Genomic DNA, 55,821 nt, shown 5'->3' on the forward strand with positions numbered 1-55,821 from the left:
CGCCGGCCGCCGGTGAGCAGCTTGGCGCCGCCGTTCACGGCCTCGTCCACCCAGGACTCGACGCGCTTGGCCGCGTCCTCGCTGACGAGCGGGCCGACGTCGGTGGCGTCGTCGGACGGGTCGCCGGTGCCCTGTGCCTCGACGGCGGCGACGATCCTCGGGACGAGCCGGTCGTAGACCGACGCGTCGGCGACGACGCGCTGCACGGAGATGCAGGACTGGCCGCCCTGGTAGTTGGAGAACGTGGCGATCCGGGACGCGGCCCAGTCCAGGTCCTCGTCGGAGGACCAGTCGGCGAGGACGACGGCCGCGCCGTTGCCGCCGAGCTCCAGGGTGCAGTGCTTGTGCGGCACGGACGCCTGGATGGCGTAGCCGACCTTGTCCGAGCCGGTGAACGAGATCACCGGCAGGCGCTCGTCCTGGACCAGGGCGGGCATGGACTCGTTCAGGACCGGCAGCACGGACCAGGAGCCGGCGGGCAGCTCGGTCTCGGCCAGCAGCTCGCCGATGATCAGGCCGGACAGCGGGGTGGCGGGCGCCGGCTTGAGGATGATCGGCGCGCCCACGGCGATGGCCGGGGCGATCTTGTGGGCGCAGAGGTTCAGCGGGAAGTTGAACGGCGCGATGCCGAGGACGACGCCCTTCGGGAAGCGGCGGGTGAGGGCGAGACGGCCCTGGCCGCCGGCGTCGGTGTCGAGGCGCTGGGCCTCGCCGCCGTTGAAGCGGCGGGCCTCCTCGGCGGCGAAGCGGAAGACGGAGACGGCACGGCCGACCTCGCCGCGGGCCCACTTGATCGGCTTGCCGTTCTCGGCGGAGATCAGCTGGGCGATCTCCTCGGTGCGCTCGACCAGACGCCTGGACACGTGGTCGAGGGCGGCGGCGCGGACATGGGCGGGGGTCGCCGCGAACTCGTCCACGACGGCGTGCGCGGCGGCCACGGCCTCCTCGACCTGGGCGTCGGTCGGCACGGACACCGTGCCGACGACCCGGCCGTCCCACGGGGACGTGACGTCGAAGGTGGCGTCGCCGGTGGCCTGGCGGCCGGCGAGCCAGAAGGCGTGGGTGGAAGTCATATGGGGTCCCGGCCCTTCCGAAGTAGTGGGTTGCCTCTTCTCACACGGTAGGGCGGCCGGGCCGGGTCGCGGTTTGTCCGCGTTGGAGTGGTCGGCGGGGCCGCCCTGCCGCTTTGGCGGGTGCGCCGGCCGCAGGGGGTGTCAGCGGCGGCGTTCCGTGCTGACGATCAGGCACACCCCGGCCACCACGACGGCGCCACCGACGGCGATCGGCCAGGTCAGCCGCTCGTTCAGGACCAGTGCGCCGAGAAGCACGGCGACGACCGGGTTGACATACGCGTACGTGGCGACCAGCGAGAGCGGCGCGGAGTGGAGCAGCCAGGCGTACGCCGTGAACGCGATGAGCGAGCCGAAGACGACGAGATAGGCGAGGGCGGTCCAGGAGCGTCCGGACACCTCGCCGAGCACGAAGCCGTGCTGCTCGCCCCGGCCGAGCCCGACCAGCAGGCAGCCGATGCCGCCCGCGACCATTTCGTACGCGCTCGCCGCGAAGGGGTTGGCGGGCATGGGGATGCGGGCGGAGGAGAAGGAGCCGACCGACCACATGACGGTCGCCGCGATCACGGTGAGGACGCCCCAGAGGCGTACGTCGCCGCTCAGCCCGGGGAGGGTCAGCACGGCGAGGCCCGCGAGCCCGAGCAGAACGCCGCCGTACGCGCCGAGGCCGGGCCGCTCGCCCGAGGCCCTGCGCAGCACGACGACCCAGGCGGGGACGACGGCGACCAGCAGGGCCGCGAGCCCGGAGGGCACGGCGGTCTCGGCGAGGACGACGAGTCCGTTGCCGCCGAGGAGGAGCAGGAGGCCGACGACCGCGGCGGAGGCGAGCTGGGCACGGGTGACCTTCAGGGCCGAGGGCCCCTGCCGCCAGGCGATGATCGCGGCGAGGATCAGTCCCGCGGCGATGAAACGGGCGCCCGCGGAGAGGAACGGCGGCATCGTCTCGACGACGACGCGGATGCCGAGGTACGTCGACCCCCAGACGACGTACACGATGGCGAGGGCGGCCCATACGGCCCCGGATATCCGGAGCCCGGGTGCGGTGGTGGCGGTCGGTACGGCGGTGGTGGCGGCGGCTGCTTCGTCCGCGGATGTGCCGGTGCAGGGAGCGGGTTGCGTCATGGGTCCTTCTCGTCCTCGTCTCGCGGACGGGCGGCGGGCGCCTCCCCGTCACTGGAGATCACGAGGCAGGACCCTAGTACTTCAGCGCGCAAACTCCAGATTTTCTGCCCGCCTTCGGGCAGGGGAACGGAAATTTCTTCGTTTCGGACCCCGCGGGGCTAGGGCGCCGTGTCCGTCGCGGTGCCGGTCGTCGGGCCCGCGGCCGAGCCCGTCGTCGGACCCGCAGCCGGCTCCGCGGTCGCCTTCAGGGCCAGCCAGAGCTCCATGCGGACGTCCGGGTCGTCCAGGGAGCGCCCGAGGATCTCCTCGACGCGGCGCATGCGGTAGCGGAGGGTGTGGCGGTGGACGCCGAGGTCGGCGGCCGCCGCGTCCCACTGGCCGTGGCGGGAGAGCCAGGCGCGCAGGGAGGCGACGAGGTCACCGCGGCCGGTCGCGTCGTGTTCGTACAGGGCCCGGAGCATGCCGTCGGCGAAGGCCCGCACGGCGTCGTCGGCGAGGAGCGGCAGGACCGAGCCGGCGGCGAGCTCCTCGTGCTCGACGAGGGCCCGTCCCCTCCGGCGGGCGACGGAGAGCGCCTGCTCGGCCCTCTTGTAGGCCGACGCAGCGGCGCTCGGGCCGGTCGGGGCGGACATCCCGACGACGATGCCCGCCTCCTCGGCCTCCCGCTCCGTGTACGGCTCGCAGGCACCGACGACCGCACCTCCGTCCGCGGCGAGGACGACGAGCCGGTCGTCGCCCTCGGGGACGCTCAGCATCGCCTCGCCGGACCGTGACGCCGCGGACTCCAGCGACTCGGCGAGCGCGTGCACGGGGTGCTCGGCCGCCGGGTCCGGCTCGCCCGCGCGCTCGGCGATGAGCAGCCGGAAGGGCGCGTCGAGGAGCTCGCCGTACAGATCCCCCGCGACCGCCCTGGCGTGGTCCGGCTGCCCGGACAGCAACATCCGCAGCACCGCCGCGCCGAGGCGGTGCTCGGCGCGCTGCAGCGACCGGGAACGTTCTGTCGTGAGCGTCAGCAGGGCGATCGCGGAGTGCACGGCGTACCGCTCGGCCGTCCCCAGCGGGGCACCCGTGCCGACGGCGAGCGCGCCCCGCACCCGCCGTCCGGTGCCCAGCGACTGCAGCTCGACCCGGTCATCCGTGCCGCCGACGACGGCGCTGGCGGGCGCGGGCCGCTCGCGCAGCCGCTCCACATCGGCGGTGAGCCGGGCGGCGCGCCGGGCGGCCCAGTCGGGTGCGGCGGCGACGACGGCGCCGGAGGCGTCGTAGAGCGCGGCCCAGCCGTCGATGTACGAGGCGAGCTTGGCGAGCAGCGCCGCCGGGCCCTCGGCGAGGGCGGCGCGGGTGAGCTCGCGCTGGGCTTCGAAGCCCGCGGTCACGGCCCGGTACTGGTCGGCGGCCATGGCGGCGGACACGGCCTTGCTGATGGCGAGGAACGGGGTGCGGCGCGGCACTTCGAGGAGCGGGAAGTCCTCCTCCTTCGCCGCGTTCAGCAGCGCCTCGGGGACGTCGTCGTAGGTGACACCGACGGCGAAGCCGAGCCCGACCACACCGGCGCCGACCAGCCGCCGCACGTAGCGGCGCATCGCCTCGGGGTCCGCGGCGTCCAGCGTCATCGCGGTGACGAGAAGCAGCTCGCCGCCCTCCATGTACGGCACGGGGTCGGCGAGTTCGCTGACGTGCGCCCAGCGCACGGGGGTCCCGAGCCGGTCCTCCCCCGCGCGCACGGTCAGCTTGAGCGCGGAGTGCTGGACGAGCGAGGCGAGGGTGACCGGCATGGGACCGCGGGCTTTCGACAGAGGGAGTTTTTCGCCGTCCCGTATGAACGGCATACCTCGATTCTGCCAGGGCGTACGAGTTCGTGGGTCCCCTCGGTGTCAGTCGGGGCCAGGGCCGGGGGTCGGGGGCAGGTCAGGTAAGGGTCAGGCCGTGGGCCGGGCCGTGAGCCAGGTCCGCTCAGGCCCCCCGGCCCTGAAAGCATCGAGGCCTCAGATCCTCACGTCCTCAGATCCTCACGTCCTCAGGTCGACCAGCAGCGGCGGCGCGTGTTCGCCGCGCACCGACGTCAGCGACAGCACCGCATGACCGGCCGGCACGGAGTGCGCCAGGTCGGACGCCGACCAGCGCTCCCGCTCGACCTCACGGACCGTCACCGCCTCCGCGGTGGCGGCCTTCCCGGTCACCAGCCGCCGCATGAAGTGCAGTGCTTTGGTCAGCGGCTCGTCCGAGATGATCTGCCGGTTGGTGACGTCCCGGGTCTGCACCCACTCGGTGCCCCAGGTCTCCGCGAACCGCCCGCCGTCCCAGGGCCCGAGCCCGGCGAACGCCATCCGGCAGCCGACCGCGCCCAGCAGCGGCCCGCGCAGCGCCTCGGGCACGTCCTCCAGCGTCCGCAGCGACAGCACGACCCCGGCGTTCGAGGAACGCAGCCGCTGCACGGCCCGCACGGAGTCCGAGGTCACGGTGTACGTGGCGTCGTCGAGGACCAGACACGCGAAGAGCGACCGGTCGGTACGGGCGAGCGCGGCCTCCGTGAACTGGGCGAGGACCAGCCTCGCGATGATCCGGGAAGCCTCGGCGTGGCCGCGCTCCGGCAGGTCGACCCGTACCCGCAGCGGGTGCTCGATGGATCGCAGCGAGAACTGCCGGCCGGGCTCCTTCGTGCGGAAGAACTGCGCGAACGCGGGCCGGTCGAGGAACGCGATCCGCTCGGCGAGCAGCACGCCGATGTCGTCCGCGCGCTCCGACTGCCGTGCCCGGGCATCGAGTTCGCGCAGCTGGGACGCCTCGCCCGCCGCCTCCAGCGCGGCGCGCAGCCCGGCGAGCGCTCCCGGCGCTCCGCCCACGAGCTCGCGCAGCTCCGGTACGGCCGGGAAGTGGCCGTGGACGCTCCGGTACGGCCCGATGAGCTGGGCGAGCGCCGTGGCGGCCCGGCGGCTGTCGACCGTCAGGTCGCCGACGAGCGCCTCGGCGAGGATGCGGGCGGCCTCGTCCGGATCGTCGGCGCCGCCGTAGAGATCGAGGTCGTGCGTGGAGTCGGGCCGCCCGAGGGCGATGACGAGGTCGAAGGCGTCATCGGGCGCGAGCGCCGTGCCATGGGCGGTGACGGCGACGACGGCGGCCCGGTTGGCGAGCGCCTGCAGACACATGGCCTCGACGACGGGCCGTACGAGCTGCACGGTCTTGCCGGAACCGGAGGGCCCGACGGCCAGCAGCGAGGTCCCGAGCAGCGCGGGTTCGAGCGCGACACCGGTGGTGCGCCGGGCATAGGGATTGCGGGGGTGGTCGGCGGCGGTGCCGATCCGCACCTGTCCGGTGGCGAGGTCGTGGGCGGCGGTCCGGACGGGCAGGTCCCGTACGCCCGAGGGGTGGGCGCAGGCGGCGGGCCCGTCGGCGCGGACTGCGTCGGTGAAGGCGGGCAGTCGCTCGGGGCGCGTGCGGACGCCCTGCCAGGCTCGGCGGATCCGGGCGTAGTCGACATCGCCGAGCATGCCCTTCCTCGTCGCCTCGGCGAGGGTGCGCGCGGCCTCGCCGAGCCCGGCGGCGCGCAGCTCCGGCCAGTCGGCGGGGTCGGGCTCGCGGCTCTCTTCGCCCCGAGGTGCCTGCTCGGGCCGCTGGCCCCCGGGCCGGTCCGGCCTGTGGCGGATCAGCCGGCTCCATCCGCCCAGCCGGGCGAAGAAGAGGAGGACGGGCAGGTAGATCACGATGTACAGCGTGTCCACGACGACCGCGGCTGTCGCGGCGGACATGTCCTGGTAAGGCAGAAACTGGAAGGCCAGGCGCGTGACCGGAAGGGTTTCCGTCGTAATCAGCAGCACGACCAGGAGCGCCCCGGCCGCCGCGGCGGCCGCGCGGGCCAGCGTCCCGCGCGCCACCACACCGCGTTCAAAGGCTCCGCGCCAGTCGCCCAGGCGGCCGAACCAGTAAACGATGGCACCGGTGAAGAGGAGGTCGTAGATGCCCACGGCCATCCCGCGCTGCGTCTCCGCGTCGCTGCCCAGACTCCACCAGTCACGGGGCGTGAAGAGTTCCAGGGGGACCCGCCAGTACGGGATGTACCGGTTCGACCACAACGACCACAGCAGGACACACGCCAGAAAGGACACGAGCGCACCGGTGTAGAGCGAGCGCCCGCGGGCCGCGTCCGATTCCTGCGCCGCCCGGGGCGTGTAGCCGTACCGCCAGACACCCGGCTCCGCCTGCGGTCGCGGTGTGCGCAGCCAGGTCACCACCGGTGGGCGCCCCGTGGTCGGCAGGTGCGCGGGCCGGGGCGGCATCGGCGGGGGTCCGGCGGGGCGCGGGAGGGGGTGCGCGCTCCCGGCGCTGCCCGCCCGCGTACCGCGTGCGTCGTAGGTGCCTTCGGTGTCCATGAACCCTGCCCCCTGACCAGCCAGGACCGCGTCTGTGCCTCCGTCAATCTAGTGCCCATCGGCGGGGAGTTCAGCGAGTACGCCGTGGGCGAGCCGCTGCGGTGTGCGGCCGCGGCCGCGGCGCTGGTGGTCCTGCACCTCGGGGTGTCGCCGTCCACGGGGACGGGCACCCCGCGGGAACCCACGACCGGAGTGATCCTGGAAGGAGGCCGGGCCCTCTCGGAAGGAGTCCCGAGGGGCCGTCGCTCTATGTCCGTGACGGACAAGGACACGCCCCCACCACTCCCGAACGGAGCATGCCGGACCCCCTGGCCCGGACCTAGCCTGCGAAGAAAGCAGAAGTGCGTCCAAAACTCCGAAAGACACCCCAGGAGCCCTCATGACCGCAATCCCGCAGGAGCGCCGCGTCGTCACCGCCATCCCCGGCCCCAAGTCGCAGGAACTGCAGGCCCGCCGTCTCTCCGCGGTCGCGGGCGGCGTGGGCTCCGTACTGCCGGTGTTCACCACCCGCGCCGGTGGCGGCATCATCGAGGACGTCGACGGCAACCGCCTCATCGACTTCGGCTCCGGCATCGCCGTGACCTCCGTGGGTGCCTCCGCCGAGGCCGTCGTGCGCCGCGCGTCCGCCCAGTTGCAGGACTTCACGCACACCTGTTTCATGGTCACGCCGTACGAGGGCTACGTGGAGGTCTGTGAGGCCCTCGCCGAGCTCACCCCGGGCGACCACGCCAAGAAGTCCGCGCTGTTCAACTCCGGCGCCGAGGCCGTCGAGAACGCCGTCAAGATCGCCCGCTCGTACACCAAGCGCCAGGCCGTCGTCGTCTTCGACCACGGCTACCACGGCCGTACGAACCTCACCATGGCACTGACCGCCAAGAACATGCCGTACAAGCACGGCTTCGGCCCGTTCGCCCCCGAGGTCTACCGCGTCCCGGTCGCCTACGGCTACCGCTGGCCGACCGGCGCGGAGAACTGCGGCCCCGAGGCCGCCGCCCAGGCCATCGACCAGATCACCAAGCAGATCGGCCCCGACAACGTCGCCGCGATCATCATCGAGCCGGTCCTCGGCGAGGGTGGCTTCATCGAGCCGGCCAAGGGCTTCCTCCCGGCGATCGCGCAGTTCGCCAAGGACAACGGCATCGTCTTCGTCGCCGACGAGATCCAGTCCGGCTTCTGCCGCACCGGCCAGTGGTTCGCCTGCGAGGACGAGGGCATCGTCCCGGACCTGATCACCACCGCCAAGGGCATCGCGGGCGGTCTGCCGCTCGCCGCCGTCACCGGCCGCGCCGAGATCATGGACGCCCCGCACGCGGGCGGCCTGGGCGGCACCTACGGCGGAAACCCGGTGGCCTGCGCCGGTGCGCTCGGCGCCATCGAGACCATGCGCGAGCAGGACCTCAACGGCAAGGCCAAGCGCATCGAGGAAGTCATGAAGGGCCGCCTCGCCGCCATGCAGGAGAAGTACGAGATCATCGGCGACATCCGCGGCCGCGGCGCCATGGTCGCGATCGAGCTGGTGAAGGACCCGGCCACCAAGGAGCCGAACCCGGAGGCCGCCGGCGCGCTCGCGAAGGCCTGCCACGCCGAGGGTCTGCTCGTCCTGACCTGCGGTACGTACGGCAACGTGCTCCGCTTCCTGCCGCCGCTGGTCATCGGAGAGGACCTGCTGAACGAGGGTCTGGACATCCTCGAAGGGGCCTTCGCCGCGGTCTGACCGCGGATATCGGGGGTAACCCCCAGTAATCGCGCGTTCCCTGTGAAGAGTGTGTGGGGGGCCAATGGCGGGATGCCGTTCCGGCTGTTGGTCCCCCTCCTGCTGCCGTACGGTTTCCGCAGATGAGAGAAACACCCCGCCCGCAGGGGACTGCGGGCGATTCCAGGCCGGAGCCTCCCCAGCCCCGATCTGGCCGTGCCCTCGCGCACACCGCCGGAGCCTCTGGGTCCGGAACTCCTCACCGATCGGATGGCCGCCCGCCCCAAACCCCCCGGGGCGCGCGGCAAACCGATCCCGGCGGCCGCCCCGGAACCACCCCCCCTGTTCCGGGGCGGCCGGCTCTCTCCCTGATCTCCCTGGCCCTCTGCGCCGCCCTCTTCGCGCTGATCACCTGGCAGGTCGCCGCGCGCGGTCCGCTGCGTGCCCTGGACGAGCGCGTGGACCGTGCGGTCGTGGGCGAAGGCCCCGCCGGACTCACCGAATTCCTCGCCGACCTCGGCAACATGCCGGTCGCGCTGCCGGTGCTCGCCGCGGCGGTCGCGTACGCCCTCCACCGGCACCGGCGCACCCAGGCCCTGGCCGCCGTCCTCGCCATGGCGCTCGTCCCGGCACTCGTCGCCCCGCTGAAGGCGCTGACGGACCGGCCGGGCCCGCTCACCCCGGAGACCGGCTACTTCCCCTCGGGTCATGCGGCGACGGCGATGGTGGCGTACATCGGCGCGGCACTGCTCGTCAGCAGACGGCTGATGCCCGTCGCCGTCGTGCTCACGGTGGCGACGGGCATCGGCCTCGTCCTGCGCGGCTACCACTGGCCCCTGGACGTCCTGGGCAGTTGGTGCCTGTGCGGTGTCCTGCTGCTCGTGACCGGCCTCCTGGTCGCCGGCCGGCCCGTCACCAGGCGTACGAGTCGAAGTTCCTGGAGAACTCCCAGCCGCCGTAGCGGTCCCAGTTGACCGACCAGGTCATCAGCCCGCGCAGCCCGGGCCAGGTCCCATGGGTCCGGTAGGAGCCGCAGTTGGTCCCCTTGGTCAGGCAGTCCAGCGCCTTGTCGACCTCGGCGGGCGGCGTGTGGCCGTTGCCGGCGGTCGTCGTGGCGGGCAGGCCGATCGCCACCTGCTCCGGGCGCAGGGCGGGGAAGAACCTCGACTGGTCCTTGGCGACCGGGAAGCCGGTGAGGAGCATGTCGGTCATGGAGATGTGGAAGTCGGCGTTCCCCATGGTGTGGTACTGGTCGTCGAGCCCCATGATCGGGCCCGAGTTGTAGTGCTGGACGTGGAGCAGGGTGAGGTCGTCGCGCAGGGCGTGGATGACCGGGAGGTACGCCCCGCAGCGCGGGTCCTGGCCGCCGAACGGCCCGGAGCCGTAGTACTGGTAGCCGAGCTGCACGAAGAACGTCTCCGGTGCCATGGTCAGCACGAAGTCGTCGCCGTATCGGGCCTTGAGCGTCTTGAGCGCCGAGATCAGATGGACGACCACCGGGGTCGTGGGATTGCGGAAGTCGGTGTCGCCCGCGTTCAGCGACAGTGAGTGGCCCTCGAAGTCGATGTCGAGGCCGTCGAGTCCGTAGTCGTCGATGATCTTCGAGACGGAGGAGACGAAGGCGTCGCGGGCGGCCGTCGTCGAGAGCTGGACCTGGCCGTTCTGGCCGCCGATGGAGATCAGGACCTTCTTGCCCGCGGCCTGCTTGGCCTTGATGGCGGCCTTGAAGTCGGCGACGGACTCGACGTTCGGGCACTCGCTCGCCGGGCAGAGGCTGAAGCGGATGTCGCCGGAGGTCACCGAGGTCGGCTCGCCGAAGGCGAGGTTGATGATGTCCCAGGAGTCGGGCACGTCGGCCATGCGCGTGTAGCCGGAGCCGTTGGCGAAGCTGGCGTGGAGATAGCCGACGAGAGCGTGGGCAGGCAGGCCGGGACCGGGGCCGCCGCCCGACGTCGTGGTCGCGGTGACGGCCGCGGACTTCGGTGACTCACCCGCGCTGTTGGCGGCCGTGACCTGGAAGCTGTACGAGGTGGACGCGGCCAGGCCCGTCGCGGTGGCCGAGGTCCCGGTCACCGAGAGGATCTTGGCGCCGTTCCGGTAGACGTTGTAGCCGGTCGCCCCGGAGACGGTCGACCAGGAGAGCGGCACGGTGGAGGACGTGGGGGTGCCGGCGGTGAGCCCGGTGGGCGCGGCCGGGATCTCGACGGGGGCGCCGCCCGGGCCGAAGAGGGACAGGTCGTCGGCCTGGTAGGCGCTGGTGCCGTACCAGCCGTGCGTGTGGATCGTGACGGACGTCGTCGTGGCGCCGGTGCTGAACGTCGTCGTCAGTTTCTGCCAGTCGGGGGCCGACTGGGTCCAGGTCGAGACATCGGTGGTACCGGTGCCGGTGGCCCCGAGGTACACGTAGCTGCCGCGCACCCAACCGCTGAGCGTGTACGAGGAGTTGGGCTGCACCGTGATGGTCTGCGAGCACTTGGCGTTGTCGCTGCCTGCAGGGGTCGCCTGCAGCGCCTTGCTGCCGCTGTGCACGGGGGACGGGACGACGGCGCCGCTGCCGGCCGTACAGCTCCAGCCGTCCAGGCCGGACTCGAAGCCACCGTTGCGTGCCAGTTCGGCGTCGGCCGCCTGTGCGGTGTGCGCGGTTGCGACGAGTCCGCTCGCGGCGAGGAGGGCCGCCACGACGACGGCGAGAGGTCTGGTGCGAGCCACAACTGCCTCCGGGAGTGGGGGATTCGAGGTGGAGCGCGCCACAACATGGTCCAGACCAATCAGGTTGTCAAGACCTGTGACACCACACCCCGGTCCTCACACCTCGCCGTCCCCGGCAATCACGGCCGCCGCCTCGTGCATCGACAGCTCCGGCAGCAACAGGTCGGTGAGCGTCCCCGAGCCGTCCGGCGAAATCAGCCGGCGCACCCCGCCATCGATCCGTCCGGGATACGGGACGACGATCCAGGTGCCGCGCCCCGCGGTGCGCACTCCCGTACCGACCCAGCGCTCCGACGGGCCCGGCGGCACGAAGAAACCCATGCGCGCGTCGCCGAAGTCCGCGAGGACCGGGCCCGGCCGGTCGACGAGCCGGTTCAGTACGTCGAACGTGGACAGCCGGGCTCCCCCGGCAGGATCAGTACGTCCCAGCGCCTGCCCGCCGGGAGCAGGACGGTCTCCAGGCGGTTGTGCTTCCACTCCCGGCGGCAGGCGTCGGGGTCCGGCGCCGCCGACACCAGCCACTCCACCGCGGTCTTCGCCCCCGAACCGGTCATGGCCCACAGCCTCCGTCTCCATGTGACGTCTGTCCGGCCAACGCGTTCACACGGGGAGAGCGGGGCGGGCGCCGGCCATGACGCGGGTTTCGGCGACACATTGAATCGTTCGTGAGCCGGTCAGCTGTCGAAGCCGAGGCCCAGCCGGTCCATCACCTTCAGCCACAGATTGCGCCGCCCGCCGTTGGCGTCCGCGCGGGCCAGCGACCATTTGGTGATGCCGATCCCGGCCCAGGCGACGGGCTCCGGCGGGAACGGCATCGGCTTCGACCGCACCATCTCCAGCTCGGTGCGCTCGGTGCGCTCGCCCGCGAGCAGATCGAGCATCACGTCCGCCCCGAACCGCGTGGCGCCGACGCCGAGTCCGGTGTAACCGGCGGCGTACGCGACCTTCCCGCCGTGCGCGGTTCCGAAGAAGGCGGAGAAGCGCGAGCAGGTGTCGATCGCCCCACCCCAGGCATGGCTGAAGCGGAGCCCCTCCAACTGCGGGAAGCACGCGAAGAACTGCTCCGCCAGCTTCAGATAGGTCTCGGGCCGGTGGTCCATCTCGGCGGTGACCTTGCCGCCGTACGGATAGATCGCGTCGTAGCCGCCCCACAGGATGCGGTGGTCGGCGGTGATGCGGAAGTAGTGGAACTGGTTGGCGCTGTCGCCGAGTCCCTGACGGTTCCGCCAGCCGATCGACTCCCGCTGCGCGGGCGACAGCGGCTCGGTCATCAGCGCGTAGTCGTAGACCGGGACGGTGAACGGGCGGACCCGCTTGATCAGCGAGGGGAAGACGTTCGTACCGAGCGCGACGCGCCGGGCGAAGACCCGGCCGTACGAGGTGCGGACGGCCGTCCCGGCGCCGGCGGAGGAGAGGTCGAGCGCGCGGGTGTTCTCGTAGATCCGTACGCCCAGGTCGAGGCACGCCCGCTTGAGGCCCCAGGCGAGCTTCGCCGGGTGCAGCATGGCGACCCCGCGCCGGTCGAACAGTCCGCCGAGAAACGTCGGCGAGTCGACCTCGGCCCGCACGGCGTCCCGGTCCAGCAGCTCGAGGCCTTCGCCGAAGCCGAGGCGCGCGGCCTCCTCGTACACCTCGTGGAGCTCTTCGAGCTGGTACGGCTCGGTGGCCACGTCGATCTCGCCGGAGCGCTCGAAGTCGCAGTCGATGCCGTAGGTGCCGACGGCGGCCTCGATGGCGTCGAGGTTCCGCGCGCCGAGCCCCTCCAGCTTCACCATGTCCTCGGGCCAGCGGGCGAGCCCGTTGCCGAGGCCATGGGTGAGCGATGCGGCGCAGAAGCCGCCGTTGCGGCCCGAGGCGGCCCAGCCCACCTCGCGGCCTTCGATCAGGACGACATCCCGCTCGGGGTCGCGCTCCTTGGCGAGGAGCGCGGTCCACAGTCCGCTGTAGCCGCCACCGACGACGAGGAGGTCGGTCCGCTCGTCGCCGGTGAGGGCGGGCAGGGCGGCGGGCTTGCCGGGGTCTTCCAGCCAGAAGGGGACGGGCTGGGCGTCGGAGAGTGATGAGGCAAAGGTCATGGCAGCTGGGGCCATGGTTTCCACTCCTTCGGAACCTATTTCGCTACAGCGGTCTTCTTCCGCCGGTTGCTGATCATCTGGCCGGCGACGACGACGATGACGGCGATGGCGAACATGGCCGTACCGATGACGTTGATCTGGACGGGCGTGCCGCGCTGGGCCGAGCCCCACACGAACATGGGGAAGGTGACGGTGTTGCCCGAGTTGAAGTTGGTGATGATGAAGTCGTCGAAGGAGAGCGCGAAGGACAGCAGCGCGCCCGCCGCGATGCCCGGGGCCGCGATCGGCAGGGTCACCCGCAGGAAGGTCTGCACGGGACCTGCGTAGAGATCACGTGCGGCCTCCTCCAGGCGCGGGTCCATCGACAGGACGCGCGCCTTGACGGCGGCGACGACGAAGCTGAGGCAGAACATGACGTGGGCGATCAGGATCGTCCAGAAGCCCAGCTCGATGCCCATGTTGAGGAACAGCGCCAGCAGCGAGGCCGCCATCACGATCTCGGGCATCGCCATCGGCAGGAAGATGAGCGAGTTGATCGTGCCACGCGCCCGGAAGCGGTAGCGGACCAGCGCGAAGGCGATCATCGTGCCGAGGACGGTCGCGCCGAGGGTCGACCAGGCGGCGATCTGGAGGGACAGCGAGAGCGAGCCGCACATGTCGGCGACCCCGCACGGGTCCTTCCAGGCGTCGAGCGAGAACTCCTGCCAGGCGTAGTTGAACCGCCCGTTGGGGTTGTTGAAGGAGAACACCGTCACGACGACGTTCGGCACGATCAGATAGGCGAGCGTACCGAGGCCCGCGATGACGACGAGATTGCGTCGGAGCCACTGCATCAGACCAGGTCCTCCGTTCCGGCGCGGCGGATGTAGACCGTGACCATGATCAGCACGACGGCCATCAGGATGAAGGACAGCGCGGCCGCTGTCGGGTAGTCCAGGATCCGCAGGTACTGCGACTGGATGACGTTGCCGATCATGCGGGTGTCCGTGGAGCCCAGCAGTTCGGCGTTGACGTAGTCGCCGCTCGCCGGGATGAAGGTGAGCAGCGTCCCGGAGACCACACCCGGCATGGAGAGCGGGAAGGTGACCTTGCGGAAGGTCGTGGCGGGCGTGGCGTAGAGGTCGCCCGCCGCCTCGTGCAGCCGGGTGTCGATCCGCTCCAGCGAGGTGTAGAGCGGCAGGATCATGAACGGCAGGAAGTTGTACGTCAGACCGCAGACGACCGCGAGCGGGGTGGCCAGCACCCGGTCGCCCTCGGTCATGCCGAGCCAGCTGGTGACGTCCAGGAGGTGCAGGGTGTTGAGCGTCTCCACGACCGGCCCGCCGTCCGCGAGGATCGTCTTCCAGGCGAGCGTGCGGATCAGGAAGCTGGTGAAGAAGGGCGCGATGACCAGGATCAGCAGCACATTGCGCCAGCGGCCCGCCTTGAACGCGATGAGGTACGCGAGCGGGTAGCCGAGCAGCAGACACAGCGCCGTGGCCGTGCCGGCGTACAGCAGCGAGCGCAGGAACTGCGGGTAGTACTCCTGGAAGGCCTCCCAGTAGGTCTGGAAGTGCCAGGTGACCTCGAAGCCCTGCTCGAGCGAGCCGGTCTGCACCGAGGTCGAGGCCTGGTAGACCATCGGCAGCACGAAGAAGACCAGCAGCCACAGGATGCCGGGAAGCAGCAGCCAGTACGGGACGAGCTTGCGGCGGACCGAGGGCTTGTGGACGGGTGGTTCGGCGGTCGCGGCCACCGGGGGCGGCGCTTCGGTGACGGTCATGCGCTCTCCTCGACCGTCTCGGCACCGGCGGAGCCCACTGTCCCAGCAAGCAGGGACTGTGCGGCATCGAGGCCGAAGGTGTGCTCCGGGTTCCAGTGCAGCACGACCTCGGCACCGGGCACGAGGCGGGAGTCCCGCTCGATGTTCTGTACGTACACCTCGAGCTCGGGGCAGACCGGGCTGTCGATGACGTACTGCGTGGAGACGCCGATGAAGCTGGAGTCGGCGATCTTTCCGGTGATCCGGTTGCGGCCGTCGGCGATCTCCCCCGCGTCGTCGGCGTGCGCGAGCGATATCTTCTCGGGCCGAACGCCGACCAGCAGCTTGCCGCCGTTGCGGGGCTGGGTGGCGACGCGCTGGGCGGGCAGCCGCAGCTTGGCGTCGGCGGCCGAGACCAGGATGTCGCCGGCCCCGGTCTCGGCGACCTCGGCCTCGATGAGGTTGGAGGTGCCGAGGAAGTTGGCGACGAAGGTCGTCTGCGGGTTCTCGTAGAGCTCGGCGGGCGCGCCCAGCTGCTCGACCCGGCCGCCGTTCATCACCGCGACCGTGTCGGCCATCGTCATGGCCTCCTCCTGGTCGTGGGTGACATGGACGAAGGTGATGCCGACCTCGGTCTGGATGCGCTTGAGCTCCAGCTGCATCTGGCGGCGCAGCTTGAGGTCGAGGGCACCGAGCGGCTCGTCGAGGAGGAGGACCTGCGGGTGGTTGATGAGTGCGCGGGCGACGGCGACGCGCTGCTGCTGGCCGCCGGAGAGCTGATGCGGCTTGCGGTGCGCGAAGTCACCGAGCTGGACCAGCTCGAGCATCTCGTCGACCTGCTTCTTGACCGACCTGATGCCGCGGCGGCGCAGGCCGAAGGCGACGTTCTCGTAGATGTTCAGATGCGGGAAGAGCGCGTAGCTCTGGAAGACCGTGTTGACCGGGCGCTTGTGCGGCGGCAGGGCGGTGACGTCCTTGTCGCCGAGGAAGACGGTGCCGGTGGTGGGGTCCTCAAGGCCGGCGATCATCCGCAGCGTGGTGGTCTTGCCGCAGCCGGAGGCGCCGAGCAGGGCGAAGAACGAGCCCTGGGGCACGGTCAGGTCGAGCGGATGCACGGCGGTGAAGGAGCCGTAGGTCTTGCTGATCCCGGAGAGCCGGACATCGCCGCCCTCGGTCTTCGAAGTCTTCGAATCAGTCATGGGTCGCGTTCCCAGTGGTGTCGATGGGCAGGGGGAGGTCAGGCGCCGATGAGCTTGGCGAACTTCTCTTCGTACGCCGTCTCTTCCTTGCTGCTGAGCGAGCGGAAGGCGTGGGACTTGGCGGCCATGGCCTTGTCCGGGAGGATCAGCGTGTTCGCGGCCAGGGCGGGGTCGATCTTGGCGAGCTCGTCCTTCACACCGTCGACCGGGCAGACGTAGTTGATGTACGCGGCCAGCTGCGCGGCGACCGGAAGCTCGTAGTAGTAGTCGATGAGCTTCTCGGCGTTGGTCTTGTGTCGGGCCTTGGCCGGGACCAGCAGGTTGTCGCTGGAGGTGATGTAACCGGCCGACGGGATCGTGAACTTGATGTCCGGGTTGTCGGCCTGGAGCTGGATGACGTCACCGGCCCAGGCGAGACAGGCCGCGAGGTCGCCCTTGTCCAGGTCCGAGGTGTAGTCGTTGCCGGTGAAGCGCCGGATCTGCTTCTTGTCGACGCCCTTCTGGAGCCGGCCGATCGCGGCGTCGTAGTCGGCGTCGGTGAACTTCCCGGGGTCCTTGCCCATGTCGAGCAGGGTCATGCCGACCGAGTCGCGCATCTCGGTGAGGAAGCCGACGCGGCCCTTGAGCGTGGGGTCGTCGAGCAGCTGGGTGACGGACTCCACCTTGCGGCCGCCGGTGGCCTTGGAGTTGTACGCGATGACCGTGGAGATACCGGTCCAGGGGTACGAGTAGGCCCGGCCCGGGTCCCAGTCGGGGCTGCGGAACTGGGGGGACAGATTGGCGAACGCGTGCGGCAGGTTCGACGGGTCGAGCTTCTGCGCCCAGCCGAGCCGGATGATCCGCGCGGCCAGCCAGTCGGTGACGCAGATCAGGTCTCGGCCGGTGTCCTGGCCGGCCGCGAGCTGCGGCTTGATCTTGCCGAAGAACTCGACGTTGTCGTTGATGTCCTCGGTGTACTTGACCGTGATCCCGGTGCGCTTGGTGAACGCCTCCAGGGTGGGACGGCTCTTCTCGTCCTCACTGATGTCCATGTACTCGGTCCAGTTCGAGAAGGCTATGCGCTTCTCCTTGGCCGAATGGTCGTCCGAGACCGCTGCGTCGCCCTCGCGCTTGGCGGGCGGGATGCCACAGGCGCTCAGCATCCCGGCACCGCCGATCGCGAGGGCGCCGACGCCAGACGCACGCAGCAGCGAGCGGCGGGAGAGGGCGCCCCGGCCGTTCGTCATACTGCGCTGCACAGCGGCCAGCTGGGCCGCGGAGAGGCGGTCGGACTGGTAGTGCTCCATGCGCTGTTCCCTTTCGGGTGGATGAGGCCGCTGGTCGGGCGGCGAGCGGCGCGGCGGTAGCCGCAGGTCCTTACGGTCGGTCCCCGAAGATCGTGCGGTGCCAGTCCTTCCTGATCACCGCGGTGTTGTCGTACATCACATGCTTGAGCTGCGTGTACTCCTCGAAGGAATAGGCCGACATGTCCTTTCCGAACCCGCTGGCCTTGTATCCGCCGTGGGGCATCTCGCTGATGATCGGGATGTGGTCGTTGACCCAGACACAGCCCGCCTTGATCTCGCGGGTGGCCCGGCCCGCGCGGTACACGTCACGGCTCCAGGCGGAGGCGGCGAGACCGTACGGGGTGTCGTTGGCGAGCGCGATGCCCTCGTCGTCCGCGTCGAAGGGCAGGACGACCAGGACCGGGCCGAAGATCTCGGACTGGACGACCTCGCTGTCCTGGGCGGCGCCCGCGATCAGGGTCGGCAGGTAGTACGCGCCCTTCTCCAGGTCCCCGCCTGGCGCCTTGCCGCCGGTGACGACGGTGGCGTACGAGCGGGCCCGGTCGACGAAGCCCGCGACCCGGTCGCGCTGGGTGTGCGAGACGAGCGGGCCGAGATCCGTGGACGGGTCGAAGGGGTCCCCGAGGCGTACGCCCGCCATCACGTCGGCGACGCCGGCGACGAACGCGTCGTAGAGCGGGCGCTGGACGTAGGCGCGGGTCGCGGCGGTACAGTCCTGGCCGCTGTTGATCAGCGAGCCGGCGACCGCGCCCTGCACGGCGGCCTCCAGGTCCGCGTCGTCGAAGACGACGAAGGGCGCCTTGCCGCCGAGCTCCAGGTGGAGCCGCTTCACGGTGGCGGTGGCGATCTCGGCGACGCGCTTGCCGACCGCGGTCGAGCCGGTGAAGGACGTCATGGCGACGTCCGGGTGCCCGACGAGATGCTCGCCCGCCTCCCTGCCTGCGCCGGTGACGACGTTGACGACACCGTCGGGGATCCCGGCCTCCACCGCGGCCCGGGCGAACATCAGGGAGGTCAGCGGGGTGAGCTCGGCGGGCTTGAGGACGATGGTGTTGCCCGCGGCGATGGCCGGGAGGATCTTCCAGGCCGCCATCTGGAGCGGATAGTTCCAGGGCGCGATGGAGCCGATGACGCCGACCGGCTCGCGGCGTACGTACGAGGTGTGGTCGCCGCTGTACTCGCCCGCGGACTGCCCCTGGAGATGGCGCGCGGCGCCGGCGAAGAACGCGGTGTTGTCCACGGTGCCGGGCACGTCGAACTCGCGGGTCAGCTTGATCGGCTTTCCGCACTGCAGCGACTCGGCCCGGGCGAGGTCCTCTGCCTGCTCGGCGAGCACGGACGCGAAGCGGTGGAGGGCGTCGGACCGCTCGCCGGGGGTGGCACCGGCCCAGCCGGGGAACGCCTCGCGCGCGGCGGCGACGGCCGCGTCCACGTCGGCGGTGCCCGCCAGCTCGTACTCGAGGACCTGCTCTCCGGTCGCGGGATCGACGACGGCGTGGTGCCGGCCCGATGTGCCGGGGCTCAGTCGGCCGCCGACGAACTGTGCGCCGTCCTTGAAACGGTCCTGTGCCTGGAAGCGGTTGCCCATGACGCTCTCCGTTGTCCCAGCTCGAATTGAGTGCCGATCCTGACAGAGTGAACTTTCGCCAACAAGTGATTCCGTAGTTGCCATTTGGTTACGCGACGGATTCGGTCGACCATGTGTCGCGCCCGGGCGACCATCCCCGTACGGAGTGTCAGTGGCGGATGCCAGACTCGCGTGCATGGGGATCACCAGCATCACCGCCGAGGCCCTGGTCGAGCGGATCAGAGGTGGGGGACGGGTCAAGTATCTGCACTTCTGGGGTCATGCGCCGCGACGCGACGGGACCATCGGTGCCAGTTGCCTGAGTCAGTGGTGGCCTGCGCCGTTCACCGTGGACGGAGTGGAGTACGCGACCGCGGAGCACTGGATGATGGCCGGAAAGGCGCGGCTGTTCGGCGACGCGGACGCGGAGCGCACGGCGGTCGCGGCGGCGAATCCGGCGCTCGCGAAGAAGACGGGCCGTCTCGTGCGCGGCTTCAGCGGGGAGATATGGGAGCGCGAGCGGTTCGGGATCGTGACCGAGGGCAACGTGCACAAGTTCGCCCAGCACGCCGACCTGCGGGAGTTCCTGCTCTCGACCGGCGACCGGGTGCTGGTGGAAGCGAGCCCGCTGGACCGCATCTGGGGAATCGGCCTCGCGGCGGACGACGAGCGGGCCCATGACCCCGCGCAGTGGCGGGGGCTGAATCTCCTGGGCTTCGCGCTGATGGAGGCGCGCGAGCGCCTGCGGGCCGAGCAGGGCTGACGCCGGGGCCCGAGGGGCAGGGCGGCCGGGCGGCGCGGGGGGCCGCCCGGACGTTCCCGTCCGGTCGGGCAGTGATCAGCGCGGGGCGGCGTCGACGACCAGCGTCGTCGCCCAGGGGTCCTCGTCGACGCCGCTCTCTTCCCATTCGTCGGCGTTCGCGACGATCCACGCGAAGAACGCGATGATGGCGAGACCCAGGGCGATGCCGATGGAGCCGAGAATGATGCCGGCGAGGGCCTGGCCCTTGTTGTTCGCCTCGCCCCGCTGGTAGCGCTTGCGGCCGAGGATGCCGAAGATCAGGGCGAGCACGCCCAGGATCAGGCTGGGTATGCCGTACATGCAGAACAGGCAGACGGCGAGGATGCCGAGCACCATCGCGGCCGTGCCCATACCGTTCTGCGGTTGGGTCCCCATGGCCCAGGAGCCGGAGTACCCCGGGTACCCGGGGTATCCGTAGCCGGGTGCACCGGCCTGGGCGCCCGGCGCGACCGGGTAGCCGTAGCCGGGGGCACCGGTCTGCGCCGTGCCCGGCGCCCCGGGGTAGCCGTACCCGGGGGCGGCCGGGTAGCCGTACGGGCCGGGCGTGGTCCGGGCGGGCCCGCCCGGGGCTGTCGGCGGAGGCGGTACGGCCCCGTCGCCCCCCGTGTCCGACCCGGCACCCGGCACCCCGGCCGAGGGCATCGACGTCACCGTGGGCTGGTCGTGGACGGCGGGGCGAGGCGGCTGCGCCTGCGGCGCCGTCTTGCCGAGATCCACCCTGTCCTGATGGTCCTGGGGAGCCCGGCGCTCCGGCGGGGCCCACGGGTCGTTCGGCTCGTATCCGCCGCCCGGCGGCTGGTCGCTCTGCTCTGGCATGGGCCCTCCCCCATCGTGAACTCGTCATGCTACGGGCTGCGCGCAGCACGGCACCCACCCCGCCTACGATGATCCCTGACCCGGACGGCTCAGCACACGGAGGAACCCGATGACCGATCTGCACCCCTTCATCGCGGGGCTTCCCAAGGCCGAGCTGCACGTCCACCACGTCGGTTCGGCGTCGCCGCGCATCGTGTCCGAACTGGCCGCCCGGCACCCGGACTCCCAGGTCCCCACCGACCCTGACGCCCTCGCCGACTACTTCACCTTCACCGACTTCGCGCACTTCATCGAGGTCTATCTCTCGGTCGTCGATCTCATCCGCACCCCCGAGGACGTCCGCCTGCTGACCTTCGAGGTCGCCCGCGACATGGCCCGGCAGAACATCCGGTACGCCGAGCTGACCATCACACCGTTCAGCTCCACCCGCCGGGGCATCCCCGAGCGGGGCTTCATGGAGGCGATCGAGGACGCCCGCAAGGCTGCCGAGTCCGAGCTCGGCGTGGTGCTGCGCTGGTGCTTCGACATCCCCGGCGAGGCGGGGCTCGACGCGGCCGAGGAGACGGCGCGGCTCGCGGTCGACCTCCGCCCGGAGGGCCTGGTCTCGTTCGGCCTCGGCGGGCCCGAGATCGGAGTACCGCGGCCGCAGTTCAAGCCGTACTTCGACCGGGCCATCGCCGCGGGGCTGCGGTCCGTGCCGCACGCCGGTGAGACGACGGGGCCGGGGACCATCTGGGACGCGCTGAACGAGCTGCGTGCCGAGCGCATCGGCCACGGCACCAGCGCCCCGCAGGACCCGAAGCTGCTGGCCCACCTGGCCGAGCACCGCATCCCGCTGGAGGTCTGCCCCACCTCCAACATCGCCACCCGGGCCGTGGCGAACCTCGATGAGCACCCCATCAAGGAGATGGTCGCCGCCGGAGTGCTGGTGACCGTCAACAGCGACGACCCGCCGATGTTCGGAACCGACCTCAACAACGAGTACGCGGTCGCCGCCCGGCTGCTGGAGCTGGACGAGCGGGGCGTCGCCGCGCTCGCGAAGAACGCGGTGGAGGCGTCGTTCCTCGACGCGGCCGGAAAGGCGCGGATCGCCACCGAGATCGACACCTACACCGAGCAGTGGCTGGCCGAGTGAGGCCGAGCCCATGCGTACCGTCACGCTCGTAGCGCACCGCGGCGACCCTTACGTCGCCCGCGAGAACACGCTGCCGTCGCTGCACTCGGCGATCGCCCATGGTGCGGACGCCGTCGAGGTCGACGTCCGGCTGACCCGCGACGGGGTGCCCGTGCTGCTGCACGACGAGACGCTCAAGCGGCTCTGGGGCCACGACCGTCCGCTCGCCCGGCTCACGCATGCGCAGCTGACCGAGCTGACGTCCGGCGGGGTGCCGACCCTGCGCGAGGCGCTGATCTCGGTGCGCGGCCACCGGCTGATGCTCGATCTGCCAGGCGCCGACGACGCGGCGGTGCGCGCGATCGTCGGCACGGTGCGCGAGTGCGGCGCGGACGAGCGGGTCTACTACACGGGCGGCCCGGTCGGCATGTTCGCGGTCCGCGCCGCCGACCCGGGCGCGGAGATCGCCCTCACCTGGACGACGCTCGCCCCGCCCCGGCCGGCCCTGCTGGGCGCGCTGCGGCCGCGCTGGCTCAACTACCGCTTCGGTCTGGTGAGCCGGGAGCTCGCGGACCGGGTCCACACGGACGGTCTGCTGCTCTCCGCCTGGACCGCCGACACACGCCGTACGATGCGCCGTCTCGTCGGCCGCGGGGTCGACTCGATCACGACCAACCGAGTCGATACGCTCGCCTCGGTACTCCTCAAGTCCCGTGCCGGAAAAGGACACTTCGCGTGACCGACAACTCCAGGATCCGCACCGACATCGCCCACAACGCCCGGGTCTGGAACTATTGGCTCGGCGGCAAGGACAACTATCTGATCGACCGCCAGGTCGGTGACCAGGTGACCGGGATGTACCCGAGCATCGGTCAGGTCGCCCGCTCGGACCGGGCGTTCCTGGGCCGGGCGGTCACCTTCCTCGCCCGCGAGGCGGGGGTGCGGCAGTTCCTGGACATCGGCACGGGGCTGCCGACCGTCGACAACACCCACGAGGTCGCGCAGCGCGTCGCCCCCGACGCACGGATCGTGTACGTCGACAACGACCCGATCGTGCTGACGCACGCCCGTGCGCTGCTGACCAGCACGTCGGAGGGCCGCACCGAGTACATCGACGCGGACGCCCACCGCCCCGACGACATCCTGCGGTCGGTCGAGCCGACGCTCGATCTGTCACGGCCGGTCGCGGTGATAATGCTCGGCATCCTCAACTTCGTCCTCGACACGGACGAGGCCACGTCGATCGTCCGCCGCATCATGGACGCCATACCGTCCGGCAGCCATCTCGCGCTCACGCACCCGACACTCGAGCTGGGTGGGGAGGGCAACGCCGAGGCGATGGCGTTCTGGAACGAGAACGCGACCCCGCCGATCACCGCCCGCAGCCGCGCCGAGTTCACCGGTTTCCTCGACGGGCTCGAGATCCTGGAACCGGGCATCGTCTCCTGTGCGCGCTGGCGCGCCGAGGGGGACCCGGCCGCGGAGGTTGCCCAGTTCGGCGCGGTGGGCCGCAAGCCGTAGTGGCCATACGGGGGGCATGGGCCGCCCGGCCGTGGGCGGTGGACCTGGGGCTCACCCTGCGGGTGCAGGCCGCGGTCACCCTGCCGTTCGTCGCGCCGCGCGCCCCGCACTGCCGGCGGCGACCAGGGAGGCGTACGGTCCCACCACCCTGACCGTGCTGCCGCTGCTCTGGCGCCGCCATGCACCGGTCGCGGTGCTGTCGGCCGTTCTGGCGACGAGCGCGCTGTACGAACTCGCGGTCGACGGGCCGGGACAGCCCCTCCCGTACACCGGCCAGGTGGTCGTCCACGCGATCGCGGGGCTGCCGATCGAGCGGGTGACGGGCGAGCGGTACGAGGACGAGGCATGCCCCGCCGCGTTCTGAAGCCGCTCGGCCTGCGCGGCACGCACTTCCCCGGCTCCGACCCGCGCATCCGCGGCGGGGTATTCGGCTAGGCCGACCGGGGGCCGGACCGGGCAGCCGCGGCTCCGGCCGGTCCAGGCTGCTCGGTCGGCTCGGTCGGCTCGGCATGCTGGGCCGCGGGCAGCGCCTCCAGCCGTTTGATCAGCCGTCGCACGTACAGCAGCGGGATCACCCCGACGACTCCGAACGACATGTCGATGACCGACCACCAGAAGGGGATGCCCCGGATCGGGCCGCAGATCAGCGCGAGCGGGATGATCCCGGCGCAGGCGATCATGCCGAACTCGACGACCCAGATGTTGCGTACGGGGTCGCGGTACGGGCCGTGGAAGGCGACGGCGATGACCAGGTGCGCGAAGGCCAGCCAGTCGGTCCCGTACAGAAGGAACGGGTACTGCTCGTCGGCGACCTCCGCGCCGTGCCGCACCCGCTCGATCCACTCGGACAGAGCCGGGAAGGTGTCCGCGACCGGGGAGGCCCAGGACGTCAGGGCGTCGTGGACGAGGTGGAGTTCGGTGACCAGGGGAAAGGCCGTCAGTCCGCTGAGGACCAGGCAGACGATGAACAGGACCAACCACACGCGTATGCGCCGCAAGAGGGCTCGTTCGCTCATGCCCGCAGCGTACGCCTTCTCTGAACATGTTCAAAAACTGGGGGCCGATGGTGAGTCCCGGCCTCTCCTCGTCCCGCACGGGGACGGCGGACTCCCGTGACGCCGAGTCCGCTACAGGCCGACGATTCCGTTCCACCGCTTCGCGAATTCCGTACGCTCTTCGGGCGTGATGTCCCGGGCTGTGGCGAGCCGCTCGCGCATCGCACCCCGGGGCGCGGGCCCCGCCAACCTGCCGATCATCGACATGTGTCTACACTTACTGGACACCTGTCCATTAAATCGATTGGCGATCATGAATCTGGCGGCGCATGTCCTGGTCGGCCTGGTGGCCGCGCTGCACGTCTACATCCTGGGGCTGGAGATGTTCCTGTGGGAGCGGGCGCCGGGGCGGGGACTGTCCGGGTTCGACGCGGAGCTGGCCCGGGCGACGGCGCCGCTGGCGGCCAACCAGGGGCTGTACAACGGGTTCCTGGCGGCCGGACTGGTGTGGGGGCTCGTCGTCGCGGACCCGACGGGCCACCGGGTGCAGGTCTTCTTCCTCGCGTGCGTGGTGATCGCCGGGCTGTACGGCGGCGCCACCGCGAACCGGCGCATCTACGTGGCCCAGGCCCTGCCGGGCGCGCTCGCGCTGGCCGCCGTGCTGGTGGCGGGATGAGCGGGGACCCCCGGGCGGAGCGCACCAGGGCCCGGCTGCGGCGGGCGCTGCTGGAGGAGTGCGCCGAGGGGCCGCTGGCGGAGGTCAGCGTCGCGGGGCTGGTCCGCCGTGCGGGCCTCGGGCGCGCCACGTTCTACCTGCACTACCCGGATCTGGACGCGCTCGCGGTGGACGCCTGCGCCGAGATCGTCCGGGACGCGGTGGAGGCGCTGCACGCGTGGCGGGGGGTGCCGGATCCGGCGGTCCCGCCTGCCGCGCTGACGTCGTTCTTCGGCCGGATCGCCCCGCACGCCGCGCTCTACCGCACGCTGCTCCGCGAGGGCGGCGGCGGGCCGCTGGGCGACCTCCTCCACCGCGAACTGCGTGCCCGCAGCCGCGACGAGCGCGCGCTGGCGGGCGCGCCCGAACCCGATCTGATCGCGTCGGCGGTGGCGGCGACGTTCACGGGCGTCCTGGCCGACTGGCTCCACGACCGCATTCCGGCGTCACCGGATGCGATGGCGGCCCGAGTGTGGCGCCTGCTGCTCTCACTGCACACGACTGCGCTGCCGTAGCCGCGGCGGCTCGCGTGCGAGCGAGCGCCTGCGGCGGGCTTCATCCTTGCCCCGCCCATCCCGAAACCGGGGCAAGCCCCCAGACCCCGGCCGTGGCCGCCGCCGAGGTGCCGGGATCACGATCGGGGGGACCGAGATGAGCACGATGGCGATGAGGATCGCCCCGATGTTCTTGTGGACGAACTCGATCTTGCCGAGGGCGGCGCCGAGCAGCGTGACGCCCGCGCCCCAGAGCATGCCGCAGGGCGTGATCGGTACGCCTGGCGGGCCCGGGTGTCCGTCCTCGAAACGCCGCACGGGCTCGAAGCGCGCCCAGCACCGACGAGCAGGTTCCGCGGGACCATCCGCTCAGCCTCGTGTCCACCGCAAACGCCGAGCGGCTCGAAGCGCGCCCAAGACCGTCTCTTCAGCCCGATGTCCGCCCTCGAACGCCGGACGGGCTCGAAGTACGCCCGGCAACGGTTCCGGGCCGGGGCGAGGCGGGAAAGAGACCCGCCACAGGCGCCACCGCCCGCCGCGGGCAGGAACGCCGAAGGGCGGGCCTGTGGCCCGCCCTTCGACTGCCGCCCCGACGGGGCACGGGGCACACGGGACGCCGCACGCGGTCAACTCCCGGCCCCGCCGGAGGCGTTACGCGTCCAGGGACGTCATCACGTGCTTGATCCGCGTGTAGTCGTCGAAGCCGTACGCCGACAGGTCCTTTCCGTAGCCCGACTTCTTGAAGCCGCCGTGCGGCATCTCGGCCACCAGCGGAATGTGCGTGTTGATCCACACGCAGCCGAAGTCCAGCACCTTGGACATCCGCATCGCCCGCGCGTGGTCCTTCGTCCACACCGACGACGCCAGCGCGTACTCCACGCCGTTGGCGTACTCGACCGCCTGCTCCTCGTCGCGGAAGGACTGGACCGTGATGACCGGGCCGAAGACCTCGTTCTGGACGATCTCGTCGTCCTGCACGAGGCCGGACACGACGGTCGGGGCGTAGAAGTAGCCCTTGTCGCCGACCTGGTGACCGCCCGCCTCCACCTTGGCGTGCGCCGGCAGGCGGTCGATGAAGCCGGCCACCTGCTTCAGCTGGTTGGCGTTGTTCAGCGGGCCGTAGAGCACGTCCGCGTCGTCCGGCTGACCCGTCTTCGTGTCCTTCGCGGCCTTGGCGAGCGCCGCCACGAACTCGTCGTGGATCGACTCGTGCACGAGCACACGCGTCGCCGCCGTACAGTCCTGGCCCGCGTTGAAGAAGCCCGCCACCGAGATGTCCTCGACGGCCTTCGCGATGTCGGTGTCCTCGAAGACGACGACCGGCGCCTTGCCGCCCAGCTCCAGGTGGACGCGCTTGACGTCCTTCGCGGCGGACGCGGCGACCTGCATGCCCGCCCGTACCGAACCGGTGATGGACGCCATCGCCGGGACCCGGTGCTCGACCATCATGCGGCCCGTCTCGCGGTCGCCGCACAGGACGTTGAAGACACCCTTCGGCACGATCGAGCCGATGATCTCGGCGATCAGGACCGTGGACGCGGGGGTCGTGTCGGACGGCTTCAGCACCACGGTGTTGCCCGCGGCCAGCGCCGGCGCGAACTTCCAGACCGCCATCATCATCGGGTAGTTCCACGGCGCGACCTGCGCGCAGACACCGACCGGCTCGCGGCGGACGATGGACGTCATGCCCTCCATGTACTCACCGGCCGAGCGGCCCTCGAGCATCCGGGCCGCGCCCGCGAAGAAGCGGATCTGGTCGATCATGGGCGGGATCTCTTCGGTGCGGGTGAGCTCCAGCGGCTTGCCCGTGTTCTCCGACTCGGCCGCGATCAGCTCCTCGGCCCGCTCCTCGAACGCGTCCGCGATCTTCAGCAGCACCCGCTGGCGCTCCGACGGCGTGGTGTCGCGCCAGGCCGGGAAGGCCGCGGCGGCCGCGGCCATGGCGGCGTCGACGTCCGCCTCACCGGAGAGCGGTGAGGTCGCGTACACCTCGCCCGTGGCCGGGTTGACCACCTCGATGGTCCGCCCGTCCGCGGCGTCCCGGAATTCTCCGTCGATGTAGTTGCGCAGACGACGCAGTTCGGTGGTCACAGCCACCCCTCCTCAGATGTCCGATGGGTGAGACACCCCCACACTACGACGCTCAGGCTAGCCCGCCAGGTGACGCTTTCGACAGGCCCGACGCCCACTACCTTCGAAATCGGTGAGATTTCTTCCTCACAACAACGAATTTCATCGCTCATGGGTTGCGGGATCGACGACTCCGGTGCACAGTGATGCCCGTGGCCAGCCGAAGCACAGACTCCAGGACCGGGAGCGGATCGTCCCCGACGATCGATGCCGTCTCCCTGGCGATCATCGAGCAGTTGCAGGAGGACGGACGCCGTCCGTACGCCGCGATAGGCAAGGCCGTGGGCCTTTCCGAAGCGGCCGTGCGGCAGCGCGTCCAGAAGCTGCTCGACCAGGGCGTGATGCAGATCGTCGCCGTCACCGACCCGCTCACCGTGGGTCTGCGGCGTCAGGCGATGGTCGGGATCAACGTCGAGGGCGACCTGGACCCGGTGGCCGACGCACTGACTGCCATGTCCGAGTGCGAGTACGTCGTCATGACGGCGGGCTCGTTCGACCTCATGGTGGAGATCGTCTGCGAGGACGACGATCACCTGCTGGAAGTGATCAACCGGCGCATCCGCACCCTCCCCGGTGTGCGCTCCACCGAGAGCTTCGTCTACCTCAAGCTCAAGAAGCAGACCTATATGTGGGGAACCCGATAGCCGTGAGCAAGGACCTCTCCAAGACCGCCTACGACCACCTGTGGATGCACTTCACCCGCATGTCGTCGTACGAGAACTCGCCCGTTCCCACCATCGTGCGTGGTGAGGGCACCTACATCTACGACGACAAGGGCAAGCGCTACCTCGACGGCCTCGCCGGCCTGTTCGTGGTCCAGGCAGGCCACGGCCGCAAGGAGCTCGCCGAGGTCGCGGCCAAGCAGGCGCAGGAACTCGCCTTCTTCCCCGTGTGGTCGTACGCCCACCCGCAGGCGGTGGAGCTGGCCGAGCGGCTCGCCAACGAGGCCCCGGGCGACCTGAACAAGGTCTTCTTCACCACCGGCGGCGGCGAGGCGGTCGAGACCGCCTGGAAGCTCGCCAAGCAGTACTTCAAGCTCGTGGGCAAGCCGACCAAGTACAAGGTCATCTCGCGTGCGGTCGCCTACCACGGCACCCCGCAGGGCGCCCTGTCCATCACCGGCCTGCCGGGCCTGAAGGCCCCGTTCGAGCCGCTGGTGCCCGGGGCGCACAAGGTGCCGAACACCAACATCTACCGCGCCCCGCTGTACGGCGACGACCCGGAGGCCTTCGGCCGCTGGGCCGCCGACCAGATCGAGCAGCAGATCCTCTTCGAGGGCCCCGACACCGTCGCCGCGGTCTTCCTCGAGCCCGTGCAGAACGCCGGTGGCTGCTTCCCGCCGCCGCCCGGCTACTTCCAGCGGGTCCGTGAGATCTGCGACCAGTACGACGTACTGCTCGTCTCGGACGAGGTCATCTGCGCCTTCGGCCGCCTCGGCAAGACGTTCGCCTGCGACAAGTTCGGCTACGTACCGGACATGATCACCTGCGCCAAGGGCATGACCTCGGGTTACTCACCGATCGGCGCGTGCATCATCTCCGACCGGCTCGCCGAGCCGTTCTACAAGGGCGACAACACCTTCCTGCACGGCTACACCTTCGGCGGCCACCCGGTCTCCGCGGCCGTCGGCATCGCCAACCTCGACCTGTTCGAGCGCGAGAAGCTCAACCAGCACGTCCTCGACAACGAGGGCGCGTTCCTCTCGACGCTGCAGAAGCTCCACGACCTGCCGATCGTCGGCGACGTCCGCGGCAACGGCTTCTTCTACGGCATCGAGCTGGTGAAGGACAAGAACACGAAGGAGTCCTTCAACGAGGAGGAGACCGAGCGCGTCCTGTACGGCTTCCTCTCCAAGGCGCTGTTCGACGCCGGCCTGTACTGCCGCGCCGACGACCGCGGCGACCCGGTCGTCCAGCTGGCCCCGCCGCTGATCTCCGACCAGTCCACCTTCGACGAGATCGAGCAGATCCTGCGCTCGGTCCTCTCGGAGGCCTGGACCAAGCTGTAGGCCGGTCCGCAGGCGTCACAGGCCGCTTGCAGACCATCCGCTCATCGGCTTCCCGTGGCCCGGATGCACCCCTTCGAGTGAGAGGGGAGCCTCCGGGCCGCGTGCTGTCCGCACACCTCGTTCCGAGTCCCTACGGTGCTGTGACCGATCGGCCTCGACCTCGTTCCCCCGTACGGGGGAACGGAACAACGGATCTGAACCGAGGTGTACGCCATGGTGGTGGCCCCGCCGGACAACGATGTGCTCTGGGCACGCTCCCTGCACCACTCCCTGGGCGGCTCGCCCGCCCTCTGTGGAGTCTCCCTCGGCGTGAGCGAAGGCGAGATCCTCGCCGTGAACGGCCCGCGCGGCTGCGGAAAGACCACGCTCCTGCGCTGTCTTTCGGGCCAGCTCGTCCCTGAGCAGGGCGAGGTGTGGTTCAACAGCAGCCCCGTCCACACCATGAGGGCGCTCACCCGTGAGCGGCTGCGCCGCGACCGCTTCGGCTGGATCGGGCACGAGCCTCAGCTGGTGCCCGAGCTCAACGCCTGGGAGAACGCCGCCCTGCCGCTGCTGCTGCGCGGCTCCTCCCACCGCGTCGCCAGGGCCACCGCCATGGAGTGGCTGGAGCGGCTCGACATCGGCGCATGCGCGCGCAAGCGGCCCCACGCGCTGCTCCAGGCCCAGCGACAGCGGATCGCTCTCGCCCGCGCGCTCGTGACCACGCCCGCGGTGCTCTTCGCCGACGAGCCCACCGCCACGCTGCACCAGGCCGACCGCGCCCACGTGCTGCGTACGCTCACCACGGCGGCGCGCTCGCATCGCATCACCCTCATCCTCGCCACCCACGACGGGGAGGTGGCGACGCTCGCCGATCGCACGGTGTCTCTGGTCGACGGCCGGCGCGTCAACTCCGCCCACGGCTCCGACGCGGAAGGCCGGGCCGAGTGCTCGCTCTCCGTCTGACCCGCGGCGCCCACCCCCTGGTCCTGCTGCGCCGGCTGATGGTCACCGCGGCGTCGGGCGGCGTCGCCTTCCTGCTGCTGTGCACGCTGGCGCAAGCGGCGACGCAGCCGGAGGCGACCCCCGAACCGCTGCTGCGGCTGCTGTGGTGTCTGGCGCCGCTCGCCGCGACCGTGCACCTCGCGGTCGCCGTGGCGCGTACGGACCCGTGCACCCGGCCCCGGCCGGGGCTGTCCGCGATCGGTCTGGGACCCAGGCGTCTCACCGCGCTGGCCGCGGTGTCGACGGCCGTGTCGTGCACGCTCGGCAGCATGCTGGCGCTGCTGGTCTTCCTGCACATGCGGGGCGATCTGACGGGGCTTCCGATCGACGGGGCGGCCGCCGAGCAGCTCTCCGCCGGCGGGCCCCTGCCGCTCGGCGCCGCACTCACCCTCCTGGCGCTCGTACCGCTGACCGGGGCGGGGGCCGCGGCGATCGTGCTGCGCCCGCGCCGTACGAAGTCGGGCGAGGACGTCGAGGAGGAGCGCGAAGGGCACCGGTCCGGAGCCGGGCCCAGCGGACTCCCGTGGGGCGTCGCGCTCACCGCGGCGGGCATCGCGGTCGAGGCGTACGCGGGCGAAGGCGCGACGGGCGGCGTTGCCGGAGGCGCCGGGCATCCTCCTGGCGGGGTGCTGCTGGGCTGGACGCTGACCGCGCTGGGGCTCGCGATGGCAGGTCCCGGCACGGTGCATCTGTGCGGGCGCGTGCTGCAGGCCGTACGGCCCGGGGCGGTGCGGCTGCTCGCGGGGCGGGCGCTGATGGACGACGCGGCCCGCATCGGGCAGCCGCTCGGGGTCGTCTGCGCGGTGGCGTCCGCCCTGATCGCGGCCGAGGCGCTCGCGGGCGGCGGGGACGTACCGCGGCCCTTCGGCGAGCTGACCGGGCTCGGGGCCGCCCTGGTCCTGGCCTGTACGACGGCGACACTCCTGATTTCCGCCCTGGAGGTCAAGCACACCCGGGCGGCCACCCGGGCGGGCCTGCTGGGCCTCGGCGCTCCGGTTTCCGTTCTCCGGGCGTCCGTGGCGTTGCGGGCGGTGGTCCTGCTGGTGGTCTTCGCTCCGCTCACCTGGGCGGTGGCGGAGCTGGCGGCGCTCCCGCTGCGCCGCTGACCCCGGCGCAGGGGCGGGCCGGCCGAGGCCTATCGTGGGGCGCATGGTGCACGCAGACAGGCGCAGACTGGGCTCGTCGTTCGACGACGACCGCGAGATCGAGACCCTCGAGGAGTTCGACCAGGTGGTCGCGCGCGGCACCCTCGCCGGGCACCGCGTCCAGTCGGTCGACCTGACGGCACGTACGTTCGCGCTGCTCTCCGCCGACACCACCGGCGCGTTGTTCCTCGGCTGCCGCATGGAGCCCGACGCCGCAACCAAGGTCCGCTCGGAGGGCGCGCTCGTCTTCCCGCCGATACCGGATCTGCCGTTCGATCCGTACCGCGGGCTGCTGTACTCCCCCGACGAACTGTTCGACGGCCTTGCCGACGGCGGCTACGAGAGCACGACCGACGCCCTCACGTACGAGTGGTTCCAGCAGACCAGGGCCGACCGCGACATCTACGCGTCGATGCTGCGGTCCATCCACGACGACGCCGTCTCGGACGCCCTCGACGAACTCCTGGCCGAGGCCCAGGTGGTGGGCGTGATGGGCGGCCACGCGATGGGCCGCGGCACCTCCGCCTACGCGGGCGCGGCCAGGCTCGGCCGGGCCCTGGCCCGTACCGGCCCGGTCGTGGCGACGGGCGGCGGCCCCGGCGCGATGGAGGCCGCGAACCTGGGCGCGTACGCGTCGGCGCACCCCGACGAGATGCTCGACGAGGCGCTCGAACTCCTGGCCAAGGCCCCCTCGTTCACCCCGTCGATCACGGACTGGGCGGCCGCCGCCTTCGAGGTCCGCGCGCGCTGGCCGCAGGGCGGGGACTCGATCGGCATCCCGACCTGGTTCTACGGACACGAGCCGCCGAACCCGTTCGCGGGTCACATCGCCAAGTACTTCGCCAACGCCACCCGCGAGGACGGCCTCCTCGCCCGCTGCAACGCCGGAGTGGTCTTCCTCCCCGGCGCGGCCGGCACGGTCCAGGAGATCTTCGACAACGCGACCCCGAACTACTACGAGTCCCGCGGCGAACCCACGCCCATGGTGCTGGTGGACCGCGCCCACTGGACCGAGAAGCTCCCGGCCTGGCCGCTCCTCCGGTCCCTTGCGGGCAACCGCTCCATGGAGTCCCGTATCGCCCTGGTCGACTCGGTGGACGAGGTCCCCCAGGCACTGGCCCGGCTGACGACGGGCTGACGTCCCCGGCGGTGAGCCGGGCGGCCCTCTCGTCCGATCGCTGGGCGTGGCGACGCCGTCACGGCGTCCTGAGCACCACGACGTCCTGAGCCGCGAAGGCCACGCCCACGACCGCCCCCGGTTCGGGTGCGTCCTTCGGTCCGCACTCCGCCTCCAGCGGCGGGGCGTCGTGGGGGCGCAGCCGTACGGCCACGTGGTGCCCTCGGAAGGTGAGCGACTCGACCGTGCAGGGGAGTCCGTCGTCCGGTGCGCCGAGTCGTACCGCCGCCGGGCGGACCAGCAGTCGGGCGGCGCCCTGAGGGGAGCCCGGCGGCACGGGGATCTTGCCCCAGGGGGTGTCGGCGGCCTCGCCGGTCACCGTTGCGGGCACCACGTTGTCGAAGCCGAGGAAGCGGGCGACGAACTCGGAGGCGGGCCGCTGCCACACCTCGCGCGGGGTGCCGCTCTGGGCGATCCGGCCGTCGCGCATGACGACGACCCGGTCGGCGAGCGCGAAGGCCTCACCCTGGTCGTGGGTGACCGCGAGCACGGTGGTGCCCAACGTCCGGAAGAGCCCGCGCAGTTCGACGACGAGCCGTTCCCTGAGCGTCCGGTCGAGCTGACCGAGCGGCTCGTCGAGCATCAGCAGCCGGGGGCGGGGCGCGAGCGCGCGAGCGAGGGCGACACGCTGCTGCTCACCGCCGGAGAGCGCGGCGACGGCCCGCTTCCCGGCGCCGGGCAGTCCGACGAGTTCCAGCAACTCCTCGACCCGGCTCCGCTGTTCCGCCCTGGACACGCCGTGCATGCGCAGGCCGAAAGCGACGTTGCCGCCGACGTCGCGCTGCGGGAAGAGCTGGTGGTCCTGGAACATCAGGCCGACTCCGCGCCGGTGCACCGGCACGCCCGCCTGGTCGGTTCCCCCGAGCAGAACCCGCCCGGCGTTCAGCGGCTGCAGTCCGGCCACGGCCCGCAGCAGCGTCGACTTGCCGCTGCCGCTCGGTCCCAGCACGCAGACGATCTCGTGGTCGGCGACCTCCAGGTCCACCGCGTCGAGCGCGGCCCGCTGCCCGAACCGTACGGTCGCGTCGTCCAGCGTCAGCATCAGAACTCCCCTGCGGAACGGTCGGGCCGGATGCGTTCGAGCAGCAGCAGGGCCGCCGCGCAGACCAGCATGAGGATGGTCGACAGGGCCATCGCCTGCCCGTAGTTGAGTGCACCGGGGCGGCCCAGCAGCCGTGCGACGGCCACCGGCAGTGTGGGGTTGTCGGGCCGGGCGATGAACACGGTCGCACCGAACTCGCCGAGCGAGACGGCGAAGGCGAACCCCGCGGCGACGAGCAGCGCCCGGCGCACCATCGGCAGATCGACCTCGCGCCATGCGCGCAGCGGCGACGCGCCCAGCACGGCAGCCGCCTCCCTCAGCCGTGTGTCGACCGCCCGCAGCACGGGCAGCATGGTCCGCACGACGAACGGCACCCCGACCAGGGCCTGCGCGAGCGGCACCAGGATCCACGACGTGCGCAGGTCGAGCGGCGGTTCGTCGAGCGTGATGAGGAAGCCGAAGCCCACGGTGACGGCGGAGACGCCGAGCGGCAGCATCAGCAGCGCGTCGAAACCGCGGACCAGCCGTCCTGCCCTGCGCGTGAGGGCGGCCGCCGCGAGGCCGCCGATCAGCAGGGCGATGGCGGTGGCGGCGAGTGCGTACTGGAGGGAGTTCCACACGGCCGCCAGCGGCGGTACGAGGAAGGTGCCTCCGCTCGCCTCCACGGACCCCAGTGCCTCGTAGAAGCCGAAGCCGTACTCGCCTGGCCCGGCCGCCCCGGCGAACGACCGCTCGACCAGCACCGCGAGCGGAGCGAGGATCAGCAGGACGACGGTGGCGAGTACGGCTGCGAGCAGCGTCCACTGGCCCGTCCCGCGCGGCCGGTGCGCGGTCAGCGCCGGATCGACGAGCTTCAGGGCCGTCTCGCGTCGCCGTACGGTCCACGCGTGCACGGCGAGGATCGCGATGACGGCCCCGAACTGAACCAGTGTCAGCACGGCGGCCGTCGACAGGTCGAGCCGGACGGCGGTCTGCCGGTAGATCTCCACCTCGACCGTGGAGTAGGCGGGGCCGCCCAGGATCTGAACGACGCCGAAGGAGGTGAAGGTGAAGAGGAACACCATCAGCGCGGCGGCGGCCACGGCCGGGGTCAGGGCGGGGAGGGTGACGCGACGCCAGGCGGCGAACCGTCCGGCGCCGAGGACCCGTGCCGCCTCCTCCTGGCGCGGGTCGAGCTGCGACCACAGGCCGCCCACGGTCCGTACGACCACCGCGTAGTTGAAGAAGACATGGGCGAGAAGGATGGCCCAGACGGTCGTGTCGAGGCGTACGCCCCACAGCTCGTCGAGCAGTCCGCCCCGCCCGAGCAGCGCGAGGAAGGCGGTGCCGACGACCACGGTCGGCAGCACGAACGGCACGGTCACGACCGCGCGCAGCAGCGGCTTCCCCGGGAAGTCGAAGCGGGCGAAGACATATGCGGCGGGGAGTGCGAGCAGCAGCGTGATCCCGGTGGAGGCGAGCGCCTGCCACACCGTGAACCAGACGACGTCCAGAACGTCCGGCCGGCCGAGCACCTCGCCGATGCGGCCGAGCTGCCAGGCGCCCCCGCCCCCCTCCGCCCCGAGTCCGCGGCCGACGATCGCGGTCACGGGGTAGGCGAAGAAGACCGCGAAGAACGCGACGGGCACGGCCATCAGGGCGAGCCGCGCCGCGTTCCCGCGGAGTGTCCTGCGTGCGTCCCGGCGTTTGCCCGGGTCGGTACGCCCGGTTACTTCAGGACGAGTGACGACCACGACTGGATCCACTGGTCACGGTTGTCGGCGATCTTCTCCGGCGCCATGGTCTGCGGCTTGTCGACCACGGCACCGAACTCGGTGAAGAGGGCGGGCACCTCGGCGTCGTTCACCACCGGGTTCACGAACATGTTGAGCGGCATGTCCTCCTGGAACTTCCTGCTGATCAGGAAGTCCAGCAGGGCCTTGCCGCCTGCCTCGTTCTTCGCGCCCTTGAGCAGGCCCGCGGCCTCGGTCTGGCGGAAGCAGGTGCCGGTGGCGACACCGGTCGGCGCCTCCTTGGGCTGCGGCTTCGCGTAGAGGACCTCGACCGGCGGGCTGGAGGCGTACGAGACGACGAGCGGCCGGTCGCCCTTCGCCTCCTTGCCGCCCGCGGAGCCCGAGAACTCCTGGTTGTAGGCGAGCTCCCAACTGTCGACGACCTTCACGCCGTTCGCCTTCAGCTGCTTCCAGTAGTCCGGCCAGCCCTCGTCCCCGTACGCGGCGGCGGTGCCGAGGAGGAAGCCGAGGCCGGGCGACGAGCGCTCCGGGTTCTCGACCACCAGGAGGTCCTTGTAGGCGGGCTTGGCCAGGTCGGCGAGGGTCTGCGGCGGGCTGACCCTCTTGCCGGCGAAGTACGCCTTGTCGTAGTTGACGCAGATGTCGCCGGTGTCGACCGGCGTGACCCGGTGCTTGTCCTTGTCGAGCTGGACGGCCTCCGGGACCCGGTCCAGGCCCTTGGCCTCGTAGGGAGTGAAGAGGTCGTTGTCGAGGGCCCGGGAGAGGGTGGTGTTGTCGACGCCGAAGAAGACGTCGCCCTGCGGGGAGCCCTTGGTGAGGATCTCCTTGTTGAGGGCCTCGACGGCGTCACCGCTCTTCAGCACCTTGACCGTGTAGCCGGTCTGCTCGGTGAACTCCTCGAGCACCGCCGGGGTGGCGTTGAAGGAGTCGTGGCTGACGAGCGTCACGGTCTTCGACGCCTTGCCGGAGTCCGAGCCGGACGACGCGTCCGTGGCCCCCCCGCCGCAGGCCGCCAGCGTGCTGATGCCGAGCGCGGCGGCCACGGCCGTGACCGTGAACTTCTTGGTGGTGCTCACTGAATGTCCTCCTGGGGGTGACCAGGAAGAGACGCGGCCCTGCCCGGGTCCCGCGAACGGGATCCGGGCAGGGCACAACAGCTTGAGTCTCGTCCGAACTTCCTACCCCGAATGACCGGGGCGAGGTTCAGAGGGTCTGCGGTCTGACGGTCACCGCACTCTCAGCGCTGTGGCGCTCCCCTGTCGGAATATGCAGATGTTCGAGCCAGATTACACGGGGGTCAACGCTCGGAAGCCGCGAGCTGTCCGCATGCTCCGTCGATCTCCTGACCTCGTGTGTCCCGGACGGTCACGGGCACTCCGTGGGCGGCGATCGCCTCGACGAACGCCTTCTCGTCCTCGGGGCGGGAGGCCGTCCACTTCGATCCCGGCGTCGGGTTGAGCGGGATCAGGTTGACGTGCACCCGCTTGCCCTTGAGCAGCCGGCCGAGCAGGTCACCACGCCACGCCTGGTCGTTGATGTCGCGGATCAGGGCGTACTCGACGGAGATGCGGCGGCCGGACTTCTCCGCGTACTCCCAGGCGGCGTCCAGCACCTCCCGAACCTTCCAGCGCGTGTTCACCGGCACGAGGGTGTCGCGCAGCTCGTCGTCCGGTGCGTGCAGGGAGACGGCGAGGCGGCACTTGAAGCCCTCGTCGGCGAACCGGTGCATCGCCGGAACCAGACCGACGGTCGACACGGTGATCCCGCGCTGCGAGATGCCGAGGCCGTCCGGCTCCGGGTCGGTGAGCCGGCGGATGGCGCCGACCACCCGCTTGTAGTTGGCGAGCGGCTCACCCATGCCCATGAAGACGATGTTGCTGAGCCGGGCGGGTCCTCCGGGGACCTCTCCGTCGCGCAGGGCCCGCATGCCGTCAACGATCTGGTGCACGATCTCGGCGGTCGACAGATTGCGGTCCAGCCCCGCCTGGCCGGTGGCGCAGAACGGGCAGTTCATCCCACAGCCGGCCTGCGAGGAGATGCACATCGTCACCCGGTCCGGGTAGCGCATCAGGACCGACTCCACGAGCGTCCCGTCGTGCAGCCGCCACAGCGTCTTGCGGGTGGTGTCCTCGTCACAGGAGATGTGCCGGACGACGGACATCAGATCGGGCAACAGCTCCGACGCGAGCCGCTCACGCGCGGCCGCCGGGATGTCGGTCCACTGCGCGGGGTCGTGCGCGTACCGCGCGAAGTAGTGCTGCGACAGCTGCTTGGCGCGGAACGGCTTCTCGCCGATCGCGGCGACGGCCTCCTTGCGCTCGGCGGGCGTGAGGTCGGCGAGGTGCCGCGGGGGCTTCTTGGCTCCGCGCGGGGCGACGAAAGTGAGTTCTCCGGGCTTGGGCATGGTTCGTCCAGTGTCGCAGACGGAATCCGGTGACCTGGGGCTCTCGACGACCGTGACGGTCGTCACCGGGCGTCGTCGGTCACTGCGGTGCGACCGCGGACGGCCCGGGGAACGGCCCGGCGCGGTCGGCGTTCCGGCTGGCCGGCGGGCCGACGAAAGGGCCTGGACGCGATCGGCGGCAGCTCTTCGCGGCCCCGCAGGGAGCCAGCGCCCGACCCTGAACGGGCAGGACGTTGTCACGAGGGCCACACTCGGCACTAGAATCGAACTTGTGTCCGAAAAAGTGTCGCGTCTGGAGCGCCTGCGCAGCGTCCGCGAGTGGCTGGCCTGGCAGCTGCGCCGCACCGACCAGACCATCGCGGAGCTCGAGCGGCAGGAGGTGGTCGCTGCCCGTGCGGCGCGCACGCTGCCCCCGCCCCAGCCGGGGTGGAAACTCGCGATGCAGCGAACGGGCGGCAAGGCCACCCCCGATGCCGTTCACACGAGCGACTGCAGCATGGCCGGCAAGCACACGAAGCCCCTGACACGCGCCCAGGCGCTCCGTGCCCTCACCGAGGACGGCGTCGCCCCGTGCCCGTACTGCCGTGCCGACACCGACCTCGGTGTGCTGTGAACCGCGAACCGTCGCAGCCCGGGGACCCGGGCACCGCACCGATCGTCGTGCACCGCGCCACGGGCACCGGCGGCCGCCGGGTGACGATTCGCACACAGACCGCCGGCCTGGCCCGCAGCGACGCCGACCTGATCGAGTTCCTGCGCCGCGCCGGCCTGCCGGACGCATGGGACCTCCTGGACGATCCGCACTGGGTGGACTGGCAGGCCGGGCGACCACACGAATACGGCGCGGGCTGACCGCTGCGGAGCGTTGTTCCACCGGTGCCCCTTCTTGCGCGCACGGTTCCAGAAGGCGTGATCGTCCCGAGTTCGGACTCGTAGGCTCTATCCGGAGACTCGATGCCCCTGGGGGCACCGGCTGTGTCAGTGCTCGTGCTCGGCGGATTCTTCGGTGTTGATGTGCGAGTTGTCGGCGGTCCAGCTGGCGAGCATGCGCAGAGCGTTTTCGAACGGTGATCCGGGTTCGACGGTGTACAGACCGAACGTCTGGTCGGGATCGCCCTTGGGAGTGAAGGCCTCGAAGTCCAGGGTGAGTTCCCCGGCCAGCGGGTGGTGGTACCGCTTGGAGCCGTACTTGGGCTGGTACACGTCGTGGTCCGCCCACCATCGACGGAAGTCCCGGTCGCTGACGGACAGATCGCCGACCAGCTGGGCGAGCCGCGGGTCATGGGGATAGTGGCTGGCATACAGGTGCAGCATGCCGACGACGTCCCGGGCGCTCCCGGGCCAGTCGACGTAGAGATCGCGGGCCGCGTCGTTGAGGAAGAAGTAGCGGGCCATGTTCCGCTCGCCGGCCGGCAGGGCGTCGAAATCGAGGTAGAGGGCGCGGGCCAGGCGATTGGTGGCCAGGACGTCCAGGCGGTGTCCCAGAATCATGGCCGGGACGTCGGCGACATTCTCCAGCGCTTGCAACAGCCCGGGCCGGGCACGCTGCGTCGCTGCCGCGCGCGGCCGCTGCCGGGAAGGTTTGGCCAGGGCGAACAGATGGTTGCGCTCGGTGTCATCGAGCCGGAGTGCACGAGCCACGGCCTCCAGTACGGAGACGGAGACACTCGTGCTGCGCCCGCGTTCCAGCCGTACGTAGTAGTCGACGCTGACTCCGGCCAGCTGGGCGACTTCCTCACGCCTGAGGCCGGGAACCCGGCGCACGCCGGGATGCGGGGGAATACCCGCCTGTTCCGGGGTGATGCGGGCCCGGCGGGTCCGCAGGAATTCCCGAAGATCGGTCTCGGGCACGTGGTCACACATGATGGTCAGGCTAGCTCTGCGAGCGGTGCGCGTCTTTAGCCGTGGGGGGTTCTGCCGGACCCCCCCGCAGACCACACCCCGGGTCAAAGTCTGCTCTTCCGCGGTATCGACGCCAGTGGTGCTCTGGATGCGTCATTGACCCCGGCCACCAGGGCCGGAGCAGTTCATCCAAGGGAGACCATCCATGAGGCGCAGGATTCTCGGTGCCACCGGAATATCAGTGAGCGAGTTCGCTCTCGGGGCGATGAATTTCGGAGAATTCAACAGCTCCGGAAATGCCGACCACGCGGATGCCGTCGGCATCATCCACGCGGCGCTCGATGCCGGCATCAATTTCATCGACACGGCCGACGTGTACTCCGGCGGCGAGTCCGAGGCGATCGTCGGCAAGGCACTCAAGGGCCGCCGCGAGGAGGTCGTGCTGGCAACGAAGTTCGGCCTGCCGATGAGTACGGACGCCAACCATGCCGGCGGCTCCGCGCGGTGGATCAAGCGCGCGGTCGAGGACAGCCTCCGACGGCTGGACACCGACTACATCGACCTCTACCAGATGCACCGCACCGACTACGACACCGACCTGGACGAGACCCTGTCGGCCCTGTCCGACCTTGTCCGCGCGGGGAAGGTCCGCGCGATCGGCTCCTCCACGTTTCCGGCCGAGCGCACCGTGGAGGCACAGTGGGCCGCCGAGAAGGGCGGTCACCGACGCTTCCTCACCGAGCAGCCGCGGTACTCGATCCTCAGCCGCACCATCGAGGCGGCTGTTCTGCCCACCGCGCAGCGCTATGGCATGGGCGTGCTGACCTACGCTCCCCTGTCCAGCGGCTGGCTGTCCGGCGCCGACCCGACCACGAGGGTCCGCGCTCGTATCGCGGCAGGCCAGTTCGACCTCAGCGTGCCCGCCAACCAGACCAAGGTCGCGGCCGTACGTGAGCTCGCCAGGGTGGCGCAGGAGACGGGCATACCGCTGACTCATCTGGCCCTGGCGTTCGTGCGATCGCATCCGGCCGTCACGTCGGTACTGATCGGGCCGCGGACCCGCGAGCAGTTGGACGGTCTGCTGTCCGGCGCCGACGTCGAGCTGAGTGACGACATCCTCGACCGGATCGACGAGATCGTCGCGCCCGGCACCGAGGTCAATGCCGCCGACAACTTCGCCACCGAGCCGCCGGCCCTCCTCGACAAGCGCCTGCGCCGCCGGTGAATCCCCTGGTCGCCACCGGTGACCTTCCTCGTCGGGATCGCACGTGACGGCCGCGGCGCGCAGCCTGCCCGGCCTCACTGCTCCCGACCGACCACTCCCCAGAGAGCAACACACGCAGAGGAAGAAGGAACGACCCAGCAGTTTGCGGGCAAGTCGGCGCTCGTCACCGGGGGCGGCAGCGGCATCGGGCGGGCGAGCGCCCCGGCGCCGGCGGCCGAAGGGGCGCTGGTGACGGTCGCGGGCCGCACGGCGGAGACCCTGCAGGAGACCGTCCGCCCGGTCGAGGCCGCCGGTGGCTCCGCCCGCTACGTGGTGGCCGACGTGACCGACGAGGCCCAGGTGCAAAAGGCCGTCCAGTCTGCTGTCGCAGACATCGGCCGCCTGGACTTCGCCCTCAACAACGCGGGCTACGACGGCGAGTACCAACTCACCCAGGACTACTCGACCAAGATGCTCGACCACATGATCGCCCTCAACGTGCGCGGTGTGTTCCTCTCGATGAAGCACGAATGCGCCACATGGTGGCGCAGGGATCCGGCTCCATCGTGAACATGTCCTCCGGCGCGGCGTTGGTAGGCGTCCCCGGATTCTCCGGTTGCACGGCCACCAAGGCCGCCGAGATCGCCATGACGAAGAGCTCCGCGCTCGACGTCGCGCCGCACGGCATCCGCATCAACGCCGTATGCCCCGGTCTCGTACAGACTCCGATGCTCGCGTCCCGGGACCCGCACGAGGACCCGCTGAAGTCGCTCATCGCTGCCCATCCCCTGGGACGGATCGCCGACGCCGGAGAAGTCGCTGATGCCGTGGTCTGGCTCTGCTCGGACAAGTCGAGCTTCGTCACGGGCATCGCACTGCCCGTCGACGGCGGGTACACCGTGCCCTGGTACGGCAACCCGCAGTTCACCGAGCAGGGGGCCGCGGTCCTGGTCTTCGACGGACAGGGCCGCGGCCGCCGGTCGCACGTCCGACTGGTGATGCCGCGTCCCTCAAGGCGCCCGCAGGTTTCCGCGATGCGCCCAGCTCGGCCGGCCACCCCGACACACCGTCAAAAGAGTTTCCGACGTGGCTGCGACCCTCTCGCTCGTCGCCCTGTTCGCGCTGGTCCGTTCCGTCTCTGCCGGCAACGAGGTTCATTCGGCCTCACCTGCCGACCGCGTCGGGCCCTGACGGGCCGCGTCGCGCGGCCCGTCGCCAGGCGTCAGTCTGGAATCGAGGACTCGTGATCCGAATGGGGCTGTCGCATGAACGGTGTGGCCGATTCCGCAGCGGGCCGGTGGCTGGCCGGCGCACTCGAGAATCCCGTCGTGGGGATGGCTCCGTGGATCATCTTCTCGGTCGTCTCCGGTACCGGCCGCTTCTGGCTCGCGGTGGGACTCGCCCTCGCCGTCTCGGTCGTTGTCGTCGTCGCGGGGCGGATCGTGCATCCCGGCGGCTCGTTCAAGATCCTCGAGGCCGCGGACGTGGCCGTCTTCGCGCTTCTCGCCATCGTCGGGGGGCTCGCCGACGAGGCAACCCTCCGGTGGCTGGAGACGTACACGGACGAGGTCGCGAACATCGCCCTCGTGGTCATCGCCTTCGGCTCCATGGCCGTGCGGATGCCCTTCACCCTCCAGTACGCCCGGGAGCGGGTCGACCGCGCCTACTGGGACTCCCCCGTCTTCAGGCGGACCAACTACGTGATCACCGGCGTCTGGGGGCTCGCCTTCCTGGCGGCCGCCGTCGCGGGCGCCTACGGCGATCTCGTACTGCACGATCCGGACAACGTCTGGACCGAGTGGATCATCCAGATCCTGGCGATCGCCGCCGCCGTCAGTTTCACCGAGTGGTACCCGGACTACGTGCGGGCCAAGGCACGCGGCCAGGACGGCCCCCCGGTCAGAGGGCTGCTGATCTCGCTGGCCGGGCTGCTCATCCCGCTGGGCATCGCCGTACTGATCTTCGAGGACGACGAGACCTGGCTGGGCATCGCGTTGATCGTGGTGGGGGTGCTGGCGGCGAAGGCGACGCCCAGGGCGCACAGCGAGCAGGCGTCGGACGACCGCCCGGTCGGATAGGACCGCGGGGCGCTCTGCAGGGGTGCGACGCTGCCATGACGAGGGGCTACGAAGAAGGGGCTACGAAGAAGGGGCTCACCGCCCATCGGCGGTGAGCCCCTCTTCGTACGTCCGCAACGGCGTCAGCCGGAACCGACGAAGATCACCAGCAACAGCCACACCACCGGCGCCGTCGGCAGCAGCGAGTCCAGCCGGTCCATGATGCCGCCGTGCCCCGGCAGCAGCGTGCCCATGTCCTTGATGCCGAGGTCCCGCTTGATCATCGACTCGCCGAGGTCGCCCAGGGTCGCGCTGACGGCGACCGCGAGCCCGAGCAGCACGCCCTGCCACCAGGTGCCGCCGTCGATCAGCAGCGGCATGCACAGCGCGCCCGCCGCCATGCCGAATGTCACCGCTCCGACCAGGCCCTCGCGGGTCTTCCCGGGACTGATCCGCGGCGCGAGCTTGTGCTTGCCGAAGCGCCAGCCGATCGCGTACGCGCCGGTGTCGCTGACCACAGTCAGCAACAAGAAGGTGAACACGCGCTGCGGCCCGTCGTCGGCGGTGAGCATCATCGCGACGAACGTGGCCAGGAACGGCACGTAGAACGCGGCGAAGAGCCCTGCCGTGACGTCCTTGAGGTAACCCTCGGGCGGTTCGGTCATCCGCCAGACCATCACCGCCAGCGCGGTGAGCGCCATGGCGACCCATGCGCCCTCGGCGCCCCGCACATAGCCGGCCACGATCATCGCCGCGCCGCCCACGGCGAGCGGCACCAAGGGGGCCTTGATGCCCTTGCGCTCGTCGAGCCGGGAGGTCAGCTCCCACAGACCGACGACCACGGCGACGGCGACGACGCCGACGAACACGGCCTTGACGATGAAGAGGGAGGCGATGATCACGGCGCCGAGCCCGACACCGACACCTATGGCGGCCCGCAGATCCCGGCCGGCGCGCTTCTTCTGCGGCGGCTGGGAGGGCTGCGGCGACTCCGGCGGCTGGGACGCCGCAGGCGGCGGAGGGGTGGGCATGGGCTCCTGCGGCATCTCTTCGCGGAACAGGGAGCCACTCCACCGAGCGGCCCCCCGGTCGCGGTCGTCGCGGTGATCTCGGTGGTCGCGGTCCTCTGCGTCTCCACCTGCGTCGGGAACGTACGGCTCCGGCACGATGGGCATGGGCCGAGTGCGCTGGGCACCATGCTCATCGTAAGCGCGACCCGCCGGGGCGGCCCCCTGGTCGGGCGGCCCCCAGTGACCGGGGCTGTGATCCGCGCGCGGCGGGGCCCCCCAGGAGGAGTCGTTCATCAGACCTCGAGCAGCTCGGCTTCCTTGTGCTTGAGCAGCTCGTCCACCTGCGCCACGTGCTTCGCGGTGGTGTCGTCGAGCTCCTTCTCGGCACGGCGGCCCTCGTCCTCGCCGACCTCGCCGTCCTTGATCAGCTTGTCGATGGCCTCCTTGGCCTTGCGGCGCACGGAGCGGATCGAGATCCGGGAGTCCTCGGCCTTGCCCTTGGCGACCTTGATGAACTCGCGGCGGCGCTCCTCGGTGAGCTCGGGGAACACCACCCGGATGATGTTGCCGTCGTTGCTCGGATTGACGCCCAGGTCGGAGTCCCGGATCGCCTGCTCGATGTTGCGCAGCGCGCTCTTGTCGAACGGAGTCACCACGGCCATCCGCGGTTCGGGCACCGAGAACGAGGCGAGCTGGTTGATCGGTGTCAGCGCACCGTAGTAGTCGGCCACGATCTTGTTGAACATCGCCGGGTGCGCACGCCCGGTACGGATCGCGGCGAAGTCCTCCTTGGCGACCACGACGGCCTTCTCCATCTTCTCCTCGGCCTCGAGGAGGGTCTCTTCGATCACCACTTGCTCCTGCGTGTCTTGAGTAGGCCCGGCGTGTACGCGTGTCGGTCAGCTTGGCGCTTGCGGAACCACGTGACGCATACGAGTACGAGACCGGCGAATCTTGGCGGCGCGTTCCCCTGCACGGTGTCCGACCGGCAGGGCTTTGTCCATCCCCACTGGGGGGCGGTCGCCCGGATCAGGCCCGGGTGCCCTGGTCGCTCACGAGCGTGCCGATCTTCTCACCCCGGACCGCCCGCGCGATATTGCCCGCGGCGAGCAGTTCGAAGACGAGGATGGGCAGATCGTTGTCGCGGCAGAGGGTGATGGCCGTGGCGTCGGCAACCTTGAGGTTGCGGGCGAGCACCTCGCCATACTCCAGCGCGTCGAACTTCACGGCGTCCGGGTTGCTCTTGGGGTCGGAGTCGTAGACCCCGTCGACGCCGTTCTTGCCCATGAGCAGGGCCTCGGCGTCGATCTCCAGAGCGCGCTGGGCCGCGGTGGTGTCGGTGGAGAAGTACGGCATGCCCATACCGGCGCCGAAGATGACGACGCGTCCCTTCTCCAGGTGGCGCACGGCCCGCAGCGGGATGTACGGCTCCGCGACCTGCCCCATGGTGATGGCGGTCTGGACGCGGGAGTCGATGCCCTCCTTCTCCAGGAAGTCCTGGAGCGCGAGGCAGTTCATGACCGTGCCGAGCATGCCCATGTAGTCGGAGCGCGCCCGGTCCATGCCGCGCTGCTGGAGTTCCGCGCCGCGGAAGAAGTTGCCGCCGCCGATGACGACCGCGATCTGCGCGCCCTCACGGACGACCGCCGCGATCTCGCGTGCGATGGCGTGTACGACGTCGGGGTCGACGCCCAGGCCCGTACCGCCGGAGAAGGCCTCCCCGGACAGCTTCAGCATGAACCGACCGGCCTTCTTGCCGGTGTGGTCGCTCTTGTCGTCGGCAGCCGGATTGGCGTCCGCGCCCTTGTTCATGGAGATCTCCTCGTGCACATACGAAGAAGGCCATTGCCGGTGGGTGCTGGTGTCCCTGCGGCAATGGCCTCCTCGTCTGATCTGCGGTCGTCCGACGTCTACGCGGCCGACGACTGCTGGGAAACCCTAGCGGGCTCCCGTGTCGATCGCGTACCGGCTCAGATGCCGACCTTGATGCGCGAGAAGCGCTTCAGGGCGACACCGGCCTCGTCCAGGATCTGCTGGACGGACTTCTTGTTGTCGAGCGCGTAGGGCTGGCCAAGGAGCGTGGCCTCCTTGAAGAAGCCGTTGACGCGGCCCTCGACGATCTTCGGGAGGGCGGCCTCGGGCTTGCCCTCGGCGCGGGTGGTCTCCTCGGCGACACGACGCTCGGACTCGACGACCTCCGCCGGGACGTCCTCACGGGAGAGGTACTTCGGCGCAAAGGCGGCGATGTGCTGCGCGATGCCCTTGGCGACCTCCGCGTTCGGCTTGTCGAGCTCGACGAGCACACCGATCTGCGGGGGCAGGTCGGGCATGGTGCGGTGCATGTACGCCGTGACGTAGGCACCGGAGAACTGCGCGAAGCGGTCCAGGACGATCTTCTCGCCGAGGTTGGCGTTGGCCTCGTCGACGTACGCCTGGACGGTCTTGCCGGGCTCGATCTCGGAGGCGAGCAGCGCCTCGATGTCGGCGGGGTTCGTCTTGGCGACGTGGGCGGCGAGGGCGTTGGCCACGGACTGGAACTTCTCGCCCTTGGCGACGAAGTCCGTCTCGCACTTCAGCTCGACGATGACACCCGAGGTGTTGTCGTCGGCGATGAGGGAGACGACGGCGCCGTTCTCGGCGGAGCGGCCCTCGCGCTTGGCCACACCCTTCTGGCCCTTGATGCGCAGCGCCTCGACGGCCTTGTCGACGTTGCCCTCGGCCTCGTCGAGCGCCTTCTTGCAGTCCATCATGCCCGCGCCGGTGAGCTCGCGGAGCTTCTTAACGTCAGCGGCGGTGTAGTTCGCCATGTCTGTGAATCTCTCTGAAGTCGAAGAGTCGAACGATCTACGGGCCGACGGCGGGGGCTTCATGGGCCCCCGCCGTCAACTTCCGAAACCTGCGGTGTCAGGCCTGCTCGGCGTCCGCAGCCGGCGCCTCGGCAGCGGCCTCGGCCGGCGCCTCGGCAGCGGCCTCGGCCGGCTTCTCGGCCTCGGCGGCCGGGGTCTCGTCGGCCTTCTTCTCGCCCTCGAGCAGGTCGCGCTCCCACTCGGCCAGCGGCTCGCCCGCGGCCTTGTCGCCCGGCTTCGAGTCACCGGTGGCCACGCCGGAGCGGGCGATGAGCCCCTCGGCGACGGCATCGGCGATCACGCGGGTGAGCAGCGTGACGGAGCGGATCGCGTCGTCGTTGCCCGGGATCTTGTAGTCGACCTCGTCGGGGTCGCAGTTGGTGTCGAGGATCGCGACGACCGGGATGTGGAGCTTGCGCGCCTCACCGACGGCGATGTGCTCCTTCTTGGTGTCGACGATCCAGACGGCGCTCGGCACCTTCTGCATCTCGCGGATACCGCCGAGGGTCTTCTCCAGCTTGGCCTTCTCGCGGGAGAGGACCAGGAGCTCCTTCTTGGTGAGGCCGGAGGCGGCCACGTCCTCGAAGTCGATCGCCTCGAGCTCCTTCAGACGCTGAAGGCGCTTGTAGACGGTGGAGAAGTTGGTGAGCATGCCGCCGAGCCAGCGCTGGTTGACGTAGGGCATGCCGACGCGGGTCGCCTGCTCGGCGATGGCCTCCTGCGCCTGCTTCTTCGTGCCGACGAACATGATGGAGCCGCCGTGCGCGACGGTCTCCTTGACGAACTCGTAGGCGCGGTCGATGTACGACAGCGACTGGAGCAGGTCGATGATGTAGATGCCGTTGCGCTCGGTGAAGATGAAGCGCTTCATCTTCGGGTTCCAGCGACGGGTCTGGTGACCGAAGTGGACGCCGCTCTCCAGCAGCTCCCGCATCGTGACGACGGCCATGGCCGTATCTCCTTGAGTTTCTCGGTTATGTCCTGACGCCCCGACGCGCCGTGCCACAAGGGACCGAGGAGCGCGGCCACCGACCGAGGTTGGAGGTGGTGGCGGGGCGTGCGAAGTCGACCCGGTGACCCGGATCGCCAGAAGAAGTGTACGGGACCGGCGCGGTGCCGGGTGACGGCGCTGTCCACAACCGGCCGGTTGTCCACAGATCCCGAGCATGATCAGCGGCATCGGGCGGTGGTGCGCGACGGTCGGTGTCATGAATCGGGTACGTGTGGTGACGGTCGCGGTGGTGGCAGCTGTGCTCTGGGTGCTCGAGGGAGGCGTGGCCTCGGCCGGTGACGGCGCCTGGCCCGTGGGTCCGCCGCGGCCTGCCGTGGTACGGGGCTGGGAGCCGCCGGCCACTCCGTACGGGCGGGGGCACCGCGGCGTGGACCTGGCGGCGCCGCCGGGTACCGAGGTGCGGGCCGCCGCGGCGGGCCGGGTGTCGTTCGCGGGTGCGGTCGCGGGCCGCGGGGTCCTCTCGATCGGCCTGACGGGTACGGGCGACCCTCCCCTGCGGACGACGTACGAGCCGGTGCGCCCGCTGGTCCGCACGGGCGCCGAGGTGGCCGTGGGCCAGGTGGTGGCGGTCGTGACGGAGGGCCCGTCTCACTGTCCGCAGGGCTGTCTGCACTGGGGACTGCGCCGCGGGGACGCGTACCTCGATCCGTTGTCGCTGCTGCCGCTCTCGGAGCTGCACCGAGGACCGTCCCGGCTGCTTCCGGTCTTCGGGGTGGCCGTGCCGGGGGTGGGGTCGGGATCGGGATCGGGATCCGGATCGGGGTCGGGGTCGGGGTCGAGGTCGGTGGGCGCGGTTGAGGCGGTCGCGGCAACCGGCGCGGGCGCCGGCTCGGTCCCGGCGATGGCGCTGGCCGCGGCGGCGGTCTGGTTCCACCGGGCGCTCGGGCGGGAGTGCGGCGGCGGGCACAGCGGGCGCGGGGTGGGCGAGCGAAAGGAACGGGGATCGAGCGGCCCGGTGCGAAGGACGACCCGGTGGGGGCCCGCTTCCCTCCGCCCCGTCAGGGCCAGGCCCACAGGCGCAGGACCACCGACAGGGTCAGAGGCCTCCCGTTTGCCCCCGGCGGGCTCAGTCGCCGCGGACTCCCCGGAGCGCCATCGACACCGCGGCCTCGGCGATGTCGGAGGGGTCCTCCGCCGCGCCGAGTTCGATGCGGCGGACAGCGGCGTCGACGACGCCTTGGAGGAGCATCGCTGCGAGGCGGGGCTGCTGGTGGCCCAGCTCCCCGAGGGCCTCGACGATCATCGCGACGAGGCCGCCGTGTGCCGCACGGATCTTTTCGCGGGCGCCGGCGTCGAGCTCGCTCGCGGAGATTGCGACGACGGCCCGGTGGCGCCGGTCGCCGACGAGGTCGAGCTGTCGGCGGACATAGGCCTCGACCTTGCCCTCGGGCGTCCCCGCTCGCTCCATCGCGGCTTCGACCTCGCCGGCCCAGACCGGGAAGTCGACCGCGCACAGCTCTTCGACGACTGCGGCACGCGAACGGAAGTACTCGTACACGGAGGACCTGGCCAGGCCTGTGCGTTCGGCGAGGGCGGGGAAGGTCAGGGCCTCCGTACCGCCTTCGGACAGCAGGGAACGCGCGGCATCGAGCAGGGCGCCGCGCTGCATGGTCCGGTGCTCGGCCACGGAGGCCGCTCGAATCCTGGGCACGGGACCACTTTACGGGCGCTCTCCCGCGAGCGGGCGGGCGCTGGGGCGATTCCGTGCCCCTGGGCACGTGTCAGCGGCCGGCGTCCGCCAGTTTCGCCCTGAGCTGCAGCACCGACTTCGTGTGGATCTGGCTGACTCTGCTCTCCGTGACCCCGAGGACGTTGCCGATCTCGGCGAGGGTGAGGCCCTCGTAGTAGTAGAGCGTGACGACCGTCTTCTCACGGTCGGGGAGGGTGTTGATCGCGCGGGCGAGGAGCCGCCGCAGCTCCCGGTCCTCGGCGACCTCCACCGGGTCGTCCGCGGCGGTGTCCTCCAGGGTGTCCATCAGACTGAGCCGGTCGCCACCCTCGCCGCCGACATGCAGCAGTTCCTCCAGGGCCACCACGTTCGCCAGGGACAACTGGCTGAACACCGCATGCAGTTCCTCGAGCCCGATGCCCATCTCCGCGGCGACCTCGCTCTCGGAGGGGGTGCGCCGCAGCTGCGCCTCCAGCGTGGCGTAGGCGCGCTCGACCGCCCGCGCCTTCTGCCGCACGGAGCGGGGAATCCAGTCCAGCGCGCGGAGTTCGTCGATCATGGCGCCCCGGATGCGGGTGATCGCATACGTCTCGAACTTGATCGACCGCTCGATGTCGAACTTCTCGATCGCGTCGATGAGCCCGAACACCCCGGACGAGACGAAGTCCGCCTGCTCGACATTGGACGGCAGCCCCACGCTCACCCGGCCCGCCACGTACTTCACCAGCGGTGAGTAGTGCAGGATCAGCTGCTCCCGCAGCCGCCCGTCGCCCGTCGCCTTGTACGACCGCCACAACTCGTCGAGCGACGAGGGCGCGGGCGGCCGGACGTCGCCACGTGCAGCTGGGGGCACTGCCGCACGGTCAGACCCGGAGGTGTGCTGGGGCATGCGTTGCCTTGAGCCGTTCTGCTGTGGGGTGTGAAGGGACGGGTTTCTGGGCGGATGGCTGGGCGGTGAACCTCGTGAGCGTAGCGTGACTGGACTGTTGCGGTGCGCGAAGGCCGATGGATGGCGCCTGCGCGGGTACAGCCCGTCGGCCGCACCTTCGAACGAGGGCCGACGCCGCATGCGCCGGCCCTCCTGGTGCCGCCAGGGAGCCGCGAAAGTCACCGGCATCACCTTTTCACCCGAATGCTCCAGGTCAAGCACCGCCTCGCCGGATGTTCGAGGTGTGCAGCGCGGACCTGACCAACTGCCAGCCGTCGCCCTGCCGTTCGACGAACCCCAGCGCATGCAGTTCGTACAGCCTGCCGAGCGCCTCGTCCGTCGTGACCCCGGCGCGGCGGGCGATGTCGCGTCCGTCGAGGACACCGTGGGCCGGGAGCGCCTCCAGGATGTGCGCCTCGGCGGGACCGAGGAGGTCTCGGGGAAGCACCGGTCCGCGGCGCTCCGGGGCGAGGTCCCCGATGTCCCCCACCAGCTCCGCGACTTCGTCGGCGTCGCTGACGAGCACGGCCTCGCCCCGCAGGAGTTCATGCACTCCTGCCGAGAGGCCGCTGGTCACCGGCCCGGGAACACCCATCGTGAAGCGTCCGATGCGCTGCGCGGCGCGCGCGGTGACCAGCGAGCCGCTGCGGTATTCCGCCTCCACGACGACGGTGCCCCTGGTGAGGGCGGCGATGACGCGGTTGCGCAGGACGAACCGGCTGCGCGTCGGGTGGCTGCCGGGCGGCAACTCGCCGATCACCAGGCCTTGTTCCGCGATGCGGCCGATCAACCCGGCGTGGGAGCGGGGATAGACGACGTCGACCCCGCAGGCGAGCACCGCGACGGTCGCACCCCCGGCGGCCAGGGCGCCTCGGTGGGCGGCACCGTCGACGCCGTGAGCAGCACCGGAGACGACGACCCAACCGCGCTCGGCGAGCCCGGAGCCGAGCCTCGCGGCCATGTGAGCGCCGTACGGTGTGCAGGCACGGGCGCCCACCACGGCGACCGAGCGCAGCGCCCATATCCGCAGGTCGGGGCCACCCCGGACCCAGAGCCCGACGGGTCTCGCGTCCCCGAGGTCGTCCAACTGGCGCGGCCACTCCGCGTCGCCCGGGCACAGGAAGCGCCCGCCGGCCGCCGCCACCGCCTCGAGATCGCGCTCCGGGCGGGCTGCGGCCGCCCGCGTCCGGTAGCCCTCGATGCGCCGCTCCCCCGCCCCGGGCAGCGTCCCTTCGGGGAGCCGGGGTGCGGTGAGGCGCGCCATGAGCTCCACTGCGCCGTGCTCGCGCAGCCACCGGCCGCCGTGTTCGTCACCCGGCTCGACGACCCGGGTCAACGCGGCGCGGGCCAGCCGCTCCTCGTTGTTGACACCACAGGGGGTCATGCCCGGCCCCCGCTCTGCCCGCCGGGCCGGAACCCCCGGCGCGGGCTGCCGCCCGGCACCGCTACGGGACGCACCGCAGCGCGAGGCACAGCCGCACCACCAGGGCGCCCGAGCCGGGTCCCGGGCCCACCCCTGTCCCAGGTGCCGCGGCCCGTCACGGTGCCGCTCCGACCACCACCGGGGCGCCCCTGGCGATGCCGGTGCGCAGTTGCAGGGCGAGGGCGACGTCGTGGGCGGCGGGGCGGTCGCGGCCGGCGAGATCGGCGATCGTCCAGGCGACGCGGAGGACGCGGTCCATGCCCCGAGCAGTGAGCAGGCCGCGCTCCATGTCCCGCTCGGCGGCAGCGAGCGCGCCCGGTGCCGGCTGCCAGCGGGTGCGGAGCTCATGGCCCGGCACCTCGCTGTTGACGCTCCACGGGGTGCCGTCCAACCGGGCGGCGGCCCTCACCCTGGCTTCGCGGACCCGGTCGGCGACGGTCTGCGTGGTCTCCCCTCGTCCGCCCTGCCCGAGCAGATCGGAGCGGCTGACCGGCTCCACCTCGACGCGCAGGTCGACCCGGTCGAGCAGTGGCCCGGACAGCCGTGCCTGGTAACGCCGGATCACCGACGCGGGACATTCACACCCTGCGCCGTGCAGGGTGTGCCGCCCGCATGGGCACGGGTTCGCCGCCAGGACCATCAGAAACCTGGCGGGCAGTCGCACCACTCCCGCGCTCCGCGCCACGATCACATGCCCGGACTCCAGCGGCTGGCGCAGCGCGTCCAGCACCTTGGCGGAGAACTCCGGGGCCTCGTCGAGGAACAGCACGCCCCGATGGGCCAGGGACACCGCTCCGGGCCTCGGCAGCCCTTGCCCGCCACCCACGAGGGACTGCATCGTCGCCGAGTGGTGCGGGGCGCAGTACGGCGGTGTGCGCACCAGGGGCTCGCCGGGCGGCAGGATGCCCGCGACCGAGTGGACCCCGGTGACTTCGAGGGACTCCTGCCGGGTCAGCGGCGGCAGCACTCCGGGCAGCCGCTCCGCCAGCATCGTCTTGCCCGCGCCCGGCGGGCCCTGCAGCAGCAGATGGTGGGCTCCGGCCGCCGCGACCTCCAGGGCCGTGCGGGCGGCGTGCTGTCCTGCCACGTCCGCAAGGTCCGGCCAGTGGCTCTCGCCGTCACCGGCCGCCGTGCTCGGTGCGAGCCCTGTGCCCACCCCCGCTCCCGGCACCAGGAGCCCGGCGAGCATGGCGTCCGGCCGGCCGTCGACGTCCGGCTCCTCCTCGGGGACCGGCTCGTCGTTGAGCACGGCGATCAGCTGGCGCAGACTGCGCACACCGAGGACCGACACGCCCGGCACCAGCGCGGCCTCTCCCGCCGTCCGCTCGGGGACGACCACCTGCTGGTAGCCCGCCTCGGCCGCCGCGAGGACGGCGGGCAGCACTCCGCGCACCGGCCGGACCCTGCCGTCGAGTCCCAGCTCCCCGATGAGCACCAGATCGGCGATCGCCCTCGGGTCGATGCGCTCCGCGGCGCCGAGGACCGCACAGGCGACGGCGAGGTCGAATCCGCTGCCTCCCTTGGGCACGGAGGCGGGACTCAGCCCCACCGTGAGCTTCTTCTGCGGCCATTCGGCGCCGGAGTTGACCACGGCCGCCCTGACCCTGTCGCGGCTCTCGATCAGGCTCTTGTCGGGCAGTCCCACGAGGGCGAATGTCGCGACGCCCGGCTCCAGGTCGGCCTGGACCTCGACCACCACGCCTTCGACGCCGACCAGCGCCACCGAGCACGTACGCGCGAATCCCATCAGGCCACCCCCCGCGCATGCTCGACGCGGGGCGCGCCTCTCCGCGGCACGACCACCCCGACGAGATCGATCCGCACTCCGCCCGGCGGGGGTCCGCCGTGGCGGTCCACCCAGCACGCGGCCAGCCGTCGGAGCCGGTCCGCCTTGGCGGGCGTGATCGCTGCCATCGGATGCTCGAAGGCCCCGCTCCCCGGCGGAGCGCCCCTTCGGGTCTTCACCTCGCAGACGACGACGGCATCGCCGTCCCGGGCGACGATGTCGATCTCGCCGGTCCGTCCACACCGCCAGTTCCGTGCCAGCACGGCCATTCCGGCCTCGGTGAGCCGACGTGCCGCCAGCTCCTCGCCGTACCGCCCCAGTGCCCCCGTCGCGTTCATCTCGGCACCACCTCCGGCACCGACTCTGACGCGTCACTCCCCAGCTGGTGGATCTTGGTGGACAACCTGCCCGTTGTGGATAACTCAGCCACTCGGAAGTTCGAGGTCGCTCTTGTTCAGCTCCTCGATGTTCACGTCCTTGAACGTGAGTACGCGCACCTGCTTGACGAATCTGGCCGGCCTGTACATGTCCCAGACCCAGGCGTCCGCCATCGAGACCTCGAAGAAGACCTCACCTTGGACCGAGTGCACCTGCATCTCGTAGTCATTGGTGAGATAGAAGCGACGCTCGGTCTCGATCACGTATTTGAACAGACCGACGACGTCTCGATACTCCCGGTAGAGCTTCAGCTCCATCTCGGTCTCGTACTTCTCGAGGTCCTCGGCGCTCATGGCATGTTCCCCTTCAGCCGTGCGTCCCCCCATTGTGCGCCAGCCGCCCGCACCCCTAGGCAATTTCCGGGGCCAGGACCACCGGCGTACTCGGAGGACCCTCGTCGAGCAGCGTGCGCAGCAGCTCGGCGAGTCTGGTCGGGTACACCGTCTCACGCGCCGCCGACAGTTCCGCGGAGGTCCACCACCTCAGGCCGGCGACACTGCGCTGCTCAAGCCCGGTGAGTCCGCCGAGGCTGGTCGCGGTCTGCCCGGTTCGGGCCAGGTAGTACCACTCGTCCTGGTCCCAGCGCCGCCCGTCGAAGGGGAACGAGCACTGGCGCTGCCAGACCACCGGCCCGAGCTCGACGTCTGTGATTCCGGTCTCCTCGGAGAGCTCGCGCAGCGCGGCCTCCTCCCGGGTCTCGTCGCCCTCGATCCCGCCGCCCGGTGTGAACCACCAGGTGTCGTCGGGATCGTCCGGTTCGTACCCGTGCATCAGCAGAATGCGGTCCTCCGGATCGAGGAGGATCACCCGCGCGACCTTCCGCAGCTCCTTCGCCGGCAAGGGCTCAACGTCCTGACCAGCCCCGCCGGCCCCGCTGACCCCAGTGACCCCAGTGACCCCAGTGACCCCACCGCTGACGTCGCCGGCCTCAACCGCTTGACCGGCCCCCGCCGCCTCGACGGCCTCAACCGGCTCCGTGACCGGATCCGCGACCGAATCCGACCCTGGCCCCTCACGCATCCGCCGTCACCCTGTCCCGCGCCCCGCGCCCCCCGCGTCGCCCGAGGACCGCTGCGACCGGCCCGTATGCCGCGCCCCCCAGGATGAGCGCGACCCCGAGCGCCACGGCACCGACGACGAGCTTCACCGGCCCCGGCTGCGACACTCCGCCCGGCAGCGCGGCGAAGCCCGCCGGCCGCTCCACCAGACCGCCCAGCGGCCATGCCACGGCGTCCAGCCGGGCGCTCACGGCCGACCTCGGCACCGACCCCTGTCCCGGGTCCTGCAGATGGACCCGGGAGTCCAGGGAGCCCATGCGCTCGTCGCCGAGGAGGAAGAGCTGCCCCTCGGGCACGGTGGCGTTGAACGCGGTCGGCGACGCCGGGCCCTTGGTGCGCAGATACGGTTCTTCGACCGCCTTGCCGTTGATGGTCATACGGCCGTCCGCATCGCAGCACGCGATCTTGTCACCGCCGACCGCGACGACCCGCTTCACCATCGGCATGTCGCCCCACACCTTGTCGGTGAAGACCACGACATCGCCGCGCCGCACCTCGGAGCCGTCGATCCGCTGCGCCAGCACCCGGTCACCCGCCTCGACGGTCGGCGACATGGAGTCGGTCGGCACCGTGTACGGCTGGTAGACGACGGCTCCCCAGACGAAGCCTCCGAGGAAGAGCACACAGCCGACGGCCACA

Annotated in this window: 51 protein-coding genes and 4 pseudogenes (2 of these 55 running past the window's edge); 20 read left to right on the plus strand and 35 right to left on the minus strand. The window is 71.0% G+C overall.

Translation table 11 applies throughout. The annotated features are described in order from the left end of the window. The 4 genes from ACWCP0_RS23570 to ACWCP0_RS23585 form a co-directional block, all read right to left on the minus strand. Positions 1 to 1,073, minus strand: the 5' portion of a protein-coding gene (locus ACWCP0_RS23570; protein ID WP_451080784.1) for an aldehyde dehydrogenase family protein. The gene continues 373 nt to the left of window position 1, outside the view; only the first 1,073 of its 1,446 coding nucleotides appear in the window; it begins with the start codon at positions 1,071 to 1,073; its stop codon lies off the left edge, out of view. 141 nt (positions 1,074 to 1,214) lie between these two features. Beyond that, positions 1,215 to 2,192, minus strand: a complete 978-nt coding sequence (locus ACWCP0_RS23575) for an EamA family transporter (RefSeq protein ID WP_451080785.1) — start codon at positions 2,190 to 2,192, stop codon at positions 1,215 to 1,217. A 158-nt stretch (positions 2,193 to 2,350) separates the two neighbouring features. Next, entirely contained in the window at positions 2,351 to 3,967 is a 1,617-nt protein-coding gene (locus tag ACWCP0_RS23580) for a PucR family transcriptional regulator (RefSeq protein ID WP_451080855.1), read from the minus strand. A 234-nt stretch (positions 3,968 to 4,201) separates the two neighbouring features. Continuing rightward, the gene (locus ACWCP0_RS23585) at positions 4,202 to 6,559 is read right to left on the minus strand and encodes an ATP/GTP-binding protein (RefSeq protein WP_451080786.1); all 2,358 of its coding nucleotides are present in this window, start codon (positions 6,557 to 6,559) and stop codon (positions 4,202 to 4,204) included. Between the two features lie 379 nt (positions 6,560 to 6,938). Here ACWCP0_RS23585 and gabT point away from each other — a divergent pair, with 379 nt between their 5' ends. Beyond that, positions 6,939 to 8,273: a 4-aminobutyrate--2-oxoglutarate transaminase gene (gabT, locus tag ACWCP0_RS23590; protein ID WP_451080787.1), complete on the plus strand. Its 1,335-nt coding sequence runs from the start codon at positions 6,939 to 6,941 to the stop codon at positions 8,271 to 8,273. 122 nt (positions 8,274 to 8,395) lie between these two features. Continuing rightward, on the plus strand, positions 8,396 to 9,226 hold the full coding sequence (locus ACWCP0_RS23595; RefSeq protein WP_451080788.1) for a phosphatase PAP2 family protein: 831 nt from the start codon (positions 8,396 to 8,398) through the stop codon (positions 9,224 to 9,226). On the opposite strand, the gene ACWCP0_RS23600 is transcribed toward ACWCP0_RS23595, so the two are convergent. The 8 genes and pseudogenes from ACWCP0_RS23600 to ACWCP0_RS23635 form a co-directional block, all read right to left on the minus strand. Further along, positions 9,165 to 10,961, minus strand: coding sequence for a chitinase (locus ACWCP0_RS23600; protein WP_451080789.1), 1,797 nt, complete (start codon positions 10,959 to 10,961; stop codon positions 9,165 to 9,167). The two genes, ACWCP0_RS23595 and ACWCP0_RS23600, sit on opposite strands and share 62 nt — an antisense overlap. Before the next feature lie 96 nt (positions 10,962 to 11,057). After that, positions 11,058 to 11,515 (minus strand): annotated as a pseudogene (locus ACWCP0_RS23605) (hypothetical protein). Between the two features lie 120 nt (positions 11,516 to 11,635). Further along, positions 11,636 to 13,051, minus strand: coding sequence for an NAD(P)/FAD-dependent oxidoreductase (locus ACWCP0_RS23610; protein WP_451080790.1), 1,416 nt, complete (start codon positions 13,049 to 13,051; stop codon positions 11,636 to 11,638). A 20-nt stretch (positions 13,052 to 13,071) separates the two neighbouring features. Continuing rightward, positions 13,072 to 13,869, minus strand: a complete 798-nt coding sequence (locus ACWCP0_RS23615) for an ABC transporter permease (protein WP_451080791.1) — start codon at positions 13,867 to 13,869, stop codon at positions 13,072 to 13,074. Continuing rightward, positions 13,869 to 14,798, minus strand: a complete 930-nt coding sequence (locus ACWCP0_RS23620; RefSeq protein ID WP_451080792.1) for an ABC transporter permease — start codon at positions 14,796 to 14,798, stop codon at positions 13,869 to 13,871. Before ACWCP0_RS23620 ends, ACWCP0_RS23615 begins: the two co-directional genes overlap by 1 nt. Beyond that, entirely contained in the window at positions 14,795 to 15,976 is a 1,182-nt protein-coding gene (locus ACWCP0_RS23625; RefSeq protein WP_451080793.1) for an ABC transporter ATP-binding protein, read from the minus strand. The genes ACWCP0_RS23620 and ACWCP0_RS23625 overlap by 4 nt, the downstream gene beginning before the upstream one ends. A gap of 38 nt (positions 15,977 to 16,014) precedes the next feature. Beyond that, positions 16,015 to 17,262, minus strand: coding sequence for an ABC transporter substrate-binding protein (locus ACWCP0_RS23630; RefSeq protein WP_451080794.1), 1,248 nt, complete (start codon positions 17,260 to 17,262; stop codon positions 16,015 to 16,017). 70 nt (positions 17,263 to 17,332) lie between these two features. Next, positions 17,333 to 18,850, minus strand: coding sequence for a gamma-aminobutyraldehyde dehydrogenase (locus ACWCP0_RS23635; protein ID WP_451080795.1), 1,518 nt, complete (start codon positions 18,848 to 18,850; stop codon positions 17,333 to 17,335). A gap of 175 nt (positions 18,851 to 19,025) precedes the next feature. Between ACWCP0_RS23635 and ACWCP0_RS23640 the strand changes: the two genes are divergently transcribed. Continuing rightward, entirely contained in the window at positions 19,026 to 19,592 is a 567-nt protein-coding gene (locus tag ACWCP0_RS23640; RefSeq protein ID WP_451080796.1) for an NADAR family protein, read from the plus strand. Positions 19,593 to 19,667: 75 nt separating this feature from the next. Here the strand turns inward: ACWCP0_RS23640 and ACWCP0_RS23645 are convergent, their stop codons facing one another. Next, entirely contained in the window at positions 19,668 to 20,447 is a 780-nt protein-coding gene (locus tag ACWCP0_RS23645) for a DUF4190 domain-containing protein (protein ID WP_451080797.1), read from the minus strand. Positions 20,448 to 20,556: 109 nt separating this feature from the next. Between ACWCP0_RS23645 and ACWCP0_RS23650 the strand changes: the two genes are divergently transcribed. The 4 genes from ACWCP0_RS23650 (at position 20,557) to ACWCP0_RS23665 (ending at position 23,446) form a co-directional block, all read left to right on the plus strand. After that, positions 20,557 to 21,582: an adenosine deaminase gene (locus ACWCP0_RS23650; RefSeq protein WP_451080798.1), complete on the plus strand. Its 1,026-nt coding sequence runs from the start codon at positions 20,557 to 20,559 to the stop codon at positions 21,580 to 21,582. A gap of 10 nt (positions 21,583 to 21,592) precedes the next feature. Further along, entirely contained in the window at positions 21,593 to 22,300 is a 708-nt protein-coding gene (locus tag ACWCP0_RS23655) for a glycerophosphodiester phosphodiesterase (RefSeq protein ID WP_451080799.1), read from the plus strand. After that, entirely contained in the window at positions 22,297 to 23,082 is a 786-nt protein-coding gene (locus ACWCP0_RS23660; protein WP_451080800.1) for an SAM-dependent methyltransferase, read from the plus strand. The genes ACWCP0_RS23655 and ACWCP0_RS23660 overlap by 4 nt, the downstream gene beginning before the upstream one ends. 154 nt (positions 23,083 to 23,236) lie before the next feature. Then, the gene (locus ACWCP0_RS23665) at positions 23,237 to 23,446 is read left to right on the plus strand and encodes a hypothetical protein (protein ID WP_451080801.1); all 210 of its coding nucleotides are present in this window, start codon (positions 23,237 to 23,239) and stop codon (positions 23,444 to 23,446) included. Between the two features lie 67 nt (positions 23,447 to 23,513). Here ACWCP0_RS23665 and ACWCP0_RS23670 read toward each other — a convergent pair whose 3' ends face one another. Together ACWCP0_RS23670 and ACWCP0_RS23675 are read right to left on the minus strand one after the other, a co-directional pair. Beyond that, a complete protein-coding gene (locus ACWCP0_RS23670) occupies positions 23,514 to 24,098 on the minus strand; it encodes a hypothetical protein (protein WP_451080802.1) in 585 nt (194 codons plus the stop codon). A gap of 111 nt (positions 24,099 to 24,209) precedes the next feature. Further along, positions 24,210 to 24,338 carry a hypothetical protein gene (locus tag ACWCP0_RS23675; RefSeq protein WP_451080865.1) on the minus strand — a complete coding sequence of 43 codons (129 nt, stop codon included), beginning with the start codon at positions 24,336 to 24,338 and terminating at the stop codon, positions 24,210 to 24,212. Positions 24,339 to 24,390: 52 nt separating this feature from the next. Here ACWCP0_RS23675 and ACWCP0_RS23680 point away from each other — a divergent pair, with 52 nt between their 5' ends. Both ACWCP0_RS23680 and ACWCP0_RS23685 read left to right on the plus strand, forming a co-directional pair. Next, positions 24,391 to 24,753, plus strand: coding sequence for a DUF1304 domain-containing protein (locus ACWCP0_RS23680; RefSeq protein WP_451080856.1), 363 nt, complete (start codon positions 24,391 to 24,393; stop codon positions 24,751 to 24,753). Then, positions 24,750 to 25,307 (plus strand): TetR/AcrR family transcriptional regulator, encoded by a 558-nt coding sequence (locus ACWCP0_RS23685; protein WP_451080803.1) that lies wholly within the window; start codon positions 24,750 to 24,752, stop codon positions 25,305 to 25,307. The genes ACWCP0_RS23680 and ACWCP0_RS23685 overlap by 4 nt, the downstream gene beginning before the upstream one ends. On the opposite strand, the pseudogene ACWCP0_RS23690 reads toward ACWCP0_RS23685, so the two are convergent. Both ACWCP0_RS23690 and ACWCP0_RS23695 read right to left on the minus strand, forming a co-directional pair. Beyond that, positions 25,281 to 25,547, minus strand: a pseudogene (locus ACWCP0_RS23690) (hypothetical protein); the annotation flags it as partial. The gene ACWCP0_RS23685 and the pseudogene ACWCP0_RS23690 overlap by 27 nt on opposite strands. A 390-nt stretch (positions 25,548 to 25,937) precedes the next feature. Beyond that, the gene (locus ACWCP0_RS23695) at positions 25,938 to 27,377 is read right to left on the minus strand and encodes a gamma-aminobutyraldehyde dehydrogenase (RefSeq protein WP_451080804.1); all 1,440 of its coding nucleotides are present in this window, start codon (positions 27,375 to 27,377) and stop codon (positions 25,938 to 25,940) included. Between the two features lie 191 nt (positions 27,378 to 27,568). Here ACWCP0_RS23695 and ACWCP0_RS23700 point away from each other — a divergent pair, with 191 nt between their 5' ends. The 5 genes from ACWCP0_RS23700 to ACWCP0_RS23720 all read left to right on the plus strand — a co-directional run bounded on the left by ACWCP0_RS23700 (position 27,569) and on the right by ACWCP0_RS23720 (position 32,691). Then, entirely contained in the window at positions 27,569 to 28,060 is a 492-nt protein-coding gene (locus ACWCP0_RS23700; protein WP_262007703.1) for an Lrp/AsnC family transcriptional regulator, read from the plus strand. Beyond that, positions 28,045 to 29,424, plus strand: a complete 1,380-nt coding sequence (locus ACWCP0_RS23705) for an aspartate aminotransferase family protein (RefSeq protein ID WP_451080805.1) — start codon at positions 28,045 to 28,047, stop codon at positions 29,422 to 29,424. The genes ACWCP0_RS23700 and ACWCP0_RS23705 overlap by 16 nt, the downstream gene beginning before the upstream one ends. Positions 29,425 to 29,640: 216 nt before the next feature. Continuing rightward, entirely contained in the window at positions 29,641 to 30,369 is a 729-nt protein-coding gene (locus ACWCP0_RS23710; protein ID WP_451080857.1) for an ABC transporter ATP-binding protein, read from the plus strand. Beyond that, positions 30,351 to 31,514 carry a hypothetical protein gene (locus ACWCP0_RS23715; RefSeq protein ID WP_451080806.1) on the plus strand — a complete coding sequence of 388 codons (1,164 nt, stop codon included), beginning with the start codon at positions 30,351 to 30,353 and terminating at the stop codon, positions 31,512 to 31,514. The genes ACWCP0_RS23710 and ACWCP0_RS23715 overlap by 19 nt, the downstream gene beginning before the upstream one ends. A 43-nt stretch (positions 31,515 to 31,557) precedes the next feature. After that, complete coding sequence (locus tag ACWCP0_RS23720; RefSeq protein WP_451080807.1) at positions 31,558 to 32,691, plus strand: LOG family protein; 1,134 nt, start codon at positions 31,558 to 31,560, stop codon at positions 32,689 to 32,691. A gap of 58 nt (positions 32,692 to 32,749) precedes the next feature. Here the strand turns inward: ACWCP0_RS23720 and ACWCP0_RS23725 are convergent, their stop codons facing one another. The 4 genes from ACWCP0_RS23725 to rlmN form a co-directional block, all read right to left on the minus strand. Further along, positions 32,750 to 33,772: an ABC transporter ATP-binding protein gene (locus ACWCP0_RS23725; RefSeq protein WP_451080808.1), complete on the minus strand. Its 1,023-nt coding sequence runs from the start codon at positions 33,770 to 33,772 to the stop codon at positions 32,750 to 32,752. Further along, complete coding sequence (locus ACWCP0_RS23730) at positions 33,772 to 35,406, minus strand: ABC transporter permease (RefSeq protein ID WP_451080809.1); 1,635 nt, start codon at positions 35,404 to 35,406, stop codon at positions 33,772 to 33,774. The genes ACWCP0_RS23725 and ACWCP0_RS23730 overlap by 1 nt, the downstream gene beginning before the upstream one ends. A 74-nt stretch (positions 35,407 to 35,480) precedes the next feature. Further along, entirely contained in the window at positions 35,481 to 36,581 is a 1,101-nt protein-coding gene (locus ACWCP0_RS23735) for a thiamine ABC transporter substrate-binding protein (RefSeq protein WP_451080810.1), read from the minus strand. A gap of 221 nt (positions 36,582 to 36,802) precedes the next feature. Continuing rightward, positions 36,803 to 37,909 carry a 23S rRNA (adenine(2503)-C(2))-methyltransferase RlmN gene (gene rlmN / locus ACWCP0_RS23740; protein ID WP_451080811.1) on the minus strand — a complete coding sequence of 369 codons (1,107 nt, stop codon included), beginning with the start codon at positions 37,907 to 37,909 and terminating at the stop codon, positions 36,803 to 36,805. 271 nt (positions 37,910 to 38,180) lie between these two features. Here rlmN and ACWCP0_RS23745 point away from each other — a divergent pair, with 271 nt between their 5' ends. Together ACWCP0_RS23745 and ACWCP0_RS23750 are read left to right on the plus strand one after the other, a co-directional pair. After that, positions 38,181 to 38,522 carry a DUF6233 domain-containing protein gene (locus tag ACWCP0_RS23745; RefSeq protein ID WP_451080812.1) on the plus strand — a complete coding sequence of 114 codons (342 nt, stop codon included), beginning with the start codon at positions 38,181 to 38,183 and terminating at the stop codon, positions 38,520 to 38,522. Beyond that, positions 38,519 to 38,761 (plus strand): hypothetical protein, encoded by a 243-nt coding sequence (locus tag ACWCP0_RS23750; protein WP_451080813.1) that lies wholly within the window; start codon positions 38,519 to 38,521, stop codon positions 38,759 to 38,761. Before ACWCP0_RS23745 ends, ACWCP0_RS23750 begins: the two co-directional genes overlap by 4 nt. A gap of 126 nt (positions 38,762 to 38,887) precedes the next feature. Here ACWCP0_RS23750 and ACWCP0_RS23755 read toward each other — a convergent pair whose 3' ends face one another. Then, a complete protein-coding gene (locus tag ACWCP0_RS23755; protein ID WP_451080814.1) occupies positions 38,888 to 39,772 on the minus strand; it encodes a helix-turn-helix transcriptional regulator in 885 nt (294 codons plus the stop codon). A gap of 184 nt (positions 39,773 to 39,956) precedes the next feature. Here ACWCP0_RS23755 and ACWCP0_RS23760 point away from each other — a divergent pair, with 184 nt between their 5' ends. The 3 genes and pseudogenes from ACWCP0_RS23760 (at position 39,957) to ACWCP0_RS23770 (ending at position 43,033) form a co-directional block, all read left to right on the plus strand. Continuing rightward, positions 39,957 to 40,976 carry an aldo/keto reductase gene (locus ACWCP0_RS23760; protein WP_451080815.1) on the plus strand — a complete coding sequence of 340 codons (1,020 nt, stop codon included), beginning with the start codon at positions 39,957 to 39,959 and terminating at the stop codon, positions 40,974 to 40,976. A gap of 18 nt (positions 40,977 to 40,994) precedes the next feature. Further along, a pseudogene (locus ACWCP0_RS23765) lies at positions 40,995 to 41,794 on the plus strand (SDR family NAD(P)-dependent oxidoreductase); the annotation flags it as partial. A 426-nt stretch (positions 41,795 to 42,220) separates the two neighbouring features. Then, positions 42,221 to 43,033, plus strand: a complete 813-nt coding sequence (locus tag ACWCP0_RS23770; protein WP_451080816.1) for a hypothetical protein — start codon at positions 42,221 to 42,223, stop codon at positions 43,031 to 43,033. A gap of 122 nt (positions 43,034 to 43,155) precedes the next feature. Here ACWCP0_RS23770 and ACWCP0_RS23775 read toward each other — a convergent pair whose 3' ends face one another. The 5 genes from ACWCP0_RS23775 to rpsB all read right to left on the minus strand — a co-directional run bounded on the left by ACWCP0_RS23775 (position 43,156) and on the right by rpsB (position 47,817). Further along, entirely contained in the window at positions 43,156 to 44,316 is a 1,161-nt protein-coding gene (locus ACWCP0_RS23775; RefSeq protein ID WP_451080817.1) for a phosphatidate cytidylyltransferase, read from the minus strand. Next, positions 44,316 to 44,873: a ribosome recycling factor gene (frr, locus tag ACWCP0_RS23780; RefSeq protein WP_093653660.1), complete on the minus strand. Its 558-nt coding sequence runs from the start codon at positions 44,871 to 44,873 to the stop codon at positions 44,316 to 44,318. The genes ACWCP0_RS23775 and frr overlap by 1 nt, the downstream gene beginning before the upstream one ends. Positions 44,874 to 45,051: 178 nt before the next feature. Beyond that, positions 45,052 to 45,834 carry a UMP kinase gene (gene pyrH, locus ACWCP0_RS23785; protein ID WP_451080818.1) on the minus strand — a complete coding sequence of 261 codons (783 nt, stop codon included), beginning with the start codon at positions 45,832 to 45,834 and terminating at the stop codon, positions 45,052 to 45,054. A gap of 158 nt (positions 45,835 to 45,992) precedes the next feature. Next, on the minus strand, positions 45,993 to 46,829 hold the full coding sequence (gene tsf, locus ACWCP0_RS23790; RefSeq protein ID WP_451080819.1) for a translation elongation factor Ts: 837 nt from the start codon (positions 46,827 to 46,829) through the stop codon (positions 45,993 to 45,995). A gap of 97 nt (positions 46,830 to 46,926) precedes the next feature. Next, positions 46,927 to 47,817, minus strand: a complete 891-nt coding sequence (gene rpsB, locus ACWCP0_RS23795; protein ID WP_451080820.1) for a 30S ribosomal protein S2 — start codon at positions 47,815 to 47,817, stop codon at positions 46,927 to 46,929. 259 nt (positions 47,818 to 48,076) lie between these two features. Between rpsB and ACWCP0_RS23800 the strand changes: the two are divergent. Beyond that, positions 48,077 to 48,469, plus strand: a pseudogene (locus ACWCP0_RS23800) (peptidoglycan DD-metalloendopeptidase family protein); the annotation flags it as partial. A gap of 477 nt (positions 48,470 to 48,946) precedes the next feature. Here ACWCP0_RS23800 and ACWCP0_RS23805 read toward each other — a convergent pair. The 8 genes from ACWCP0_RS23805 to lepB form a co-directional block, all read right to left on the minus strand. Beyond that, a complete protein-coding gene (locus ACWCP0_RS23805) occupies positions 48,947 to 49,507 on the minus strand; it encodes a TetR/AcrR family transcriptional regulator (RefSeq protein ID WP_451080858.1) in 561 nt (186 codons plus the stop codon). A 94-nt stretch (positions 49,508 to 49,601) separates the two neighbouring features. Next, the gene (whiG, locus tag ACWCP0_RS23810; RefSeq protein WP_451080821.1) at positions 49,602 to 50,438 is read right to left on the minus strand and encodes an RNA polymerase sigma factor WhiG; all 837 of its coding nucleotides are present in this window, start codon (positions 50,436 to 50,438) and stop codon (positions 49,602 to 49,604) included. 253 nt (positions 50,439 to 50,691) lie between these two features. Next, positions 50,692 to 51,861: a DNA-processing protein DprA gene (gene dprA, locus ACWCP0_RS23815; protein ID WP_451080822.1), complete on the minus strand. Its 1,170-nt coding sequence runs from the start codon at positions 51,859 to 51,861 to the stop codon at positions 50,692 to 50,694. A 154-nt stretch (positions 51,862 to 52,015) separates the two neighbouring features. Next, a complete protein-coding gene (locus tag ACWCP0_RS23820) occupies positions 52,016 to 53,647 on the minus strand; it encodes a YifB family Mg chelatase-like AAA ATPase (RefSeq protein ID WP_451080823.1) in 1,632 nt (543 codons plus the stop codon). After that, entirely contained in the window at positions 53,647 to 54,024 is a 378-nt protein-coding gene (locus ACWCP0_RS23825; protein WP_451080824.1) for a YraN family protein, read from the minus strand. The genes ACWCP0_RS23820 and ACWCP0_RS23825 overlap by 1 nt, the downstream gene beginning before the upstream one ends. Before the next feature lie 84 nt (positions 54,025 to 54,108). Next, on the minus strand, positions 54,109 to 54,417 hold the full coding sequence (locus ACWCP0_RS23830; RefSeq protein ID WP_003993268.1) for a DUF2469 domain-containing protein: 309 nt from the start codon (positions 54,415 to 54,417) through the stop codon (positions 54,109 to 54,111). A 55-nt stretch (positions 54,418 to 54,472) separates the two neighbouring features. Further along, on the minus strand, positions 54,473 to 54,964 hold the full coding sequence (locus tag ACWCP0_RS23835) for an NUDIX hydrolase (protein WP_451080825.1): 492 nt from the start codon (positions 54,962 to 54,964) through the stop codon (positions 54,473 to 54,475). A 172-nt stretch (positions 54,965 to 55,136) separates the two neighbouring features. After that, positions 55,137 to 55,821, minus strand: partial view of a signal peptidase I gene (gene lepB / locus ACWCP0_RS23840; RefSeq protein WP_451080826.1) — the 3' portion only. It continues 65 nt past the right edge of the window; 685 of the gene's 750 nt are visible here — the last part of the coding sequence; its start codon lies off the right edge, out of view; its stop codon occupies positions 55,137 to 55,139.

The sequence above is a fragment of the Streptomyces sp. NPDC001970 genome (genome assembly GCF_053594115.1).

Bases quoted from the DNA above. Each gene is read 5' to 3' on its own strand.
- ACWCP0_RS23575 (WP_451080785.1), bottom strand. From the start codon at position 2,192: ATGACGCAACCCGCTCCCTGCACCGGCACATCCGCGGACGAAGCAGCC.
- ACWCP0_RS23580 (WP_451080855.1), bottom strand. From the start codon at position 3,967: ATGCCGGTCACCCTCGCCTCGCTCGTCCAGCACTCCGCGCTCAAGCTG.
- ACWCP0_RS23585 (WP_451080786.1), bottom strand. From the start codon at position 6,559: ATGGACACCGAAGGCACCTACGACGCACGCGGTACGCGGGCGGGCAGC.
- gabT (WP_451080787.1), top strand. From the start codon at position 6,939: ATGACCGCAATCCCGCAGGAGCGCCGCGTCGTCACCGCCATCCCCGGC.
- ACWCP0_RS23595 (WP_451080788.1), top strand. From the start codon at position 8,396: ATGAGAGAAACACCCCGCCCGCAGGGGACTGCGGGCGATTCCAGGCCG.
- ACWCP0_RS23610 (WP_451080790.1), bottom strand. From the start codon at position 13,051: ATGGCCCCAGCTGCCATGACCTTTGCCTCATCACTCTCCGACGCCCAG.
- ACWCP0_RS23615 (WP_451080791.1), bottom strand. From the start codon at position 13,869: ATGCAGTGGCTCCGACGCAATCTCGTCGTCATCGCGGGCCTCGGTACG.
- ACWCP0_RS23620 (WP_451080792.1), bottom strand. From the start codon at position 14,798: ATGACCGTCACCGAAGCGCCGCCCCCGGTGGCCGCGACCGCCGAACCA.
- ACWCP0_RS23625 (WP_451080793.1), bottom strand. From the start codon at position 15,976: ATGACTGATTCGAAGACTTCGAAGACCGAGGGCGGCGATGTCCGGCTC.
- ACWCP0_RS23630 (WP_451080794.1), bottom strand. From the start codon at position 17,262: ATGGAGCACTACCAGTCCGACCGCCTCTCCGCGGCCCAGCTGGCCGCT.
- ACWCP0_RS23635 (WP_451080795.1), bottom strand. From the start codon at position 18,850: ATGGGCAACCGCTTCCAGGCACAGGACCGTTTCAAGGACGGCGCACAG.
- ACWCP0_RS23640 (WP_451080796.1), top strand. From the start codon at position 19,026: ATGGGGATCACCAGCATCACCGCCGAGGCCCTGGTCGAGCGGATCAGA.
- ACWCP0_RS23645 (WP_451080797.1), bottom strand. From the start codon at position 20,447: ATGCCAGAGCAGAGCGACCAGCCGCCGGGCGGCGGATACGAGCCGAAC.
- ACWCP0_RS23650 (WP_451080798.1), top strand. From the start codon at position 20,557: ATGACCGATCTGCACCCCTTCATCGCGGGGCTTCCCAAGGCCGAGCTG.
- ACWCP0_RS23655 (WP_451080799.1), top strand. From the start codon at position 21,593: ATGCGTACCGTCACGCTCGTAGCGCACCGCGGCGACCCTTACGTCGCC.
- ACWCP0_RS23670 (WP_451080802.1), bottom strand. From the start codon at position 24,098: ATGAGCGAACGAGCCCTCTTGCGGCGCATACGCGTGTGGTTGGTCCTG.
- ACWCP0_RS23675 (WP_451080865.1), bottom strand. From the start codon at position 24,338: ATGATCGGCAGGTTGGCGGGGCCCGCGCCCCGGGGTGCGATGCGCGAG.
- ACWCP0_RS23680 (WP_451080856.1), top strand. From the start codon at position 24,391: ATGAATCTGGCGGCGCATGTCCTGGTCGGCCTGGTGGCCGCGCTGCAC.
- ACWCP0_RS23685 (WP_451080803.1), top strand. From the start codon at position 24,750: ATGAGCGGGGACCCCCGGGCGGAGCGCACCAGGGCCCGGCTGCGGCGG.
- ACWCP0_RS23720 (WP_451080807.1), top strand. From the start codon at position 31,558: ATGGTGCACGCAGACAGGCGCAGACTGGGCTCGTCGTTCGACGACGAC.
- ACWCP0_RS23725 (WP_451080808.1), bottom strand. From the start codon at position 33,772: ATGCTGACGCTGGACGACGCGACCGTACGGTTCGGGCAGCGGGCCGCG.
- ACWCP0_RS23730 (WP_451080809.1), bottom strand. From the start codon at position 35,406: ATGGCCGTGCCCGTCGCGTTCTTCGCGGTCTTCTTCGCCTACCCCGTG.
- rlmN (WP_451080811.1), bottom strand. From the start codon at position 37,909: ATGCCCAAGCCCGGAGAACTCACTTTCGTCGCCCCGCGCGGAGCCAAG.
- ACWCP0_RS23755 (WP_451080814.1), bottom strand. From the start codon at position 39,772: ATGTGTGACCACGTGCCCGAGACCGATCTTCGGGAATTCCTGCGGACC.
- ACWCP0_RS23760 (WP_451080815.1), top strand. From the start codon at position 39,957: ATGAGGCGCAGGATTCTCGGTGCCACCGGAATATCAGTGAGCGAGTTC.
- ACWCP0_RS23770 (WP_451080816.1), top strand. From the start codon at position 42,221: ATGAACGGTGTGGCCGATTCCGCAGCGGGCCGGTGGCTGGCCGGCGCA.
- ACWCP0_RS23775 (WP_451080817.1), bottom strand. From the start codon at position 44,316: ATGAACGACTCCTCCTGGGGGGCCCCGCCGCGCGCGGATCACAGCCCC.
- pyrH (WP_451080818.1), bottom strand. From the start codon at position 45,834: ATGAACAAGGGCGCGGACGCCAATCCGGCTGCCGACGACAAGAGCGAC.
- tsf (WP_451080819.1), bottom strand. From the start codon at position 46,829: ATGGCGAACTACACCGCCGCTGACGTTAAGAAGCTCCGCGAGCTCACC.
- rpsB (WP_451080820.1), bottom strand. From the start codon at position 47,817: ATGGCCGTCGTCACGATGCGGGAGCTGCTGGAGAGCGGCGTCCACTTC.
- whiG (WP_451080821.1), bottom strand. From the start codon at position 50,438: ATGCCCCAGCACACCTCCGGGTCTGACCGTGCGGCAGTGCCCCCAGCT.
- dprA (WP_451080822.1), bottom strand. From the start codon at position 51,861: ATGACCCCCTGTGGTGTCAACAACGAGGAGCGGCTGGCCCGCGCCGCG.
- ACWCP0_RS23820 (WP_451080823.1), bottom strand. From the start codon at position 53,647: ATGGGATTCGCGCGTACGTGCTCGGTGGCGCTGGTCGGCGTCGAAGGC.
- ACWCP0_RS23825 (WP_451080824.1), bottom strand. From the start codon at position 54,024: ATGAACGCGACGGGGGCACTGGGGCGGTACGGCGAGGAGCTGGCGGCA.
- ACWCP0_RS23830 (WP_003993268.1), bottom strand. From the start codon at position 54,417: ATGAGCGCCGAGGACCTCGAGAAGTACGAGACCGAGATGGAGCTGAAG.